General features: G+C 62.3%; 51 protein-coding genes and 2 tRNA genes (1 of these 53 running past the window's edge). 18 read left to right on the forward strand and 35 right to left on the reverse strand.

What is annotated here, in order from left to right; genetic code table 11:
- Window positions 1–433: 433 nt before the first annotated feature.
- Genes M3B90_RS05895 through M3B90_RS05905 form a run of 3 tightly spaced genes read right to left on the reverse strand, consistent with a single transcriptional unit; the run spans window position 434 to window position 3,659 of the window.
- Window positions 434–2,137: an FAD-binding oxidoreductase gene (locus M3B90_RS05895; protein WP_259889072.1), complete on the reverse strand. Its 1,704-nt coding sequence runs from the start codon at window positions 2,135–2,137 to the stop codon at window positions 434–436.
- A 5-nt stretch (window positions 2,138–2,142) separates the two neighbouring features.
- Complete coding sequence (locus tag M3B90_RS05900) at window positions 2,143–2,844, reverse strand: lysophospholipid acyltransferase family protein (RefSeq protein WP_259889073.1); 702 nt, start codon at window positions 2,842–2,844, stop codon at window positions 2,143–2,145.
- Window positions 2,841–3,659: an SDR family oxidoreductase gene (locus M3B90_RS05905; RefSeq protein ID WP_259889074.1), complete on the reverse strand. Its 819-nt coding sequence runs from the start codon at window positions 3,657–3,659 to the stop codon at window positions 2,841–2,843. The genes M3B90_RS05900 and M3B90_RS05905 overlap by 4 nt, the downstream gene beginning before the upstream one ends.
- A gap of 83 nt (window positions 3,660–3,742) precedes the next feature.
- Here M3B90_RS05905 and M3B90_RS05910 point away from each other — a divergent pair, with 83 nt between their 5' ends.
- Entirely contained in the window at window positions 3,743–6,001 is a 2,259-nt protein-coding gene (locus M3B90_RS05910; protein WP_259889075.1) for an HAD-IB family hydrolase, read from the forward strand.
- Between the two features lie 101 nt (window positions 6,002–6,102).
- Complete coding sequence (locus tag M3B90_RS05915) at window positions 6,103–7,008, forward strand: formate/nitrite transporter family protein (RefSeq protein ID WP_259889076.1); 906 nt, start codon at window positions 6,103–6,105, stop codon at window positions 7,006–7,008.
- 85 nt (window positions 7,009–7,093) lie between these two features.
- Here the strand turns inward: M3B90_RS05915 and ppc are convergent, their stop codons facing one another.
- From ppc to serS, 11 genes are all read right to left on the reverse strand, one after another.
- Window positions 7,094–9,928 carry a phosphoenolpyruvate carboxylase gene (gene ppc, locus M3B90_RS05920; RefSeq protein WP_259889077.1) on the reverse strand — a complete coding sequence of 945 codons (2,835 nt, stop codon included), beginning with the start codon at window positions 9,926–9,928 and terminating at the stop codon, window positions 7,094–7,096.
- A 763-nt stretch (window positions 9,929–10,691) separates the two neighbouring features.
- Window positions 10,692–10,781: transfer RNA gene (locus tag M3B90_RS05925), tRNA-Ser, on the reverse strand.
- Window positions 10,782–11,199: 418 nt separating this feature from the next.
- Window positions 11,200–11,880, reverse strand: a complete 681-nt coding sequence (locus tag M3B90_RS05930; protein ID WP_259889078.1) for a hypothetical protein — start codon at window positions 11,878–11,880, stop codon at window positions 11,200–11,202.
- Between the two features lie 102 nt (window positions 11,881–11,982).
- On the reverse strand, window positions 11,983–12,672 hold the full coding sequence (locus tag M3B90_RS05935) for a hypothetical protein (RefSeq protein ID WP_259889079.1): 690 nt from the start codon (window positions 12,670–12,672) through the stop codon (window positions 11,983–11,985).
- A 42-nt stretch (window positions 12,673–12,714) separates the two neighbouring features.
- Window positions 12,715–13,434: a hypothetical protein gene (locus tag M3B90_RS05940; RefSeq protein ID WP_259889080.1), complete on the reverse strand. Its 720-nt coding sequence runs from the start codon at window positions 13,432–13,434 to the stop codon at window positions 12,715–12,717.
- Window positions 13,435–13,652: 218 nt separating this feature from the next.
- Window positions 13,653–14,219, reverse strand: coding sequence for a hypothetical protein (locus M3B90_RS05945; protein ID WP_259889082.1), 567 nt, complete (start codon window positions 14,217–14,219; stop codon window positions 13,653–13,655).
- Between the two features lie 129 nt (window positions 14,220–14,348).
- Complete coding sequence (locus tag M3B90_RS05950; protein WP_259889083.1) at window positions 14,349–15,014, reverse strand: hypothetical protein; 666 nt, start codon at window positions 15,012–15,014, stop codon at window positions 14,349–14,351.
- 135 nt (window positions 15,015–15,149) lie between these two features.
- A complete protein-coding gene (locus M3B90_RS05955) occupies window positions 15,150–15,494 on the reverse strand; it encodes a peroxiredoxin (RefSeq protein WP_259889084.1) in 345 nt (114 codons plus the stop codon).
- A 269-nt stretch (window positions 15,495–15,763) separates the two neighbouring features.
- Window positions 15,764–15,851: transfer RNA gene (locus tag M3B90_RS05960), tRNA-Ser, on the reverse strand.
- Window positions 15,852–15,961: 110 nt separating this feature from the next.
- Complete coding sequence (locus M3B90_RS05965; RefSeq protein ID WP_259889085.1) at window positions 15,962–16,831, reverse strand: HAD family hydrolase; 870 nt, start codon at window positions 16,829–16,831, stop codon at window positions 15,962–15,964.
- On the reverse strand, window positions 16,828–18,087 hold the full coding sequence (serS, locus tag M3B90_RS05970; RefSeq protein ID WP_259889086.1) for a serine--tRNA ligase: 1,260 nt from the start codon (window positions 18,085–18,087) through the stop codon (window positions 16,828–16,830). Before serS ends, M3B90_RS05965 begins: the two co-directional genes overlap by 4 nt.
- Before the next feature lie 43 nt (window positions 18,088–18,130).
- On the opposite strand from serS, the gene M3B90_RS05975 reads away from it, so the two are divergent.
- On the forward strand, window positions 18,131–19,072 hold the full coding sequence (locus tag M3B90_RS05975) for a diacylglycerol kinase family protein (protein WP_259889087.1): 942 nt from the start codon (window positions 18,131–18,133) through the stop codon (window positions 19,070–19,072).
- Window positions 19,073–19,078: 6 nt separating this feature from the next.
- On the opposite strand, the gene pheA is transcribed toward M3B90_RS05975, so the two are convergent.
- Window positions 19,079–20,047: a prephenate dehydratase gene (gene pheA / locus M3B90_RS05980; RefSeq protein WP_259889088.1), complete on the reverse strand. Its 969-nt coding sequence runs from the start codon at window positions 20,045–20,047 to the stop codon at window positions 19,079–19,081.
- Here pheA and M3B90_RS05985 point away from each other — a divergent pair.
- On the forward strand, window positions 20,006–22,084 hold the full coding sequence (locus M3B90_RS05985; RefSeq protein ID WP_259889089.1) for a hypothetical protein: 2,079 nt from the start codon (window positions 20,006–20,008) through the stop codon (window positions 22,082–22,084). The two genes, pheA and M3B90_RS05985, sit on opposite strands and share 42 nt — an antisense overlap.
- Here M3B90_RS05985 and M3B90_RS05990 read toward each other — a convergent pair.
- The 6 genes from M3B90_RS05990 to M3B90_RS06015 all read right to left on the reverse strand — a co-directional run bounded on the left by M3B90_RS05990 (window position 22,047) and on the right by M3B90_RS06015 (window position 27,848).
- Window positions 22,047–23,015 (reverse strand): glycosyltransferase, encoded by a 969-nt coding sequence (locus M3B90_RS05990; protein WP_259889090.1) that lies wholly within the window; start codon window positions 23,013–23,015, stop codon window positions 22,047–22,049. The genes M3B90_RS05985 and M3B90_RS05990 overlap by 38 nt on opposite strands.
- Complete coding sequence (locus M3B90_RS05995; RefSeq protein WP_259889092.1) at window positions 23,012–23,836, reverse strand: DUF5926 family protein; 825 nt, start codon at window positions 23,834–23,836, stop codon at window positions 23,012–23,014. Before M3B90_RS05995 ends, M3B90_RS05990 begins: the two co-directional genes overlap by 4 nt.
- A 9-nt stretch (window positions 23,837–23,845) precedes the next feature.
- A complete protein-coding gene (locus M3B90_RS06000) occupies window positions 23,846–24,097 on the reverse strand; it encodes an acetyltransferase (RefSeq protein ID WP_259889093.1) in 252 nt (83 codons plus the stop codon).
- Window positions 24,094–25,413 carry a uracil-xanthine permease family protein gene (locus M3B90_RS06005; RefSeq protein WP_259889094.1) on the reverse strand — a complete coding sequence of 440 codons (1,320 nt, stop codon included), beginning with the start codon at window positions 25,411–25,413 and terminating at the stop codon, window positions 24,094–24,096. Before M3B90_RS06005 ends, M3B90_RS06000 begins: the two co-directional genes overlap by 4 nt.
- A 30-nt stretch (window positions 25,414–25,443) precedes the next feature.
- Window positions 25,444–27,189, reverse strand: coding sequence for a hypothetical protein (locus tag M3B90_RS06010; RefSeq protein ID WP_259889096.1), 1,746 nt, complete (start codon window positions 27,187–27,189; stop codon window positions 25,444–25,446).
- A 158-nt stretch (window positions 27,190–27,347) separates the two neighbouring features.
- Entirely contained in the window at window positions 27,348–27,848 is a 501-nt protein-coding gene (locus M3B90_RS06015; RefSeq protein WP_259889097.1) for a flavin reductase family protein, read from the reverse strand.
- 146 nt (window positions 27,849–27,994) lie between these two features.
- Here M3B90_RS06015 and M3B90_RS06020 point away from each other — a divergent pair, with 146 nt between their 5' ends.
- Together M3B90_RS06020 and argS are read left to right on the forward strand one after the other, a co-directional pair.
- On the forward strand, window positions 27,995–29,650 hold the full coding sequence (locus M3B90_RS06020; protein ID WP_259889098.1) for an ABC transporter substrate-binding protein: 1,656 nt from the start codon (window positions 27,995–27,997) through the stop codon (window positions 29,648–29,650).
- Window positions 29,651–29,768: 118 nt separating this feature from the next.
- On the forward strand, window positions 29,769–31,526 hold the full coding sequence (argS, locus tag M3B90_RS06025) for an arginine--tRNA ligase (protein ID WP_259889099.1): 1,758 nt from the start codon (window positions 29,769–29,771) through the stop codon (window positions 31,524–31,526).
- Window positions 31,527–31,547: 21 nt separating this feature from the next.
- On the opposite strand, the gene M3B90_RS06030 is transcribed toward argS, so the two are convergent.
- A complete protein-coding gene (locus tag M3B90_RS06030; protein ID WP_259889100.1) occupies window positions 31,548–32,462 on the reverse strand; it encodes an alpha/beta hydrolase in 915 nt (304 codons plus the stop codon).
- Window positions 32,463–32,535: 73 nt separating this feature from the next.
- Between M3B90_RS06030 and mtnN the strand changes: the two genes are divergently transcribed.
- From mtnN to M3B90_RS06045, 3 genes are all read left to right on the forward strand, one after another.
- Entirely contained in the window at window positions 32,536–33,321 is a 786-nt protein-coding gene (gene mtnN, locus M3B90_RS06035) for a 5'-methylthioadenosine/S-adenosylhomocysteine nucleosidase (protein WP_259889102.1), read from the forward strand.
- A gap of 343 nt (window positions 33,322–33,664) precedes the next feature.
- Window positions 33,665–35,455, forward strand: coding sequence for a BCCT family transporter (locus M3B90_RS06040; RefSeq protein ID WP_259889103.1), 1,791 nt, complete (start codon window positions 33,665–33,667; stop codon window positions 35,453–35,455).
- Between the two features lie 140 nt (window positions 35,456–35,595).
- Complete coding sequence (locus tag M3B90_RS06045; RefSeq protein WP_259889105.1) at window positions 35,596–35,784, forward strand: CopG family transcriptional regulator; 189 nt, start codon at window positions 35,596–35,598, stop codon at window positions 35,782–35,784.
- A 22-nt stretch (window positions 35,785–35,806) separates the two neighbouring features.
- Here the strand turns inward: M3B90_RS06045 and M3B90_RS06050 are convergent, their stop codons facing one another.
- The gene (locus M3B90_RS06050; RefSeq protein ID WP_259889106.1) at window positions 35,807–36,739 is read right to left on the reverse strand and encodes a sulfurtransferase; all 933 of its coding nucleotides are present in this window, start codon (window positions 36,737–36,739) and stop codon (window positions 35,807–35,809) included.
- Window positions 36,736–37,611, reverse strand: a complete 876-nt coding sequence (locus tag M3B90_RS06055) for an HAD family hydrolase (RefSeq protein WP_259889107.1) — start codon at window positions 37,609–37,611, stop codon at window positions 36,736–36,738. Before M3B90_RS06055 ends, M3B90_RS06050 begins: the two co-directional genes overlap by 4 nt.
- Here M3B90_RS06055 and M3B90_RS06060 point away from each other — a divergent pair.
- From M3B90_RS06060 to M3B90_RS06070, 3 genes are read left to right on the forward strand one after another with little or no spacing between them, the layout of a single operon-like run.
- Window positions 37,610–38,554 carry a PfkB family carbohydrate kinase gene (locus M3B90_RS06060; protein WP_259889108.1) on the forward strand — a complete coding sequence of 315 codons (945 nt, stop codon included), beginning with the start codon at window positions 37,610–37,612 and terminating at the stop codon, window positions 38,552–38,554. The genes M3B90_RS06055 and M3B90_RS06060 overlap by 2 nt on opposite strands.
- A gap of 56 nt (window positions 38,555–38,610) precedes the next feature.
- Entirely contained in the window at window positions 38,611–39,123 is a 513-nt protein-coding gene (locus tag M3B90_RS06065; RefSeq protein ID WP_311199947.1) for a glutathione peroxidase, read from the forward strand.
- 21 nt (window positions 39,124–39,144) lie between these two features.
- Window positions 39,145–40,269, forward strand: coding sequence for an SPFH domain-containing protein (locus M3B90_RS06070; RefSeq protein WP_259889109.1), 1,125 nt, complete (start codon window positions 39,145–39,147; stop codon window positions 40,267–40,269).
- A gap of 73 nt (window positions 40,270–40,342) precedes the next feature.
- Here the strand turns inward: M3B90_RS06070 and M3B90_RS06075 are convergent, their stop codons facing one another.
- Window positions 40,343–41,284 carry an aldo/keto reductase gene (locus tag M3B90_RS06075; protein ID WP_259889110.1) on the reverse strand — a complete coding sequence of 314 codons (942 nt, stop codon included), beginning with the start codon at window positions 41,282–41,284 and terminating at the stop codon, window positions 40,343–40,345.
- A gap of 9 nt (window positions 41,285–41,293) precedes the next feature.
- Entirely contained in the window at window positions 41,294–42,526 is a 1,233-nt protein-coding gene (locus M3B90_RS06080) for a MalY/PatB family protein (protein ID WP_259889112.1), read from the reverse strand.
- A 43-nt stretch (window positions 42,527–42,569) separates the two neighbouring features.
- Between M3B90_RS06080 and M3B90_RS06085 the strand changes: the two genes are divergently transcribed.
- A complete protein-coding gene (locus tag M3B90_RS06085; RefSeq protein ID WP_259889113.1) occupies window positions 42,570–43,604 on the forward strand; it encodes a glycosyltransferase family 2 protein in 1,035 nt (344 codons plus the stop codon).
- A gap of 120 nt (window positions 43,605–43,724) precedes the next feature.
- Here the strand turns inward: M3B90_RS06085 and M3B90_RS06090 are convergent, their stop codons facing one another.
- The 5 genes from M3B90_RS06090 to M3B90_RS06110 form a co-directional block, all read right to left on the reverse strand.
- A complete protein-coding gene (locus tag M3B90_RS06090) occupies window positions 43,725–44,060 on the reverse strand; it encodes a branched-chain amino acid transporter permease (protein ID WP_259889114.1) in 336 nt (111 codons plus the stop codon).
- Window positions 44,050–44,805 (reverse strand): AzlC family ABC transporter permease, encoded by a 756-nt coding sequence (locus M3B90_RS06095; RefSeq protein WP_259889115.1) that lies wholly within the window; start codon window positions 44,803–44,805, stop codon window positions 44,050–44,052. Before M3B90_RS06095 ends, M3B90_RS06090 begins: the two co-directional genes overlap by 11 nt.
- A gap of 144 nt (window positions 44,806–44,949) precedes the next feature.
- A complete protein-coding gene (locus M3B90_RS06100; RefSeq protein WP_259889117.1) occupies window positions 44,950–45,336 on the reverse strand; it encodes a type II toxin-antitoxin system VapC family toxin in 387 nt (128 codons plus the stop codon).
- A 370-nt stretch (window positions 45,337–45,706) separates the two neighbouring features.
- Window positions 45,707–46,717, reverse strand: coding sequence for an adenosine deaminase (gene add, locus M3B90_RS06105; RefSeq protein WP_259889119.1), 1,011 nt, complete (start codon window positions 46,715–46,717; stop codon window positions 45,707–45,709).
- 96 nt (window positions 46,718–46,813) lie between these two features.
- Complete coding sequence (locus tag M3B90_RS06110) at window positions 46,814–47,308, reverse strand: NUDIX domain-containing protein (RefSeq protein ID WP_259889120.1); 495 nt, start codon at window positions 47,306–47,308, stop codon at window positions 46,814–46,816.
- An 84-nt stretch (window positions 47,309–47,392) separates the two neighbouring features.
- On the opposite strand from M3B90_RS06110, the gene M3B90_RS06115 reads away from it, so the two are divergent.
- Entirely contained in the window at window positions 47,393–48,382 is a 990-nt protein-coding gene (locus M3B90_RS06115) for a DMT family transporter (protein WP_259889122.1), read from the forward strand.
- 315 nt (window positions 48,383–48,697) lie between these two features.
- Here M3B90_RS06115 and M3B90_RS06120 read toward each other — a convergent pair whose 3' ends face one another.
- Window positions 48,698–49,300, reverse strand: coding sequence for a hypothetical protein (locus M3B90_RS06120; protein ID WP_259889124.1), 603 nt, complete (start codon window positions 49,298–49,300; stop codon window positions 48,698–48,700).
- Between the two features lie 694 nt (window positions 49,301–49,994).
- Window positions 49,995–50,846 carry a hypothetical protein gene (locus M3B90_RS06125; RefSeq protein WP_259889125.1) on the reverse strand — a complete coding sequence of 284 codons (852 nt, stop codon included), beginning with the start codon at window positions 50,844–50,846 and terminating at the stop codon, window positions 49,995–49,997.
- Window positions 50,847–50,937: 91 nt separating this feature from the next.
- Between M3B90_RS06125 and M3B90_RS06130 the strand changes: the two genes are divergently transcribed.
- Window positions 50,938–51,429 carry a hypothetical protein gene (locus tag M3B90_RS06130; protein WP_259889126.1) on the forward strand — a complete coding sequence of 164 codons (492 nt, stop codon included), beginning with the start codon at window positions 50,938–50,940 and terminating at the stop codon, window positions 51,427–51,429.
- 2 nt (window positions 51,430–51,431) lie between these two features.
- Window positions 51,432–52,661: a methyltransferase domain-containing protein gene (locus tag M3B90_RS06135; protein WP_259889127.1), complete on the forward strand. Its 1,230-nt coding sequence runs from the start codon at window positions 51,432–51,434 to the stop codon at window positions 52,659–52,661.
- On the opposite strand, the gene glpK is transcribed toward M3B90_RS06135, so the two are convergent.
- Window positions 52,658–54,208 (reverse strand): glycerol kinase GlpK, encoded by a 1,551-nt coding sequence (glpK, locus tag M3B90_RS06140; protein WP_259889128.1) that lies wholly within the window; start codon window positions 54,206–54,208, stop codon window positions 52,658–52,660. The two genes, M3B90_RS06135 and glpK, sit on opposite strands and share 4 nt — an antisense overlap.
- Window positions 54,209–54,278: 70 nt before the next feature.
- Window positions 54,279–56,006: a glycerol-3-phosphate dehydrogenase/oxidase gene (locus tag M3B90_RS06145; RefSeq protein ID WP_259889129.1), complete on the reverse strand. Its 1,728-nt coding sequence runs from the start codon at window positions 56,004–56,006 to the stop codon at window positions 54,279–54,281.
- 153 nt (window positions 56,007–56,159) lie between these two features.
- On the opposite strand from M3B90_RS06145, the gene M3B90_RS06150 reads away from it, so the two are divergent.
- Complete coding sequence (locus tag M3B90_RS06150) at window positions 56,160–57,152, forward strand: asparaginase (RefSeq protein WP_259889130.1); 993 nt, start codon at window positions 56,160–56,162, stop codon at window positions 57,150–57,152.
- Window positions 57,153–57,261: 109 nt separating this feature from the next.
- Window positions 57,262–57,671 carry the 5' end (the start) of an ATP-binding protein gene (locus tag M3B90_RS06155; RefSeq protein WP_259889131.1) on the forward strand. 748 nt of this gene lie beyond the right edge of the window, so 410 of the gene's 1,158 nt are visible here — the first part of the coding sequence; it begins with the start codon at window positions 57,262–57,264; the stop codon falls past the right edge of the window.

Raw genomic sequence — 57,671 nt, forward strand, 5'->3', positions numbered from 1 at the left:
TCCGGGCGCGCCAGTGACATAAGCCCTCTGCTACGGCGGAGGGCTTTTTCGTACCCTTCCGCCCGTTCCCAACTTTATACCCAACGTTTGCGGTGGTATTCGGGCCTATACCCCCGCAAATGTTGGGGTTAGTTTCCTAGGCCGGGAGAAAGGGCGGCCCGGACGCGACCGAACCGAGAAGAGGGCGGCCGAACCGAGAAGAGGGCGACCGAACCGAGAAGAGGGCGACCGAACCGAGAAGAGGGCGGCCGAACCGAGAAGAGGGCGGCCGAACCGAGAAGGGGGCGACCGAACCGAGAAGGGGCCGCGCGGGGGCGCCGGGTCCGACGGTTGCCCCGCATCCATGTGCCCTCAAAAAGAAGCGCCGCACTCCGCCCTACTGAGGCGAGAATGCGGCGCTTTCGTGCGGCTTCGACGATCGTGGAGTCCGGCGTCAGGACACGATCTTGCCGGGGTTGAGGTTCTTGCCCGGATCCTGCGTGCTGTAGAGGTCGCGCATCATCTTGACGCCAAGGGGGCCGGCTTCTTCCTCGATCCACGGCTGGTGCTCGGTACCAACGGCGTGATGATGCGAAAGCGTTCCGGCGTGCTTTTGAAACTCGCCCTGCACGGCGTGCTTAATCGCGGTGTACTGCTCGAGCATGACCTCGTTGCTCTCGTAGGGCACCGCGAAGGTGAAGTAGAGGCACGCCCCCTGGTGGTAGCTGTGGCTCATATGGCAGAAGAAGAATCCGGGGATGCCGAGCTCCTCGAGCTTCGCGTAGAACGTGTCGTACACCTTGGAGTGCATCTCGTTGATGCGCGCCCACGTGGTGCCGGTGTCGGAAACATCGCCGAACACATTGAGGCCGAGGAGGAAGTCTCGCAGGTAGGGTGTGTCGAACTTTTTCTGATCGTAGATCGCACCGGGGCCGGCACCGAGCGTGATACCGCCGGCCTTCTTGACGATCTTCTTGACCACGGCCTGCTCGCGGCTGATCTGGGCTTTCGATCCCTCGAAGCACACGTAGCTCATGCACATCTCGTTTTCGGTGTCCCAGCCCTTCTTGCGGAGGTACGCGAAGAGGCCATCCTGGATTTTACGGGTAATTTCGCCCTTCTTGTCTTGTGGCTCTTTGAGCATCGAGAGGCTAAACGCGGTTTCGGGTCCGTCGCTCAGGCGCGTAAACACGGGGTGCACTTCGCTGCGGGCAATCGCGTGCATGCCGCGGATGCCCGATTCCCAGTCGGGGAACATGTAGGCGATGACCACGCGGTTTTCGGCCATGCGATGCACGCGCACGGTGCATTCAGTGATGATGCCGAGGCGCCCCTCCGACCCGAGGATCATTTCGTGGATGCTCGAGCCGGAGTCTCGGCCGGGGATCGGCTTCGTTTCGACGATGCCGTCGGGGCGCACGACCTTGAGGCCACGCACGATGTCTTCGATGTCGCCGTAGCGATCCGACTGCATGCCGGTCGAGCGCGTGGCGGCCCATCCGCCGAGGGTCGAGTAGGTGAACGAGTCGGGGAAGTGGCCCATCGTCCAGCCGAGCTCGTTGAGCTGTTCTTCGAGGTCTGGCCCGTACACGCCTGCGTCAACACGAGCGAGGCCCGAGGTGTCGTCAATCGAGATGACCTCGCGCATGCGGCCGAGGTTGATCGTGATGATCGGGCGCTTTTCCTCAACGTTCGGGGTGACGGAACCGGAGATCGAGGAGCCGCCCCCGTAGGGAATCGCGACGAGGTCGTGCTCAACGATGTAAGCGAGGATCTTCTGAACCTCGTCGTCGTTCTTCGGGTAGATCACCGCGTCGACAATGCGGGCGAAGTCGCCGGTGCGCGCGCGGAAGAGGTCGATCACGGAGCGGCCGAACGAGTGAACAACGCGGTATTCGTCGTCATCGAGAAGGTTCTCCTCTCCGACGATTGCGGCGAGGGCGGCGCGATCATCGGCGCTGAGGCGGCTCTCGGGCACCTCATAATCGCTCAGCTGCGGCTCCGGTGCCGGCGTGAGCTTTTCGAGGTCCATGCCGATTTTCGACTTGGCGAAGCCCGGGAAGACGGGCTTGTTGTCCCAGCGGAAGGTGATGTCGTCGAGACCCCACCCCCACCATTTGTGGCGCTTGACCTCGCGGGCCGAAATCGGGCTGTTCATGACGGTTACTCCTCGGATGGTTGGGTTCCCATGATGGCTTGGTAATTCTCGGTCTTGAGGGTTCCGACGGCTGCCTGAATCCTCGCGTTGAAGCTCAGCGCGCTTTCGCCTTCCTCTGCGCGAAGGGGTGCGCCGAAAACAACGCCGACGGGAGGTCTGCCCGGTTTGGGCCAGCTTCGACCTTTGGGCATCGCTTCGTGCGCGCCGATGAGCGCGGCGGGAATGACGGGCACGTTCTCGGTAATCGCGAGGGAGGCTGAACCAGGTTTGAATTCGGCCATTTTCCCGGTTTTCGAGCGTGTGCCTTCGGGGAAGACGAGCACGGGAATGCCCGCGGTGAGAAGCGCTCGCGTGATACCCGAATGCTTGCGGGAGCCGTCGCGGTCGATCGGGAAGGCGTTAAAGAGGGAACGCACGAAGATTCGGCGGTACCAAATATCGAAAAAGTATTCACGGGCAACGCCCGTGGAGAGGTACTTGCCCTGCGCGAATGGAAGGCCCTGGGCGAGCATGGGGGCATCGAGGTGGCTCGAGTGGTTGGCAACGAGGAGAAACGCGCCGCGCACCTTCTTCACCTCGGGGTTGACGATAATTTTCTGCGTGACTGCGCTTTTCACGACGCCCTTGAAGCCGACTCGCACGAGGAGCGCACGGACGTACGCGCGCCATGTCGAACGGTAGAGGGCCGGGTCGTGATACCTACTCACTTGGTCCCCTTCGCGGAGTGCTTCGGCAGGGGTTTTTCGCTGTCGCGACGCTTCGTGAACCACGCGGCGATCGAGTGCATCGCATTGCGCGGGGCGATACGAGCGAGGAACGCGAGCACCTTGAAGCGCTTCGAAGGGACGGAAATGAGCTTGCCACGCGCGACGTCGCGAAGGCATTCCTGCACGAGGCGCTCGGGTGAAAGCCAAAGGAAGTCGGGGATCGAGGATCCGGAAATACCAGCGCGTTCGTGGAACTCGGTGCGTACCCAGCCTGGCTGGAGCGAGGTCACGTGGACGCCGCTTCCCGCGAGGCGCACCGCGAGCGCTTCGGTGTAGGTGTTACCCCACGACTTGATCGCCGAGTAGTTGTTCTGTGGAAGATACCCGGAGACCGAGTTGACGTTGATGATCCAGCCTTGACCTCGACGTGCCATCGCGCGGCCCGCAGCGTTGGATAGGTGGAGCACGGCTTTGATCATGACCTGAATTCCCGAATCATGAAGCGAGAGGTCTTCGCCAAGAATGTCGCTGCGCACGCTAAAGCCCGCGTTATTCACGAGGATGTCGATCGCGGGGCGCTCGGTGCTCTCTTCGGAAAGTCGCGCTTCTACTCGCTCACGATCGGCCTCGATTTCAAGATCGCACACCATTTCTTCAACATCGATGCCGTAGCGGGTGCGGATCTCCTGTGCGAAACGCGAAAGGCGATCGGCGTTGCGGGCGACCAGCACGAGGTCGACACGCCGCTCGGCGAATTCGCGCGCGAAAGCGGCCCCGATACCAGAGGTGCCGCCGGTGATGAGGGCCCTATGCATGGCCTCTACGATACACTAGGCCTGCGCCTCTCTGAGCGCGCCCCAATGCTTACACCAGTGCTTGATCGCGAGGATTCATCCGCATGTCTGTGCCCTCTACCAGCGCAAATACCAAGTATCGCGAAGTTTTGCTCACGGGGGCAACGGGCTTTTTGGGCCAAGCTGTTCTCCAGGCATTCCTCGAGCATTTCCCCGAGGTTCGCGTGACGGCTGTTGTGCGCCCCAAGGGGACGCTCTCGGGCAAAAAACGCCTCGCGACTCTTCTTAAGAAGCCCGTGTTCGCCTCGTGGATCGAGCGCTCAAGTGAGGACGAGGTCCGCACTGCATTCGAAGAACGTGCCGATGTCATCGAGGGCGACCTCACAAATCTTCCTCCCCTCGAGCGAACTTTCGATGTGGTCGTGCACTCGGCGAGCTCGGTGAGTTTCGATCCTCCGATCAACGAAGCCTTCGCAACAAACGTTGGTGGCGCTAAGAACCTTTATGAGGCACTCCTCGAATCGAACAGCACCCTCCCCGGCGGGCAGAACCCGCACGTGATTCACGTATCGACCTCGTACGTCAGTGGTCTCGCGAAGGGCCTGTGCCGCGAGGGACGCCTCACGCACAGCGCGAACTGGCGCGACGAGTACGACGCCGCGCTTGCCGCGGCACGTGAGGTCGATGCCATGTCGCGCACGCCCGAGCAGATTAAGAAGAACCTGCGCCTTGCAGAGCTTAAGAGCGGCAAGATGGGCCCGAAGGTGATCGCCTCGGTCGCTGAAGAGGCCCGCCGCGCGTGGGTTCGCTCGCGGCTCCAGGATTACGGCCTCCAGCGCGCGAACTCGCTCGGCTGGACCGACATCTACACGTTCACGAAGGCCATGGCTGAGCGAGTCGGCGAGGAAATGTGGGCTGATTCCGGCCACCGCCTGAGCTTCGTGCGGCCCGCCATCATCGAATCCGCGGTTACGCACCCATTCCCCGGTTGGATCGACGGCTACAAGGTCGCCGATCCGCTCATCATGACCTACGGAAAAGGCCGCCTTTCAGAGTTCCCGGGCCTTCCCGATTCGATCCTTGACATCATCCCCGTCGACCACATCGTCGGCGTGATTCTCGCGCTCGCAACCCAGAATGTTGATCGCACGGGCGACGACGCCTACTACCAGGTCGCCTCGGGCAACTCGAACCCGCTGCCGCTCCACGAAATGGTGAGCATCGTTCACGACTATTTCGTCGAGAACCCCCTCACGGACGACAAGGGCAAGCCGATCGAGGTTCCCCTGTGGACCTTCCCCTCGGTTGACTTGGTTGAGGCGAAGTTCTGGGCCACGAATAAAGCAGTCAAGGCGGCGGAGGTTGCCGTCGGACGCCTTCCCGGCACGCCCACCACCCGCGCTTGGGCCGGAAAGCTTCACAAGAACTCCGCAGCGCTCGACACCCTCAAGAAATTCATGGGGCTGTACAAGGCATATACGAAGACCGAAATGGTTTTCGACGACGCGAACACGCGCGCACTTCGCGCATCGCTCCCGAAGGAGTTCCTCGAGAAGTACGACTTCGACATAACGGCTCTCGACTGGCGCTCCTACTTCCACGATCACCACCTGCCGGCCGTCACCGAGCTCACGAGCGCTTACACGCGCCAGAAGGCCGCACGCAAGGCGCGCACGGAGCGCAAGTCGAGCGAGCTTAAGACCTCGAGCGATACCCTCGCGGTATTCGATCTCGACGGCACCGTGATCGCGCAAAACATCGTGCAGCAGTACCTCGCGATCGTGAAGGAAACGCGCTCGAGGACCGACGGCGCGAAAGAGGTCGTAAAGCTCGCCGGTGCGCTCCCCCAGTATCTGCGTAACGAGCAGCACTCACGTTCGGAGTTCATCCGCTCGGTTATGCGCCGCTACCGCGGTTTCGACACCGCGGAGCTCACGCAAGTCCTCGCGGGAGAGCTCGGCGAGAACGTTCGCCGCCAGATCAAGGCTGAGGCGCTCGAACGCCTCGAAGAGCATCGGGCTGCGGGCCACCGCACGATCCTCATCACGGGTGCGCTCGACATCCTCGTGGAGCCACTCGCCGACCTCTTTGACGAAGTCGTCGCGACCCACATGCACGAAAAGGATGGCGTGCTCACCGGCTACCTCGCCACTCCCCCGGTTGTCGGCGAAGCTCGCGCGAACTGGCTGCGCAAGTACGCGCAAAGCAATGGTTTCAATCTTGAAAACTCGTACGGGTACGGCGATTCGCATGCCGACGCCGCCTGGCTCTCGGTGCTCGGACATCCCACGGCGATCTCTCCCGACCTCGGGCTTTACGCAGAAGCGAAGAAGAACCACTGGCCAATTCTCGAGTGGAAATAGCCGCCATTTTCCACTAACTCACCTGCGAGGGCGTAGGCTAGGGACACGGCGCACTGCGCGCTCAAGCTTCCCTGACCCCTTATCCCTAAAGGAGACGTCCCGTGGACGACCTCGCAAATAAGCTCAATATTCCGCCTGCGCCAGCCATGGCCAAGGCCGTCGAAGATGGCATGTATGCCAAGGCCACGATGCCGGCGTGGAAGATTTTCTGGCTGGGCCTCACCGGTGGCGCCTACATTGCCTTCGGCTTCATCATGTTCGTGACTACGCAGCAGGGCGCGCCGGGAGAGTGGCCGCTCGGCATTACGAAGATGATCGGCGGCGCGCTCTTCGCGACCGGCCTCATCATGGTCATTAACTCGGGCTCGGATCTGTTCACAGGCACGACCCTCAACGTTATGCCCTTCCTTTCGAAGCGCATCACGGCCGGTCAGCTGTTCCGCCACTGGGGCCTTTCCTACGTCGCAAACTTCGTCGGTTCGGTGACCATCGCGATTCTCGTGTTCCTCGCGAACACTCCGGCCACCAACAAGAGCGCGTGGGGCCTCGTCGTCCTCAACGTCACGAAGGGCAAGCTCTCGCTCGACTGGGGCAACGCGTTCGTTCTTGGCATTCTCTGTAACTTCCTCGTGTGCATGGCCGTGTGGCTCACGTTCGCTGGTCGCTCGTTCTTCGACAAGGCTCTCGCGATCGTCGTGCCGCTCGTGATCTTCGTGTCGACCGGCTTCGAGCACTCGGTCGCAAACATGTTCATGCTCCCCATGGGCTGGCTCATCAAGACCTTCGGCGCAGATGCCTTCTGGGCCGGTGAAGCCGTCACGAAGGCCGGCGTAAGCGCCGCCGACTTCGACATGATCAGCTGGGACAAGATCCTCCTCGGCAACATCCTTCCCGTGACCCTCGGCAACATCATCGGTGGCGCCCTGTGCGTCGGATGCTACTTCTGGGTCGCCTACCGCAAGGACGCTATCAAGGCTGAGCGCGAGGCGGCTGTCGCCGCTAAGTAACGGCTCTCGGTTCACTTTTCAACGCACAAAGCCCGGCTCCCTCAAACGAGGGGCCGGGCTTTCGCCTACGCTCAGCCGCGGTGAATCAGCCGGTGTTCTTCATGCCCGCAGCAACGCCGTTGATGGTCGTGAGCAGGGCACGCTTTTCCGCATCCGTGACCTCAATGCCCTTCGCTTGCGCTTCGCGCACACGCTGCAGCATGGCGACCTGCATGTAGCTGATCGGGTCGAGGTAACGATCGCGCACCTCGAGCGTCCGCTTAAGCACGGGAGCGTTATCGAGAAGATCCAGCACGCCCGTGAGACGCTCGACCTCGGCGACCGTGAGCTCGTACTCTTCGCGGATCGTCTCGAACAGGTGCCACAGACGGGTGGGGACGAGGGAGTGCACGTAGTGGGACGCAATCCCCATATCCGTCTTCGCGAGGGTCATCTCCACGTTTGAAATGACCGTGCGGAAAAAGTGCCAGTTCTCGTACATCTCCTTGAGGTCGCCCTCATAGCCAGCTTCGCGTGCGGCCTTAAGACCCGATCCAGCGCCAAACCACCCGGGAACGATCTGGCGGGACTGGGTCCAGCCGAACACCCACGGAATCGCGCGCAGGCCATCGAGGCCCTTCTCGCTCGTCGTCCTCTTCGAGGGCCGAGAACCGATCTTGAGGTCGCCGAGCTGCTCTACGGGTGTGGACGCCACGAAGTACTCGGGCAGGTCGGGATCGTCAATGAGGGTGCGATAGCGCGCGAAGGAGGCGTCGGAAAGGCTTTCCATGACGGTGCCGAAACGTTCCAGATCCTCCGGGCTCGTGCGAGGCTTCTGGTGAAGCGCCGAGCCCTGCATGACCGCCGCGAGCGAGAGGTCGAGGTTTTCGCGCGCGAGCACAGGAAGCATGTATTTATCGGAGATGACCTCACCCTGCTCGGTGAACTTGATTTCACCTTCGAGAACACCGTAAGGCTGGGCTAAGATCGCGTCGTACGTGGGGCCGCCTCCGCGTCCGACGCTTCCCCCGCGGCCGTGGAACAGGCGAAGGGTCACGTTGTGCTTGGCGGCAACGTCGCGAAGGCGTCGCTGAGCCTGGTGGATCTCCCACTGGCTCGTGATGACACCCGACTCCTTGTTCGAATCGGAATAGCCGAGCATGATTTCGTGGCGGTCGCCGCGAAGGCGCACGATCTCGCGGTAGCTCGGATCGCTCAGAAGCTCGTCGAGGATTTCGCCGGCGTGGCGAAGCTCTTCGACGGTTTCGAGGAGGGGGCTGAAGCCGATGTCGGCGCGGCGATCATTACCCGAAAGGTCCACGAGTCCGGCTTCGCGCGCAAGGAGTGCGACGGCGAGGATGTCGTCAGCACCGCGAGTCATCGAGACGATATAGGTCTGGATCACGTCTGGGCCGTAGGTGCGGTGCGCCGTGCGGATTTCGCGGAACACGTTGAAGGTGTTCTGGATGGTGGGATCGAGTGGCGACTCCTCGCCGAGAAGCTGCGCGCTTGCGAGGGGGCGCTTCGACGCCAGCTCAGAGGAAAGCACTTTTGTGCGTTCTTCGCGCGTGAGATCCCCGTACGCCTTGTCGAGCTCGCCCACGCGATCGAACATCTCCGCAAGCAGGTCGTGGTGCTTTTCCGCGTGCTCACGCACATCCATAATCGCGAGGTTGAGCCCGCTGCCCGCGAGAACAGACTGCACAATCGCAACTGAGCCATCGGCCATAAGATCGCCCCGATGGGTTCGGAGTGATTCACGCAGTTCTTCGAAGTCGTTCTGGAGCTCGGCGCCCGTGAGGTAATCCACCCCGGGTTTGTGCGCATCGCCGTTGTGGATACGCTCGCGCGTCGCCGCAAGCTTCGCACGCATCGAAAAGAGTTTGAGTCGATAGGGCTCGTGGGCGAAAAGCTCGAACTGCTCGGCGGGCACGAACGCGAGGGTCTCCTGATCCTTCTCGAGGCTCTGCGTGAGCTTTTGATCCTCGCCAATCAAGGTCGAGCTCATCGAAAGCTCGAGCGTGAGCGTTTCGAGGAAAGCCTCAGCGATGTCGATCGCCGCGTCAGCCTGGAGTTTGAGCACCTCGCGCGTCACGTCGGCCGTCACGTAGGGGTTGCCGTCACGGTCACCGCCGATCCACGAGCCAAAGCGAAGCGGCACCTTCCGCACGGGCAGATCGGCACCGTAGTCGCGAAGCTCGTGGCGGAGCGCGTCAAGAACTTCGGGGAGCGTGTGGAGGTAGAGGGAGCGCAAGTAGAAGATTGCGTTGCGCGCCTCATCCTGCGGGGTTGGTTGTGTGCGCCGCAGCTCGTCCGTTTGCCACAGTGCCTCAATCGTTTCCGCGAGGTCACGGTCTTGCTTCTTGCGAGCACGCGTGCCTTCCTCGGTGTCCGTCTCGAGGAGAGTCGAGACCCGTCGCAGTTTCGTAAGAACCGCGCGGCGCGAAGCTTCCGTGGGGTGAGCCGTGAACACGAGGCGCACATCGAGCTCATCGACGGTGCGTTGGAGCTCCTCAACCCCGGCCTCCTCCGCGATCGACTTCACCGTGCGGGGAATCCACGATTCATTCTCGTTCTGCCCCTGAAGGGCACGAACTCGATACGTTTGCTCCGCTGCATTTGCGAGCAAGAAGTATTGAGTGAATGCGCGCGTGAGCTCAGTTGCCTGCTCAATCGGCAGCTCGGCGAGGCGACGCTGCACGCGCATGGTGTCTTCTGTCGACTTCGATTGCTTTGACTGCTTCGCGAGCTGGCGAACTTCCTCAACAAGATCGAGGAGTTCTGGGCCGTGCTGGTCGGCGAGCGTTTCACCAAGGAGCGTGGAGAGCCTACGCACCGTCGCACGCAAAGGCGCGTCGATTAGCGGGTCATCACCCACGACCGGGAATTCAGCGGTCAGGGTGGGCAGATTGCGAAGACTATCGTCGTGTTGTTCGCGCACCTGAAACCTCTCGTCTGGAAGCGGTGGCACCCGTGGCGAACCGAAAACACCAGTGCGGCGCTCACGGCCCCCATCAGCGCCGAATGAGCCGGGGCCAGTCTACTCCCATATGCATTCCTCCTGCTGAGCAATGGGCCTCGTGGAACAGGTGCGCACGCACTACCCGCCCACGGCGGGGGCACACACCGTCAGAGTGGTTTCGGCCTCTCAGTCGGAGTGGATGCTGAAACTCCCTTGCGCCATAGCCAGGTTGCTCCAGTTTGATGGCTCCCTGTTGATTGTCCATAGTCAGGGGATCGCCGCACCAAAAGCGAAGGGGGCGCAGGCCGCTACGCGTTCAAGGAATTCGGCGGATGCGGATTTAGCGTCGGGCCCTTTCGCTCCTTAATGAGAAAGAGCCCCGTGCAGCGTCCTGTTTTTGCGTGGACTCATCCGGCCTAGTCTGAATCTGGCTGGCTGTCTAAGCTGAACCCGATTCGTCTGAATTGGCGGAAACTCTCAGACTTTCCGACGATAGCCCGCCCAACTCGATCCCGGCATCTCAGCAGGTTCTCGAGCGCGAGATGACCGGTGGAAAAGCACGCGAGTCACGCGTGCAAGTGCCCCTGAGGTGGCCTCTGTGTTTCCGACGCTGGGTACCGCGGCGGCAGATTACAACCAAACCCCGACCCTTACGGCATTCTTCAGGCTGCCGCTGACGCGTGCGATAAACAGCATCGCCCCCCGTTCGCACATGGGCAAGCGGGGGGGCGATTCCTGGGTGCGGAGACGAGAGGATTTGAACCTCCGAGGCGGCTCAACACCGCCTACTCCCTTAGCAGGGGAGCGCATTCGGCCGCTCTGCCACGTCTCCTTGCGCACAAGGTGCTGAGTAAGCCTACCGAACTTCCCCGGGTGGCTCAAATCTTCCGCGGAGGTTTCACATTGCGCGGGGTTCCTCTCTCACGGTACGACGCAAATGCCCCTACCTTCGAGCTTGACGACTTTAATCTCCATCTCGAGTTCGTCGCTCTTGACTGTGGCCGTGCCCCCTGCTCCTCGACCGCGAATAGAGCCCCGTCTAGGGCCTGGCGCATAGCCTCTGCCTAGTTCAGCTTTACAGCAGGAATGCTGTGACTCGCAGCCGTCGTGCCGAAGGCCGAAAGGAAGCATCGTAGGCGGGCGAGATTCACGGTCGCACCTTCGTTGCGGAGATTGAGGTGGAGGGGCAAGGATCCTTGGGTGCGCCTTCCACTTCACGGTGCGTGCGAATGGCGTCAAACTAGAATGTGTCAAAGTTGGCTTACCATCAGGCGAAGATCCCCATTGTCGAGCCTCACGAGCAAAATGCCCATCGACTCACCATCAGAGAAGAACTCGCCCGTGCCATCGCCCCGATCACGAACCGTCACATGCTCGGGACCGGCTTGAGCGAGGGCTTCTTCCGCCCCCTTGCGGGCTTCAGGTGAGCTCTCGACGCTTTTCTTGAAGGAGTCCACGCAGCGCCCTTTCACTTCGGGTGCGTCAAGTCGAACAGCCTTCCCTTTTTCCCCCACAATAAGCATGCCGCACACCCCTTCGTAGTCTCCGTCGAGGGCTCGCCGCACCATCTCTCCGGGGAGCGTCTGGCCGCGCTTTAGCTCATCTGCGGTAAAGGGGGCGGTGTCGAGTTTCGCCTGTGCACTCTCGGAGAAGCCTCCAAGCGCATCAATGCCTTGACTATCACTACCGCCGGATTGCGTTGGCGACTCGCCGCCTCCGGAGTCGCTCGTGCCGGGATCGCTTTCGCTGGCATTGCCACTCGAGTTCGAGGAGCCTTCTTCCTTGGAATCAGAAGGATCCGTGGTCTGCTCAGAGGTTGGTTCGTTCTTCTTGGCCTCTACGGTCGCACCGCAGCCTGCCAGGCCGAAGGCCAGGGTGCCAATTGCGATACTGAGGGAGACCGAGCGGGTCTTGCGGGTAAGAGCAAACATCGTCAACCTTTCATTTGGGTTGAGGCGCTTAGCCTCGTCATTCTCGATCTCAAACGGGTCCTGCTTCGAGAGCCGACGCCTCCCGCAGCAAAGAGAAACGAGCTAGAAACTATCGACCATGAGGCGAAGGCTGCCGTCGTCAAGCCGTGCAAGCTTCGTTCCGTTCGACGTGCCATCGCGTTCGAAGGTGGCTGTGCCGTCGCCATTATCGAGAAGCTTGAAGTGCTTCGGATCAGAGCTTTCTTTCACCTGCTCCGGCGTCATGCTCTTTATCGCTGAGGAATCTACGCCGTTTTGAAACTCAGCTGCACACCTATCCCTGAACTCAGGCACATCGAATCGCACGAGAGTGCCATCCTTACTCATCAGCACCATGTCGCAGGCTCCGGCAGCGTCCCCCGCCGCCAGCTTGGTCATCATTTCCTGCGGAAGCTGCAGACCACGTTGCAGCTCCTCTTGCGTGAGGGGCGTAGGGTCAAGTTTCGCCTTGGCATTCTCGGGGATGTTCTGGAACGGATCGAGGTTCCCGGCGTCAGCACCGCCCGGTTCCTCGCCTACTCCTGGAGAAGTGTCGCTTCCGGGCAAATCACTGCTTCCCGGAGATGCCGGGGCCTGATTCTGGCTGGACGTGGTGGTCCCGGGGCTGCTCGACGAAGCCGAGGGCGACGACTCATCCGCGCCTTTTGCCCCTTCGCTCTCTTTCACGGCACCGCACGACGCGGCACTTGCGGCAAGTGCGCCCGCCGCGATCGCGACAGTGAACGTATGGACAATGCGTTTGGTGGTTTTCACGTCGTACTCCTTTGAAGAATTTTGGGACCTAAGATAGCCAGATCAGTTTTGCGCAGCCTCGAGGCGAACTCCGCCATTTTTAATCTTGACCACGTTAAGTCCGCTCGGTTGACCCTGCATCGACAAGGCAAAGGTGCCGTCTCCGTTGTCTGAAACGTCGAACATGGACGGGGAGAACAAAGTTTTCGCCTGCTCCTCTGAAATTCCCTTATTCTCTCTACTTTCGGCTTGGCCCTGACCAAACATTGCCGCTGTGCTCTGGGCACACTGTTCGCGAAGCTCGGGTGAGTTATCGACGCGGACGCGCTGACCATCGGGGCTCTTGTACACAACTACGTCGCAGGCTTTCGAAAAATCTCCTTTAGTCACGATTCCCACCATGAGGTCGGCCATGAGTTGCTTGCCTTCCTCTTTCTCGGCATCGGTGAGCGGCGTAGGATCAAGCTCGACAGGTTCGCCTCGAACACTTGGGAACCCTCCCTTCGAACCCGCTGGCTTCGGCGCAGGCGCGGCGCCGCGACCTCTATCGCTTGCCCGACTGGCGGTCGAGCTATCGTCACTCGGAGCCGTGGAGTCACCACCTGACGTCTCGTTAGGCGTTGCCGACGAAGCCTCTGATGCAGAGCTCTCGGAAGACGAAGTTTCAGAGGCGGTTTCCTTCTCCGATTCGTTGACGGCACCGCAACCGACGGCACCAAGGAGAAGGAGTCCCGCAGTCGCGGCAAAGGCAAACGAACGGGTCATGCGCGGTGTCATCGACATCAGGGTCCTCTCGTAAGACTGAGGCGTGGATCACGCCGGGATCCCGTGCGACTACGGTAACGATCGTTCCTGGCATCTTCCTCGATACCCACTCACAGATTCCGCGTGCTCCCCTGCGGAACAGGAGAAGGTGGCTACCTGCCTATCAAGGCAGAGAACTTTAAAAGCGAGGGTGGCTCGGTAGAAAAATCTTCCGAGCCACCCATTTTTACGGAAAGCTACCGCAGCGTTGACTCCTCAGCCGAAGCGATATCGACGTCTCTCATATCCAAAAGTGGGCCCACGCCCTCCACTTTGACGAGGGCAAGGCCAAGGTCTCTACCCTGGAACAATACGCTGGCCGTACCGTTGCCATTCGCTTGAACCTCGAGATTCTCGGCGGTGAAAAGTTCCTGCGCCATTTGTGTCTCATCGTTGGTGAGGTCCTGGTCAATGCCGAAACTGTAGTTCTGGTCGGCGCACCGTTGGCGGGCTCTATCGCCATCCAATCGTTCGTAATCGCTGCCGTTTCTGACCACCACATACGGGCAGATATTCTCAAGCTTCTGGTCGAACCCGTGGGCGAGGAAATCGGCTGCCACTTGCGCGCCCTGCCGCCGTTCTTCGTACGTGAAGGGAGTTTTGTCAAGATTGACAACCGTGTTAGGGACTTCCTTGCTCTCCTCCGAAAAGAGCTCCGCCTCCTTGGCCTCACTTATGGCGCCACACCCCACGAGAGCTGAAGCAGCAACACCGGCGGCAGCGAAGATGCAGAACAAACGAGAAATGCGCGCCGACTTAAGCATTTGGGGCCTTTCAATAGAGCAACCGAGAAATACGCGAGGAGGGCTCGGCCAGATCAGTCTACCGAACCCTCCCCCTGTCGTTGCTCGCAGCCCCTTCAGTGAATAAAAGGCAGCCGAAGCTTCAAGCGATCACCCCTGCGAGAAGTCAAGGAGCGGGCCAGCATCCTTGACCTTAATGACCTTCAGACGCATGTTTTTCCCCTGGAAAAACACTCCGGCCGTACCATCGTCATTCGGGCGAATCTCGAGATTTTCAGGAGTGAGCTGCTCCTTCATCATCTTCGCTTCTTCCTCAGAAGGGCCATCGGCACCAAACATCGCGTTCATCTTTCCGCACTCCTTGAGTGCCGCATCCGTGTCCAAGCGCTCGTACTTGTCGCCACGCTTTTGCACAGTATTAGCGCAGACATCCTCGAACTTCCCATCGGCATACGCGGCGTAGAACTGGGATGCTACCTCTGCACCCTTCTTCATGTCCTCATCCGTGAACGAGCTTGGATCAAGTTCAACGGGAGTGCCCACAGCGGCGAAGAATTCACCGCTTTCGTTCGAACCACTTCCGGAATCTGAACCCGAATCTGAGGATGAATCCGAGCTTTCACTCGAGGAGGAGTCTGAGCCTTCGTTTGACGAAGAGTCTTCCTCATTTGGAGCTGCACTCGTGGTTTCGTCCTTGGCGGCGGAGTTGTCGTTCTTTGACTCATTGGCGGCGCCACAGCTCGCCAGGCCGAAGGCGAGCACGCCAGCGGCGGCGATGGTCGATAGCGAACGCGATTTGCGAACAAAAGTGGACATGGTCAACCTTTCGTATCGGCTAAGGCGCGGAGCCTCGCTGGTTTTCCCTCTTCCGGCGAGGTACGCCACGGAAGAGCGGACCCTGACACGCTAGCGAGTCATTCTGAAATATTTCTTCAGCTTTCCATAACCCAGTTATTTTTCCACGTCTGAAACGAGACCGTTTCGCACAAAATCTACGTGCTTCGGGGTTCCCACGCGATACTTCACGGCAGTCAGAATGCCATAAGCGTTAATGACGAAGCTCGAACGAATCACGCCCATCTTTTTCACGCCGTACATATTCTTTTCGCCCCATGCACCATAAGCCTCCATTAAGGCGTGGCGCTCATCCGAAGCCATGGCGAAAGGGAGCCTCTCCTTTTCCACAAACTCTTCGACTTTTTCAACGGGGTCCGGGGAAATGCCGAGAATTCGTGCACCGCGAGCAGTGAGCTCCTCGGCGTGATCGCGAAGGTCGCGCGCCTGGCGTGTACACAACGAGGTTCCCGCCGCGGGGTAGAACCAAATAAGGCACTCTCGCCCGCCAGATCGGCGAGGGTGATGCGGCCTCCGCCCGCGAGGGGGAGGTCAAAGTCAGGGGCCTTGTCACCCGGTGCAAGCTTGACGTTCATGGCACTCTCCTTCGTGCGGGACTCGACTCTTCGATCGTACGTGCGAGCGCAGTAAGAAACGAAAAAGCCCCGAACCCAGCGCGCCTTATGCGCACCGGAAACGGGGCGGGGCGCACGGCATGCGTGCACCTCCAGCGGAGAGTAAGGGATTTGAACCCTTGGTGCAGGGTTGCTGCACAGCGGTTTTCAAGACCGCCACATTCGGCCGCTCTGTCAACTCTCCTTGCGCCACGTGAGCGAGGCGCCCGTACATCCTACCCTCTTGATTCAGGGTCGTGAAAATACGCCGCATCATCCACGAAGCGGAAGCTGCGCGGTGGTTATCCTGCACTCTTACGAGGCGGCGAGGAAGCGCAGCACAATTTCCGCACCGTGGTCCTCGATACCGAGAGTCTCGGCATCGGCATACGACTTCACGCGCTCGCTCGCTTGGCCCATCGCGACACCGACCGCGGCCCAGTCGAGCATTTCAACATCGTTCGAACCATCGCCAACGGTCACGGTGTGCTCCGGATCCACGCCCAGGCGTTTCCGCAATGATTCGAGAGCGCTCGCTTTCGTCGTTCCTGGTGCCGACATATCAAGCCAACTCGACCATCCCACGGCGTATTCGCAGCCACTCACGCCAGCTCTTTCAACGATGCGCGCAAACTCGTCGAGCGGAATGTCGGGCGCGGTCACGACGACACGTACCGCTTCCGTCGCCTCGAAAAGCTCGTCTATGCTCGCCGGTTCTGCCTGGATCCCAAAGTCGAGATCGTCGAAGCTTTCGGTGCCTATAAAGCCGCCACTCACACGCTCAATCGCGAAGCGCGCCGTGGGCACGGCCTGGTACATCGCACGTAGCGCGGGCTCGGGGTCAAAAGTCACGGTCTCGACGATTTCGTAGGCGGCGTCGGACTCCCCCGTGATCCTCGTGGTGACTGCGCCGTTCGCGCTCACCGACCAACCGTCGGAAACCCCCGCGAGACGCACAATCGGGAGGGTTGTATTCAGCGACCGCCCGGTCGCGATGACGACGTGGTGGCCGGCTTCGCGCACCGCGTGAAGCGCACTGTGCACGCGCGGATCCATAACGCCCGCGTGGTCCACGAGCGTGCCGTCGACATCGAGCCCTACAAGGACCCGATGTCCCGAAAGTGGCTTGAGAAGAGAGCGAAGGTGCTCCTCGTCAAAACCTCTGGTGCTGCGTGTCGGGCTCATTTCACCTCGAACACTTCGCGCCCACCGAGGTACGGTCGAAGCCCTTCGGGCACGACGACGCTGCCGTCTTCCCGCTGGTGATTCTCGAGGAGGGCGACGATAAAGCGGGTCGTGCCAAGCGTGCCGTTGAGAGTCGCGACCGGGCGAAGCGCACCATCGACGCGCTCACGGATGTTGAGACGGCGCGCCTGAAACTGCGTGCAGTTCGAGGTCGAGGTGAGCTCACGGTAAGTATTTTGGCTCGGCACCCACGCTTCACAGTCGAACTTCCGGGCGGCGGAGGTACCGAGGTCGCCGGCGGCGGTGTCGATCACGCGGTAGGGAACGTCAATGAGATCCATCATCTCGCGCTCCATGTCGAGCAGGCGCTCGTGCTCCTCGTAAGACTCCTCGAGCTTGCAATACGAGAACATCTCGACCTTGTGGAACTGGTGCACGCGGATGATACCGCGCGTGTCCTTGCCGTAACTACCGGCCTCGCGGCGGTAGCACGCGCTCCAACCCGCGTAACGGATGGGGCCGTTATCGAGGTTGAGCACCTCATCGCGGTGATAGCCCGCGAGCGCAACCTCGCTCGTGCCCACGAGGTAAAGGTCGTCGTCTTTATCGAGGTGGTAAACCTCGTCGGCGTGTTCGCCCAAAAAGCCCGTGCCGTCCATCGTTTCAGGAAGAACGAGCGTGGGCGTGATGACGGGGGTGAAGCCTGCGCGAGTCGCTTTTTCAAGGGCGGCATTGAGAATCGCGAGCTCGAGCTGCGCACCCACGCCCGTAAGGAAGTAGAAGCGCGAGCCGGAGACCTTCGCTCCGCGCTGCATGTCGATCGCCTTGAGTTTTTCGGCGATGTCGAGGTGGTCGCGCACCTCGAAGTCGAAACGTGGAATTTCACCGTGGGTTTCGCGCACCTCAAAATCTTCCTCAAAACCCTCGGGGGCCCCTTCGGCGATGTTGGGGATGGCGCGCAGGGCTTTTTCCCGCGCTTCTTCGGCTTCGCTTGCGCGTTGCTCGAGGTCCTTGACCTTCTGGCTCAGCTCCTTTGCCTCGACGACGAGCTTCTGTTTTTCCTCGCCCTTGGCTTCGGCGACCTTCTTGCCGAAGGTCTTCTGCTCGGCGCGCAGCGATTCGAACGACTGCGTGGCTTCTCGCCAGGTCTGGTCGGCTTCGAGCACGGCATCAACGGTTTGAGGATCGCGGCGGCGGGCTTTTTGAGCCTCACGCACGCGGTCAGGATTCTCACGGAGCAGTCGCAGATCGATCATGTTTTCAAGCCTACAGTGCCACACCGCCCCGTATGCTTGAGCCGTGGAAAAACTACGCGTTGGGGTCGTCGTCAACCCGTCAAAGCTCAAGGACATGGCCGTTTTTCGCGGACGAGTCGTAAGCCATGTACTTGAGGTCGACTCGGATGCGCAAGTGTCGTTTTACGAGACGAGCGTGGAGGATCCGGGCTTCGGGCAGGCTCAGCAGGCGGCGTCCGACGGTTGCTCGATAGTGTTTGCGGCGGGCGGCGACGGCACGGTGCGTCTCGTCGCGGCGGGGCTTGCCCATTCTGGCGTGGAGCTCGGCATTATCCCGATGGGCACGGGCAACCTTTTTGCACGCAACCTTGACATCCCGCTCGATAATCTTCGCGGCGCGATCAGGGTCGCGCTCACGGGAAAGGGCCACAAGGCCGATCTTGGGTACTTGAAGCACGGCGAAAGCCTCGACGACGCTCGCGAAGCGAAGGAAGAACCCTTCCTCGTGATCGCTGGTTTCGGCTTCGACGCCGTAATCATGGAGAACACGAACTCGAAACTCAAGAAAGCCGTCGGTTGGCTTGCTTATGTGGTGGCGGGGGCAAAGAAGATCGTGGGCCGCGGGCAGAGCGTGGAGCTTGAGCTCGATGGCCGCGCCGCGCAGTCACTCAAGGCCCGCACCGTCATGATCGGCAACGTGGGGCGCCTGCCCGGCGGGATCACGCTCATGCCGGGCGCGGATCGCTCCAATGGCTCCCTCGAGATTCTCGCGCTCGATTGGAAGGGCGCGGCAGGCTTTTCACAGATCCTCGGGCAGCTCGTGCTCCCGGGGGCCCCGAAATCTCTCGCGAAAATCTCCAACCACCGCACATTCCAGGCTCGCGAGGCGATCGTGAGCACCTCGAAGGCGCTCCCCGTGCAGGTCGATGGCGATTACCTCGGCGATGCCACGCACCTCGTCACCCGCGTCGATGCGGGCGCCCTCACCATTCGATCCGCACGCTGAGAAACGCTAGTCCCGAGCGATAAGGGCCTCAAGGCGCGAGACAAACGCGCGCGCTTCCTCGTACGCGGTATCGGCGTTGTGGTCAACCACGTAGGGCACGGAACCGTCGGCCCTGCCGTACGAGCCGAGGAACACGATGCGCGAGCAAATGCGGTGGAGGCCGCGCAGCGCGGAGGCCACGCGGCGATCCTCGATGTGCCCCTCGAGGTCGAGGGAGAAGGAGTAGCGGCCGAGTGCGTCGCCGATGGGGCGTGATTCGATGCGGGAAAGGTTGACGCCGTTCGAGCTGAGCACCTCAAGCATTTCGAGAAGCGAGCCCGAGCGGTCGTGAGCGAGGTGCGCGACGATCGTCGTTTTATCGGAGCCCGTGCGCGCGGGGATGAGGCCGTCGCGCTCGACGAGCACGAAGCGGGTCTCGGCGCCCTTCGTGTCTTCGATTCCGCTCGCGAGCACGTGCAGGCCGAAGTGTTCGGCGGCGAGAGGCGAGCAGATCGCGGCAGCGGAGTGGGCGCGAGGATCGTTCTCATCGAGCTCGGCGATCTCGCGAGCCGCCGCTGCAGTTGAGAGTGCGGGCTGAGGGGAGGCACCAGGGAGGTTTTCGCGCACGAATGCCTGGCACTGGGCCTGCGCGTGCGGGTGAGAGTACACGGCTTCGAGGTCCTCGAGGCTCGAGGGGACTCGCGTCGCGAGCACGAACGTGATGGGGACGATCTGTTCGGCGACGATCGTGATGCCACCGGTCGCGGCGAGCACGTCGAGCGTGCCCGATACGCCGCCCTCGACAGAGTTTTCGATCGGCGCCATCATCGCGTCCACGTCGCCCGCAACGAGGTCGCCGATCGCTTCGGCAACGCTGCGGTAGGGCACGAGCGTTTGTTCGCCATCGTCGGGCCTCACGGGCAGCGGACCCATGAGTGCCTGAAGGAGCGCCTGATGAGTGAAGGTCGTCTCGGGGCCGAGGAATCCATATCGCATGTCCCTAAGAGTACGGGCATGCGAGAAATCGCTACGCTTGAGTCCATGCACGACTCGTCTCATGCGCGCGAACGCCTCGTGGGCGCGGCCCTCACCGCCGCATGCTTCGCGCTCCTCGCCGCGCTCGTCCTCGGCCCGTCACTCCATTGGGGCGGGATGCGCAAGGACGCGACTCCGCCCGCGAGCCGCGTGCACACGGTCTACGTCACGAGCGGGTTGACCTGGTCAGACATCACCAAGGACGACACCCCAGCCCTGTGGTGCTTTGCCGAGAATTCTGGAACGGCGGGGCTCTCGCTTTCAAGCGAATCGGTCATGCCCACTAAGCGGCAGGGCCTCGAAACCCTCGCCACGGGAACGCGCACTCCGGCACTCGCAAGTAAGAGTGCGTCGGGGACGGACAGCAAGGCGGGTGGGAAGGAGTTTTCCGACGCCAGCTCCGCCCTCGGTGAGGCAGGGATTTCACTCGTCGATCTCGGCGATGTCCAAACCGGCGATGACGTAACCCGCACCGAACACGAACGCAGCGTGCGGGCAATCGATGCCGCATTCGCGGAGCACGCAGGCGATTGCGGGGAGCGCAACATCGCACTCGCGAGCGTCGGTTCCCTGAACCCCTCCCCCGGGCGCGCGTTTGAGGTCGAGCACACGCGTGGCTACGACGCCCTGCCCACGCCACTCAACCTGCAGGTGTATATCGATTCTCGCTGGGGGCCGGCGTTCCTTACGAGCCCTTCGACGCGCCAAGTTGGCGTCGTCATGAATCTCGACCTCGCGGCGAGCTTCGTAGGCAAAGACCAGATCGGCATCGGCCGGGCAGCCGTCGGAACCCAAGCCGAGCGAGGCGCCCAACTCGCGCATGCGCGCGAGCTGACGTTCGCGTCCCGTGAGACCGAAGACTCGCTTGCTCCCATGCTCGGGGTGATCATCGCTGTGCTCCTCGCCTCGGGTCTCCTCGCACGTCGTTTCTCTGCAGCGCGACACGTCGCAAACGTTGCTCTCCTCGCGATTCCCGTGGGGTACACCTCAAGCATCCTCCCTCTCGGCTTCCTCGTGGATCTCGCCATTCACCCGCTTTTCGCGATTGCGGCCTGGACGCTGCTTGGAACGGCGATCGTCGGCGCGGGGCTGACGTGGGGCGTAAAGCTTCTCGGCTCCGCCCTTCCCGAGCAGAATCGCCGGCTCCTTACCCCTGCCCTCGCGGCACTCATGACCGCGGCCGCAATCTTGCTCGACGCCGCGCTCGGCTCCCACGCGAGCTTCACATCGCTTCTTGGCAACCAGCCGATCTACGGCGGGCGCTTCTACGGTCTCAGCAACCACATCACGGGTATCACGCTTGCGGCGTGGGCACTCGGCGCGGGCATGCTTATGCACGCACTTCCCATCTTTTCGACCGGCCGTCGGCCCGGACTCGCACGGGTCGTGTTCGTCGGGGGCTCGGGTGCGATCGTGGGGCTCTGCTCGATCGCGCCGAGCATGGGTGCCGACGCCGGCAGTGCCCTCATTTATGCCCCCGTGACCCTCGTGGCCTGCCTCGTCCTGAGCGGTATCCGGCTCCGCCCGTGGCACGTTCTTGCGGCTTTGATCTCGGGTCTCGGTGTATTCGCCCTTGCCGGGGTTTTCGACTACATGCGTCCCGCGTCGTCGCGTACGCACCTCGGCGAATTTATGGCGATGCTCGTCGAGAAGGGCTCGCTTACGGGTGCGCTCTCGCAATTCTGGGTGGTATTTGCCGATCGCACGTCGCGCATGTTCGAGCCGCTCATGCTCTATTCGCCGCTCCTCACGATCCCGCCCCTGGTGGGTGCTTTCGCTCTCACGTACTTCGCGGTGCGCAAGGGCCGCCTCGCGAGGGAGCTCCCCTATCTGTATCGACTGCGTCTCGCAGCGATCGCGGGGGCATGGATCGGGGCGCTCACGAACGACACGGGCCTGGTGCTCGTGGGTCTCGCCTACGTGGTGGGTCTCGCGCTCAGCCTCGCCGCCCGCGCGGCGCTTACTGCTCGTTCTGTTCGGACTGGCTCTCAGCGGTAGGCTCGGTAGCCGAGTTTTCGGGGGCCTTCACCTGCGCGTTTTTCTCGACCGAGGGAATCGCGTAATGCGTGACAGGACGTTCCTCGACAAACTCGGGCACCTCGGGGCGCTCGCCCGTGAGAGTGCGCACCTCACCTTCCTCGCTGAGGGGGTCGTTCGGTGAAAGAGAGCGACGCTTCGAAAGCGCGCGCATGACGTCTTTCAGTTGGTTTGCGCGATGGAGCTGCGATCGCAGATCTTTTCCGGTCACCCGGTGGCTCATCTCGACCGGAATCTCCTTAACCCAGAACCCTTTGTGGAGCGCATCGATCGTGAGGCCCGTTTCCACGCCCCATCCGGCAGCGAGAGGCTGCACGGAATCCCACGTCTCGCGCGTGATGCACCGCGTGCCACTGAGGGGTTGCAGGGTCTCAAATCCCGTGGCTTTCCGGATGCCATTTCGGGCCGTTTTTACAACGAGACCCATGCCAGCCGCTCCTTCTTGCGGTGGAAGGGTCGCGATCGCCATATCTACGCCCTCGTCCAGCACCGCCTCAACGAGAGGCTCTGCCCCGCGTGCGGACTCCTGCATATCGGCGTCGATAAAGAGGAGGGCCCGTGCCGGGTCCTTCAGGACATGCCCTTCGCGAGTGACCTGCGCGGCATGGGTCGTTTCTTCACGCATGTGCACAACCTTGGCACCCGTCGCCATCGCCGCGGCCTTGCCGCGATTGCTTCGGTGACGGACGACGATCGCGCCCGCACCCTTGGCAAGCGCCGCGGTTGCATCGGAGGAGCCATCGTCGACAACAACGACAATGTCGACGCCGCGGATCGCGAACGAGGCGGTCACCGTTTTTTCGATTCGTTCAGCCTCATCCTTCGCGGGGATCACGACCGCGACCCGCGTGGGCCGCTCACCCCCGTATGCCGCGGCGTCGACAGTGCTCATCGCAGGGTCACCTCTCGTGCGACGATTCCGCCGCGGGCGCGGCGCTCGAGAGCCGTAAGCGGTTCCTCGCTCGAGAGAGCCTCGTCGAAGCGCTTGAGGAACTCGGGAACTTCGTTCTCGACTCCCTCCACGCCGAAGCCCTTCGGCAAATCCCACACGGGAATCGTGAGGCCATCGGCACGGAACGACCCGACGTAGCGCGTGCCCTCACCGATGCCTGACTGACGTTTCGCGTGTAGGCGAGCAACCGCATCGATCACGCGGTCTTCGCTCTCGTCGAGAACCCAGCGCAAATGCTCCTTGGGGCCCGCATCGACCCAGTACGCGTGCGGCAATCCGCCCACGGCGGCCGTCGGCATAATCGCCTCGTTAGCCTGCTCGAGCCCCTGCTCGATCTGCTCGGTGCGCTCCGCTCCCGCGCCAAGCCAATACTCAAACGACTCGTGCACATCGACCGTGTAGCCCTCCTCAATCACGAGGAGGTCCTGGAGCCTCGGGGAATCCTCCGCAACCTTCACGGTGGTCACGGCTGTGCCAGGCTCCGAGTCGAGCGCCTGCTTGAGAGCCGCGCCAAGCCCGCGCGAGGTGTCGTTGCCGGGAACGCTCGCCTGCATGCCGAGCATCACTGTGCCGTTGTCGCGCTTAATCGCGGCCCAGTTCATGGGGAGAATCGTGGCAATCACGGCATCACCGCCGCCGAACTCGGGAGCGATCTTGGCGTCGAGAGTCGCCGACGGAATGAGCTGGCGCATCGCGACGAGATCGTGCTCGGCGATGAGGCCCTCGAACGGGCGGCGAACAAGAGTGGTGCTAGAAGTCATGGCCCAAGTCTAGCGAGGCGGAGGGGGAACCTCCCGAACGGCGACAATCAACACGCGCGGGATCCGCGCATACCCGCGTTTCGTGTGGATAGTGACAGTTTCCTCATCCGCTTCGACGACGTAGCCGAGGGCATCCGCGACCTTCTCGCGCCCCTCGTGCGTGCGAGGGTCGAGAGCATAGCGCGCGGTCACGCGAGCCCCGGGCTTGAGGATCGGAGCCCAGCCCGTGCGCGGCCTATCCGACGGTTGCTCGGCACTCATCGTTCACGATTCTGCTGTGCGGAAGCCGGGCGAGCGTCGGACCCCTCCGGCACCTCCGTGCCCGTGACCCTCCCGATCGCTGTCATGAGGTGGTAAATCACGAGCGCCGCGAGGGCACCGAGGGCGATCCCGTTGAACGTGATGCCCGCGTTCGCCGGGCCAATCGTCCACTCGACGTTCGCGATGCCCACGACGAGGGCGACGCCCGCGGTCATCTGGTTGCGGGGTCTCGAGAAATCGACCCTGCCATCGACCCACATGCGCACGCCCACGATGCCGATGAGGCCGTAGAGCACAAACGTGACACCGCCGAGAACGCCCGGCGGAATCGAGAAAATGAGCTGACCGAGCTTGGGCGACATCGAGAGGGCAATTGCGGCGATGCCCGCGACCCAGTACGCGGCGGTCGAGTAGACGCGGGTCGCGCTCATGACGCCGATGTTCTCGCCGTACGTGGTCGTGGGCGAACCACCGAAAGTCGCCGAGAGCGCGGTGGCAATGCCATCGGAAAAGAGGGTGCGGCCCATCAAGTGATCGAGGTTCTTGCCCGTCATCGAACTGAGCGAGGTCACGTGCCCCACGTTCTCCGCGATAAGCACAAGAATCACGGGGAGGAACATTGGCAGGACCGAGAGGTCGAAGTGTGGATGGTGGAATTCGGGCAGGCCGATCCACGGGGCCTCGTGGAAGGCCGTAAGGTCAACCTCGTTGCGCCAGAGGGCGAAGAAGTAGCCGACGAGTACGCCAAGGAGAACCGAAACGCGCCCGAGGATCCCCTTGAAAAGGGCCGTGCAGAGGACGACCGCGAAGAGGGTCACGGTCGCGGTGAGCGCCGACTGCTGGAATTTTTCGTAGGCCGTGGGGGCCAGATTGAAGCCGATGAGGGCAACAATCGCGCCCATGACGACGGGCGGCATGAGCGCGGAGATCCACCGCGTCCCCACGAACTGCACGATCACACCGACAAACGCGAGCGCGAGACCGGTGAGAAGCACCGCGCCGAGTGCGGTAGCCATATCGTGCGCCTTCGTCGCGGCAACGATAGGGGCGATGAACGCGAACGAACTGCCGAGATAGCTCGGGACCTTGTTGCCCGTGATGAGAAGGAAGAGGAGCGTGCCGAGCCCTGAGAAGAGGAGCGTCGTGGAGGGCGGAAAGCCCGTCAGGAGCGGAACGAGGAACGTCGCGCCGAACATCGCGATGACGTGCTGAGCACCGATCCCAATCGTGACCGGCCATGCGAGCCGCTCGGAAGGAAGAACGACCTTACCCGGCTCAACAGTGAGCCCATTTCCATGAATTGTCCACAGTGGCATGGCGGCCTTTCGTCGGGAGAAGGGTGGGGGCTACGACTCCTCGGGAGGGTCGAGATCAGGGGTAGCGGGGGCGCTTTCTTCGAGAGGGAGGTCCACGGGGAAGGCGTGTGTTCGACGCTGGACTTCGGACACATCGGGAAGAAATGCCGTGGCTTCGGCTGCGCCGTTGATGCGAGCGCGAAACTCTGCGAAGGTGCGCTCAAGATCGGGCGCACCGTATTCATCGCGCACGGGAGCGGGAACAGTAATCATGAGGGCAGCGGCAACCCCGGCGATGAGGCCGAGGCCACCGTTCGTGAGGCCAGCTGCTGCTCCCGTCACAACGGAGAAAACTATGACACCGAGGAAACCCATGAGCGTGAGGGCCGCACCGATCGATACGGCATTACCGCGTGCCTTAACGGCATTTTTCCGCATGAGAGCCTTGCGGCCGAAATGCGAAAGGAGTGCGAGCGATGCGACGAGAACTAGCTGCACAATCACAAGGCCAGATCCACCGCGCGCCTCGTAGCCCACGAGGACCGCAACGAAATACACGAGGACTGCGGCGAAGGCCACGATGTGCATGGTGCGCGAAAACTCGTACGTGCGCGCCGCGTACATGAGCCAGTCGACGCGTTTGAAGTTGAGCGTGCTTGAGCGAACGTAGGGGCGCGAAATGAGCAGCCCGAAGGCCGCGAGGGCGAATGGGAGCCACACGTACGAAGTCGAGAAGCTTCCGGGAGCCGCATACTCGAGGCGGAGCGAGTTATCAGCGGCAGCACCCACGACCATCGCAGCCGCAGCACCCACGGTGAAAACGTAGTGCGAAGGGCGCTCATTGAGCTTGGGGTTCGCAATAAAGAGGCCGAGCGCGAGGGAACCGAGAGAGTAGGAGAGCGTCACGAGGGCGAAGGCGGGATCGCCGTTGATCGCTTTGCCCACCATCATGACGAGCGAGAGGGCAAAGCTCGCGACGAGCAGCACCCGCAGCACGAGAATCCAATGGCCAGCGCGTGCTTGAGCCGCGGCAGTGGGAACGTACCCCTCGAATCCGCGTCGCTCCGAGCCCATCACGGCCGCCATGAGGAGCAACGCGACCGAAACGCCAACGCCCACGCGCGGCCCGCCGGGAAGGGGAACGAGGAGGTCGGGAATTGACGCAACGAGGTCGTAACCGAGCACGCCGATCGATGCCGCGAACGCGGGCAGCATACCGATGCGGCGCACAATCCCAAGATAAGCGAATTGCTCGGGCCTCTTTGGCTTCGCATCCTTCACATACGCGGGGACCCAGCGCAAGAGATACACGGCGAGTATGGTCGCGATGCCGAATCCCGCGGCAACTGCGGGAATCCACGCGGGGAGTGCGTCAGGGGCATGGGTATAGGTCGTCGTGAAACTCGAGCCAAAGGCGAGCACGACGATGATGTCCCGCAACGCGTCCCAACCGCTCAGGTCGCTGAACTGAGGAGGGAGATGCACGGCGCGAGACCGCGGCGCGGCCGAAGGCGTGGCGCCAGAGCGCGCATAGTCTGCTTCTGCGGGCGCTGGAGACACCGCAATCTCCGCGGTCTCTGTGGCCGGCTCCTTCGGCGCGAGACCCGGCGCAAAGTACTGCTCGGCCTCGCCGTCAAGGTTCGCGCGCTGCATCCTAAACCGTGCAAAATCATCGCTGTCGGGAAGCTTCTCCGTGGGAAGTGTGCCCGGTTCGGGAACAAAGATCCACCCCTCGGCGGAGTCTGCTCCTGCCTGGACACGATCGTCACGGTTCTCCGGTACCTGATCCTTCGCCATGAGCTCCCTCAGTAGTGTCGCGCGGCACGCCGATGCGGGGAAGCGCCGAAGAGGCAAGCACGGCTCGCACGAGCGCGTATCGCGAATATTCTAGGGGCGAGGAAGCGAATCACCACGTCCGTTTCTCCGAGCGTGTCGCGAATCTCTTCGTTGTTTCCTTAAAGCTTTGAGTAGCGCTTCGAGAAACGTACGAGCGGGGACAGCGCCGGCCCCTGTTGTGCCTCACGCACTCGGCACACGAAAAGCGTATGGGTCGCCGCTTCGTGCGTGCCTTCAACTTCGAGGGAGAAACTGGCAATCGAACCGCAGATTCGGGCATTTCCCACCGAATCGCGCGTGTGGGCGACCCCTTCGAGCATTCCCTGCAACGGAAGGCCGGGTTCACCAAAGCGTTCAGCGAGGCTTTGCTGCTCGGCGCCGAGCACGCTCAGTGCGCACGTGCCTGATTCCTCGAGCGCCTCCGCGACGCGCGAGAGGGAATAGAGGCTCAACACCATCGTTGGCGGGTCGTATGACACATCAAGGAAGGAATCGATCGGCGTCACGAGATCCCACCGACCCACACGCACGCTCACGACCGCGATCGCCGAGGCTATGTCTTCGCTCAAGCGCCGGTACAGCTCCACATCCATTCCCGCATCCCTTTCACCCTTGGTCACGATGGTCGACGAGCAAGCGTCGGACCTTGCCCTACCTACGTGCGAGGGTAACGCTCCGGTGACTACTGCGCTCGATTCCCCCTCCACGTCACACACCGCACGCCAACTCGCGCCAAACGACCCGTGTGCCCATTAGTCTGGAAGGCATGACTCGACCCGCACGCACCCCCAGTCGACGCACGCTCCTCACTGCAGGAGCCTCGCTCGGCGCCTTCGCCCTCACGACCACCGCCGCGGGCTGCCAGAGCTCACCGAAACCAGGCGACCCGGGTTACCCCTCGATCGCCGAACAATTCAACCTCCCCGTCCCCAAGGGGCACCTCGACGTCACGATCGGCACCCCACTTGGGAGCGACGGCTTCAGCCCTTTTACGACCAGCTCCCTTCAGAACACCGCCGCTCTGTGGCATGTATACGAGGGTCTCTCGATCATTGATCCTACGCGATGGGAACCGCAGCCTGGCCTTTCGCAGAACCTCTTTGAAGCAGGCCAGATTTCGATCGATGTTTTCCTGCGCGATGGCGCGATCTTCCACGACGGCAACCCCGTTACACCCGACGACGTCATTTACTCCTTCGAAGCCGCCCTTGACGAAAACAATCACTACCCCAACCGCGAGCTTCTCGATTTCTTCGACCACGCCGCGCAACTCGCCGACAACGTCGTTCAGCTCCGTCTCAAATACCCCACGCCCGACATCAACTCACGCCTCTCCCTCGTCAAGATCATCCCCGAAGGAACCGATCCGGCCACGCTTCTCGCCAACCCCAACGGCACCGGCCCTTGGAAAATCAAGGAGCACGATATCGAAGGCGGAACCATCACATTCGAAGCCTTTGACCAGTACTCCGGCCCGTGCCCCGCGCTCTTCGAAACCATGACTTGGCATGTCGAGCGCGACGAATCCGCAACCATCAAGTCACTCACCGACGGCAGCACACAAGTAGCGTTGCCCGTGCCCGCAAGGAAATACCGCGAGCTTGAGAAAAGCCCTCAGGCCAAGAGCAACAAGCTTCATCTTGCTTCTCATCGAAGCAGGGCGAGCATCTACGCAATGTTCAACCACGCTGAGGGACACCCCTTTGCCGTGGCCGGTGCCCGGCGCGGATTCATGAAAGCCTTCGACGATAAACGATGCGCGGAGCAGGTCTTCGGCGGCTATGTTGACCCCGTCCGGAGCCCCCTCTACCCCGGCACATCTGATTTCGACGCTGTCCCAAGCCACTACACGCATGCCCCGGACGAAGCACGAGACCTCTTCGAACGTGCAAACGTCAACAAGGTTCGTCTGCTCGCAAGCGACGAAAACTGGACACGAGGACTCGCCGAGTCTCTCAAAGGCGATCTTGCCGCACTCGGTCTTGAATCTGAGCTCGAGGTGCTCCCCTGGTGCGATGTCGTGAAGCGCATGGAGGAAGATGCCGACGGCTGGGATGCCGCTCTCGTGTTCTTGGACGCCGCGTTCATCGGCTCCCACCCCGAGACTCTCCTGCGTTCTCTTTACGCCTCACCATTTTGGGTCGAGTCACGATTGCGCCTTGGAGAAAGTGAACTCCTCGCAGAAATTCGCGACGTGCTCGAACGCAGCACGGGTCCCGAGCTCGTGGGCGATGATCTCCAGCGCGCACTGCAAAGCTTGACGAACCGTATTTCGATTGAAATCCCCTTGTACCCGCTCGTGTGGATGCACACGCTCAGCGCGGTCAATACTTCCAAGGTCGCCGGCCTATCCGACACTCATGCCCTAGGCTTCGTCGCTTCGACGGCGACACCGCCCGAGGAGATGGAGAAGAAGCGTTAGTTGGTGGCAACCGTCGGAACCCTCCCGAGGGCCCGCACGCCGCAAGCGTGACGAAACCGTCCTTCACGTGACCCCTTTCGGCATGACCGGGCACCGCAGGACACCGTAGGCTTGGAGTATGACCGCACCGGAACTTGCCCTTACGACCCGTTTTCAGGATGCCTTCGCCGAGGCTTTCGGCGAGGAGTACCGCACCGCCGACCCGATCATCAGGCCGGGGAAGTTCTCGGACTTCCAGTGCAACGCGGCGATGGGACTCGCGAAGAAGCTTGGCGCGAAGCCACGCGACCTCGCCCAGCAGATCCTTGAGAAGGTGCAGCTCGACGACATCGCCGAGACGCCCGAGATTGCTGGCCCCGGCTTCCTCAACATCACGCTCAAGACCGAATGGGTCGCGGCACAAGCTGGTGACCTACACGGCGATGATCGTCTCGGCGTCGGCAGCCCCGAGAAGACCGAGACGATCGTGATCGACTACTCGGCGCCGAACGTGGCGAAGGAAATGCACGTGGGGCACCTGCGCACGACCGTCGTGGGCGATGCGCTCGCGCGCGTGCTCGAGTTCGAGGGCCACAAGGTTGTGCGCCAGAACCATATCGGCGACTGGGGGACGCCGTTCGGCATGCTCATTGAGCACCTGCTTGAAGTGGGCGAGGATTCGGAAGAGGCGAAACTTCTCGAAACCGACCCGAACGCGTTCTACCAGGCGGCACGCGCGAAGTTCGATGCAGATACGGAGCAAACCGATTTCGCGAAGCGCGCGCGTGCACGAGTCGCAACCCTGCAGTCGGGCGACGAAGCGACGCTTGCGATGTGGACGAAGCTCGTTGGTCTCTCGAAGCAATACTTCCACCGCATCTACGACATGCTCGACGTGACCCTCACCGATGAGGATCTCGCGGGCGAATCGACCTACAACGACGCGCTCGCGGGGGTCTGCGCGGATCTCGAGACGGCGGGCATCGCGCGTGTCTCGGATGGCGCGCTGTGCGTATTCCCGGCTGGATTCACGGGCCGCGACGAGCAGCCCCTTCCGCTCATCATTCGCAAGTCCGACGGTGGCTACGGCTACGCGACGACCGATTTTGCGGCTATTCGCCACCGCGTGAATGACCTCGGTGCCGATCGCATCGCGTACGTCGTGGGCTCCTCGCAAGAACTGCACTTCCAGATGGTTTTCACGACCGCGCGCGAGGCCGGTTGGCTCCCCGAAACCGTCGATGCAGAGCATGTGAAAATCGGTTCGGTTCTCGGCGAGGACGGCAAGATCCTCCGCACGCGCTCTGGTTCCTCGCTGCGCCTCATGTCGCTCCTCGAGGAAGGAGTCGTGAAGGCGCGCTCGGTGATCGACGAGCTGCGGCCCGACCTTCCCGAAGGTGAGCGAGCCACAATCGCTCGCCAGATCGGCATCGGAAGCATCAAGTACGCGGATCTCTCAACCGCGCACGATTCGGATTACGTATTCGACCTCGACCGCATGCTCGCTCTCCAGGGCAACACGGCCCCGTACCTCCAGTACGCGGTCGCGCGCATCCGCTCGATCCACCGCAAAGCTGCTGACCAGGGAATTTCTGCGGAGCAGGTCGATGCGGCGGCACCGTGCGTCGTTGATGATCCGGAACGCGCCCTTGCCCTTCAACTCTTGCAGTTCGCGCCCACGGTGGCGGAGGTCGGTGCCCAGTACGTGCCTCACAAGCTCGCGGCGTATCTGTTCGACCTCGCACAGGCATTCATGAGCTTCTACGAGAAGTCACCGATCCTCAAGGATGCGAGCGAAGACGTGCGCCTCGGCCGCCTCGCTCTCGCAAAGCTCACCGAGCGCACTCTCGTTGCGGGCCTCGATCTGCTCGGCGTTCAGGCACCCGCACAGATGTGAGCCGGGGCGGCCCCAGGGCCGCTATTTTCCGAGACTCTCCTCGAGGAACTCTCGCTGTTCCTCAAGGAGTCGTGCCATATCCGCCCCGCGGCGTAGCCTCGGGGTCACGCTGATCTTGCCAGGAATTTCGCGGTACGTGAGCTCGATGCCTTCACGCTCGAACTGGTGCGTGACGACCCTCGAATCGGTGAGGAATAGATCCTTCGTGCCAACGCTCAGGTGCACGGGAGGGAGGCCCTGGAGATCCCCGTTAAGTGGGGAGAGCGCCGGGTCATCGAGCGGGGTGCGGCCAGCGTATTTTTTCGCAGCGAGCTGCATGATGCGGCGCTCGTGTACCGGGTCGTGCTGGTTCGTTTCGCTCAACTCGAGGTTTGTGAACTCGAGGTCAAGGAGGGGGTTCATAAGCACGATGCCGGCGGGCTTAGCTTCGACGTTCGCGAGGCCACCGTCGTGTTTCGTGTTTGCGAGCGCCGCGAGCGAAAGCGCGAGCCCGGCGCCGCTCTGGTGACCCGCGAGCGTCCAGGTGCCTTTAGCGATCAGTCCCTGGACGGTAAGGCCTTTGATGACCTCGAACGTATCCTCAAGCGCGGTGGGATGCATGTAGTCGGGGCCGTAGCGGTAATCGATGAGGAGGCCCGCGCATTCGCGCACATCTACCTGCGTGCTGAGCCACTCCCAATCTCCCACGAACGGTCCCGACATGTAGCTTCCTCCGTGGAGATACACGACGATGCCGCGATCAGCCTTGTGCTTGTCGAGCCACACGGAACGCGTGCGATTAATGAGTTCGATGTCGATTGCGTGCCGCTTCTGCACGGGGGCCGGGGGCTTCGCGATCCGTACTTTGCCGAATCCGAGCTCGTACACGAAGTTGGGAAGCGGTGTGCGCGTAAGGGTGCGCCCCGCGATAGCGGCATAGTGCTTGATGCGACCCATGGTGGGATACCTCCTAGCTCGGTTCGCGAAACGCCTTAAGGCTAGTGGCCTGACCTTACGGGATACTGGCTTCATGACTTCTCGCGTTGATGTTCTCGTTGTTGCCGCCATGGCCGAGGAGGCCGCCGCCGTTTCTGCTCTTTGCACCAACCTGAACTCTGTCGCGCACCCATTTGCCGGTGCCGGCAAGGGCGAAGGTGCGGGCTCTTCGAGCGCGGTGGCCGCTTCGGTGGGAACGCTCGGGTGTGCGGGTTCCGGGGTTCAGGGGTCCGACGTCTCCTCGGCCCCCATCGCCCTCGTGACCACGGGCGTTGGCACGGCCGCCGCGAGCGCCGTTCTTTCCTGGGCTGTTGGTGAATTTTCACCTCGTCTCATCGTCAACGTGGGCAGCTGCGGTGGCCTCGCCGAAGACATCACCGTGGGCACGGTCGCGATTGGGTCTTCCTACGCGTATTCGATCGCGGAAGCCACTGCTTTCGGCTACGAAAAGGGCCAGGTACCAGGTGCTCCCTCACGCTTCGGCGACGCGGATGGTAAGCAGCGTGCAGCACGCGCCCTCGAGGCCGTTGAGGCGGCGGGGCTTTCGGCGCGTTCGGGCCTCATGCTTTCTGGCGACGCTTTTGTGACCGCCGATACCGCCGAGGGCGTGCGCGCGAAATTCCCGGGCGCTATCACTGCCGACATGGAGTCGTGCGCCTTCGCCCACGTTGCGCACCTGTTCCAGGTGCCGTTCCTCGCGCTGCGCGCGGTGAGTGACCTATGCTCCCCCAGGGCGAACGAGGAGTTTCACATTGGTCTCGAGGTGGCGGCGGAAGCGTCGGCCCGCGCCCTGAACCGCGCTCTCCCGGCACTGCGCTAGGGCATTACTGGGGCATGAGCCGCCCTCACCATCCCACCTGCCGCACTCCCCCCTTCGGCCCTGCTGCCCCGCATCACGGCAGTACTAGTGGAGTGGGCCAGCCCCACATAGGGGCATCGCAACCGAAACTCGGCAGCCCGCCCCTTTTGAGGGTGGAGAAAAGTGCAGGGGCACCCCCGAAACCGACCACTCTGACACCGTTACCTCCACCCTGAGGGTGGTGGGGTGCGGTGAGACCGTTCACCGAGCCGTGCCTCCGAAACAGCACTTCATGTACGGTGGATAGGCAAAGACAGCCCTCGGGGCTGTTTTTTGTTGCCCTTGACCCGCATCCGAAGGAGAGGTGTTGTCCTTGACGAGCGCAACGGCCACGAAACCCACGCGCAACGAAACCCCGCCGGGCGAAAGCGAGCCGCGCCACTACGGCATGGCGAAGGGGGTCTTCTACCCCTCGGCCGCGATCATCATCGTCGCGGTGTTGTTCTCGGTGCTTCTTCCCGAGCAATTCAGCGCAGTCGTAAGCGCAATCAACACGACGATCGTGGAGAGCGTCGGCTGGTACTACATCCTCGCGGCGACGTTCTTCGTTGCGGCGGCAGCAGTCCTCGCCTTCTCCCGACTCGGCTCGATCAAGCTCGGCAAGGACGACGAAGATCCGCAGTACAGCCTCATGTCCTGGTTCGCGATGTTATTCGCAGCCGGCATGGGCATCGGCCTCGTGTTCTGGGGTGCGGCAGAGCCCCTCACCTTCTTCGCATCGGATCCGCCGCCGAGCATCGCCGGGCTCCCCGATGCGGCACGTGCACCGAAGGCCATGGCGCAAGTGTTCCTCCACTGGGGCCTTCACGCGTGGGGGATCTACGTGATCGTGGGTCTCGCCGTCGCCTATGCCACGCACCGCCGCGGACGCCCGCTCTCCGTACGCTGGGCTCTTGAACCCATTCTTGGCCGCCACACAGACACCTGGATCGGCAACGTCATCGACACGATTGCTGTCGTGGGTACCCTCTTCGGCGTCGCGACTTCGCTCGGTTTCGGCGTGAACCAGATTTCCGCGGGCCTCGTGCACCTCGGCGTGCTCCCGGATAACCCGTGGCTGCGCTTCGTGATGGTCATCGTCATCACGGGCCTCGCAACTCTCTCTGTTGCTTCAGGCCTCGAGAAGGGCATTAAGTTCCTCTCGAACACGAACCTCGTCCTCGCGGGCGTTCTTCTCGTGGTGATGCTCCTGCTCGGGCCCACCCTGTTCCTTCTGCGGGATTTCGTGTCGGGCATCGGAAACTACCTCCAGAACTTCATTTCGCTGAGCTTCCAGACCCTCCCCTTTTACGGAGACGAGGGCGCCACGTGGCTCAATGGTTGGACGACCTTCTACTGGGGTTGGTGGATCTCGTGGTCGCCGTTCGTCGGTGTATTCATCGCGCGTATTTCGCGTGGCCGCACCGTGCGTGAATTCATCATGGGCGTCATGCTCGTGCCCACACTCGTGACGATCTTGTGGTTCACGGTGATGGGTGGCACGGCGATCTACAAGAGCGTGTTTGAAGGCGCGAACTTCCTCAATGCCGAAGGGGCGATCGACCAGAATCTCGCTCTATTCCAGGTATTTGAGACGATGCCCGCGAGCACCCTCCTTTCGGGACTCGCGATCATCCTCGTGACGATCTTCTTCGTCACCTCGGCTGACTCCGGCGCCTTCGTCGTGGACATGATTGCGCACCGAGGCGACCCGGAGCCGCCGCGCGGCACCCGAATTTTCTGGGCTGTCACGAGCGGCGCAATTCCCGCGGCACTCATCGGCATCGCGGCCTACACGGGCGCGGGCGACGCCTCGGGCATGAGCGGCCTCCAGGCCCTCGCACTCATCGCTGCGCTTCCGTGGTCAGTCGTCATGATCGCGATGGTCGTGTCCATGTTCAAGGCACTGCGCCACGAGGTGCGCATGATTGAGCGGCTCGAGCTGCAGATCCGCCGCCGCGAGCTCGTTGAGCACGTGACCGAACATGTCTCGGATCAGGTGGCCGACAAGGTCTATGAACGCGTCGCCACTGAGACCGGCCAGATTGATCTTGGTGCGATCAATGCTCCCAAGGAAGCACCTGCCGAGGGCACGCATAAGCGCCGCCTCGACTAGTCGATGCGTCAGCGTAAGGACTGATCCGTCACAGGAAGGGTGTGGAGTCGGGTTCATGAGAGCCCGGCGCCACACCCTTTTCATCTGCCCCTGGGCCCTTTGGCCTTATTTTCGCGCTCCTAGGTAGTTAGGTTTGAATCATGACTACCTCAAGTTCGGCGTATTCAAAACGCCAGTTCAATGTGCAACTACCGATCGAGCTCATCACGCAAATCAAGCACGCGTCAATCGATGAGTCGATGACCCTCTCAGAGTTTGTCGAGCAGCTTCTTCGCTCCGCGCTCGAGGAGCGCACGAAACCCGCCGACGAAAGCCCTGCCGCAGCCTAAAGCAGGCGGTTCCGACGGTTGCTCAGAAAGCGTCAGACCCCTCTTCCTCCCCCGTTTCCACCGCGCGTTCAGGATTGCGGGACCATTCGGAGTATGAGCCTGCGTAGAGGTAGACGTGGGCGAAACCGGCGTAATCCATTGCGAGAGTGTTAACTGCGGCGCTCACGCCCGAGCCGCAATAGTTGAACGTGATCCGCTCCGTTGTCGCGCCCGCACGCTCGAAGATCGTGCGGATCTCCTCGGGTGAACGGAAGGTTCCGTCGGCCTCGAGAAGTGACGTGAAAGGGACGTTTTTCGCCGTGGGAATGTGCCCGGGTCGCGGGTCGAGATTCTCGGAATCACCGCGGTAGCGCGCGGGCGGGCGGGCGTCGATTAAGAGCGCTCCCTTTGTGGGGATCGCGTGCTGGACCTCGTCTTCGCTCACAAGCCGCACGTAGGGTTGCCACGGAAAGTCACTCGGCTCGCGCCACACCTCGCCGCTTTCGAGCGCATTTTCACCCGCTTCGCGCACGTATGCCGCGAGACCGCCATCGAGAACAGCGGCGTTGACGCCTACGAAGCGCAGCATGAGTGCGAGTCGCGCCGCACCCATGGGGTCACCAGCGCCGTAGCACACGACCGTATCTTCGAAGTTGATGCCGAGTGCGCTGAATTTTTCGGAGAGCTCATCGTCGTCGGGGAACGGGTGGCGTCCACGCTCCGGTGCGCCTTCGCCCGTGAGATCGTGCTCGAGATCCACGAAGATCGCGCCGGGGATATGCGCCTCGAGGTAGTCCTCCCGGAGGGAGCCTTCAGCGACGCTCCAGCGCACATCGGCGATCACGAGGTCGCCGGTGCCAGGTTCGAGGCTGCCGATGCTTTCGCTTCCGCGTGCAGGTGCCGAACCTCCCGTGCGCTCAAAAAGCGCCGCGGCGCACACGAATGGCGGCAGATTCTGCCAGTCAATCTCGCTCATGACCCCAGCGTAGTGCGAGCCAGAGCGCGCGCTCTCAGAGCCGCATCGATCACGTGAGCAACGCCGGCATCGGTGTTCGCGGGGGCGAGGGCGGCCGCGTGAGCGCGGAGTTCCGGGTGGGCGTTACGTACGGCAAGGCCGACGCCTGCCACGCTCAGCATTGGAAGGTCATTTGGCATATCGCCCACGGCCCACACTCGCTCGTGTGCGATCCCGCGCGCGCTGCATGCGTGAGAGAGTGCCGCGGCTTTCGAGATACCGGGCGGGCTGAGTTCGGCAAGGCCATCGGATGTTGAAACGTGTAGCTCGGCGAGACCTTCGATTCTCTCGCGCACCTCACGGTAAAAAGCCTCGGTATCCAGGGCATTCGAGATCACGAGGATTTTGCCCGCACCGCATGGAATGTCGCGCAATGGGGTAAAGCTGGCGTCGGAATCCTGATCCCGCTCTCCTGCCGCTGGCGCCGAGGCGAAAGCCTGCTCCCTCACGTACCCCTCGGCCGTTTCAGCCGAAAAGGCGATTCCCGGGATGGGGTCGAGCGCGCGGGCGACCTCGCGGACCTCGCTCATCGTAAATCCACGATCCTCGAGAAGCTCGCCCGTCGCGGCGTCGAGAACGTAGGCGCCGTTTGCGGCGTAAATCGCGCCCGTGCTCAGGCCTCGAAACCGCGTGAGCCATCGCGGAGGGCGCGCCGTCACGAGGCAAAAGTCGAGGCCGTCTTCGTGCGCTCTGGCAACCGCGTCGAGGTTTCTTGCGGGGATTTCGCCTTCGTCATCCACGAATGTGCCATCGATGTCGACGGCGACGAGGGCGGGTGCGGGCGGTCGAAGAGGGAGCATTGCCTCATCGTAGTGCCCGTACACTCGAGTCATGCCCCGAGTTCTCCATACAGCCCAGGCACTCGTCGATGTCATGATCGAGGTTCCCTCGCTCCCACAAACGGGAAACAACGTCAATGCCGTGGGGATTCCACAATCGTACGCCGGCGGCGCCGTCACTATTTCGCTTGCGGCAGCGCGCGTGGGGGCGCACGCCGTTCATGGGGGCGCGCACGGTGAGGGACCGAATGGAGACCTCATCCGTAAGGTTCTGCGCGAGAACGGGATCGGCATTTCGAGCCCAGCGATCGAGGGCAAGGATACGGGGAGCTGCTACGTGTTCGTGGAACCGTCGGCAGAGCGCACGTTCGTAACCTGCTATGGCGCCGAGCGCGACATCACCGCCGAGTCCCTCGCGTTTCTTGCCCCCCGAGAAGGCGATCTCGTGTGCGTGAGCGGCTACAGTCTCTTCGAGCCCACGCGCGATCCCCTCCTCGCCTTCCTCGACTCTCTCGATTCCGATGTCCGCATGGTCCTTGACCCAGGTGCCCCGTTCGCTTCGTTCCCGCGTGCGCTGCGCAAGCAAGTCCTCGCACGCACCGACGTGTGGACGTCGAATGCCGATGAAGCACGCGAGATTACCGGCATCGACGATGTGAGAGGAACCCTCCCGGCGCTCGGCAGGCTTCTCGGAAAGGGCGCGGTCGTAATCGTGAGGGATGGTTCCGACGGTTGCTACCTTTTCGAACGAGGCCACCTCGACTACGTGCCCGGCTATCCGCAAAAGGCGATCGACACCAACGGTGCTGGCGATACTCACACGGGGATTCTGCTTGGCGAAAGGGCTCTTGGAACGCCGTGGCTCGAAGCGGCACGTCGCGCGAATGCGGGCGCTGCCCTCAAGGTGACGCGCAAGGGACCGACCACGGCGCCGACGCGCGAGGAAATCGACGATTTTCTCGCCTCGAACCCGGCAACATCTCTTGATGCGGGCTAAGGGGCTCACGATATCCTGGTAGCGCACGTCACATTTTCCCGTTCGAAGGATCTCTCGTGAACCCTGCCCAATCTGCGGCCGCTGATCCCACGAGCCTGTTCGACTTCACTGTCGCGGGCGCGAATGGCGAACCGAGGGACCTCTCCGAGTTCACGGGTAAGGTCACTCTCGTCGTGAACACCGCGAGTGAATGCGGCTTCACTCCCCAGTATGAAGGTCTCCAGGAGCTTCAGGAACGCTTCGAGGAACGCGGTTTTAGCGTTCTCGCATTCCCGTGTAATCAGTTCGGCAACCAGGAACCCGGCTCGATGGAGGAGATCGTCGATTTCTGCGAGACGCGCTACCGTACGAGTTTTCCCGTATTCGCGAAGGTCGATGTCAACGGCACGAATGCCGATCCACTCTTCACGTGGCTTGAGGAGCAACGCGGCGGCATGCTCGGCGGTCGCATCGCGTGGAATTTCACGAAGTTCCTCGTGGGCCGCGATGGACACGTCATTCGACGCTTCGCACCTCCCATTCCCCCGTCGCGCATTGCGACATCTATTACGAAGGCTCTCGCGGCCTAAACCCTATAGAAAGGACCTTCCTTGGAAGCTCTCGTCGGCATTCTCACCGGTGGTGGCATCTTCCTCGTCATCATCATCGTCGTGCTTGCGCTGCTCTTCGGCGGCCTGCGCTCCTCGATCCTCTTCACCGTGAAAACGCAGGAAAACGTCATCGTGGAACGCTTCGGCAAGTTTCTGCGTGTTGCGAAGCCGGGTCTGAACACAAAGATCCCGTTCATGGACACGCTCACGAAGCCGATCTCGCTGCGTATCCGCCAGCTCGAGGTCAACATCGAGTCGAAAACGAAAGACAACGTGTTCGTGACGGTCCCAGTCGCAGTCCAATACGTGATCCGCGAGGAATCCGTTCAGGATGCGTACTACCGCCTTTCGAATCCCGAGGCGCAGATTCGCAGCTACGTGTTTGACACGGTGCGTTCGGCACTTTCGGGCCTCGATCTTGACGCGGCCTTTGAGTCGAAGGATGACATCGCCCGCAGCGTCGAGGCGACCCTTTCGACCCGCATGCAAGAGTTCGGCTTCCACATCGTCAACACACTTGTCCAGGACATTTCCCCGGATCAGCGCGTGCGCGACTCCATGAACTCCATTAACGCCGCGCAGCGAGACCGCGTGGCCGCGCAGTCCCTCGCTGAGGCCGACAAGATCAAGCGTGTCACGCAGGCCGAGGCCGAGGCCGAGTCGAAGCGCCTCCAGGGTGAGGGTGTCGCGGCGCAGCGCCGTGCGATCGCGATGGGCATTGCAGAGCAGTACGAAATGCTCAAGCAGGTGGGCATCGAGAATACGGCCGAGGAGCTGCTGCTCATGACCCAGTACTTCGACACGATGCAGGACGTGGCCCGCAACGGTCGCTCGAACGTGCTGTTCCTGCCGTCAAACCCGTCGTCGGTGGGTGCGATGGGCGACGAGATCCGTTCGGCTCTCCTGCAGGCACAAGCGGCAAACGACACGATCAACGGGGACTCGACTCCCGTGAACCCCGCCGAGCCTGTCGACGGCGAAGGCAATTCGCGCGAGCACCTTGAACGCCTCCGTGCCGAGGCCAAGGAACGCGCCCGCCGCGCAAAGGAAGAGGCGCGCCGCAACGCCGAGGATGCTGCGCAGAGCGCCCGCGAACGCTTCGACAACGAAGAGCCGAATCTCTAATCGCTTCGCCATTCATCAAAAGGCGGGTCCGGATTCCTCCGGGCCCGCCTTTTTCGTGCGAGTGGGCCGCGCCTTAGCGTTTCGGTAGGAGCTCCCTATCGAGGGCGTCCTTCTCGCCTGTTTCGAGCGCGAAGCCCATCGCTTTCGCCGAATCAGCGATCGAGGCCGGGCGCGAAGCGCCAGGGATGGGGAGCACGTGATCGCCTAGCGACATCTCCCAGGCGAGAACCACCTGCTGCGGGCTTACGCTGTGTAAACGCGCGACCTCAGCAACCGCGGGGAAGCGCCCGCCCACTTCGGCCGCCCCTCCGCCCGTGCCGCCAAGAGGCGACCACGGCACGAACGTGATTCCGTGCTCGCCGCAGAACTGGAGCTCGTCCCAACTCGTGTGGTTGAAGCGCGGCGAGAACTCGTTTTGCACGGCCGCGAGGTTGCCCTCGCCGAGCACCTCGAGGGCGATCTCGATTTCCTCGACGCTCGCGTTCGAGATGCCGATGTTCTTCACGTGGCCCTCGTCCTTGAGCACCGCAAGAGTTTCGATGGCCTCGGAATACAGGCGCGTGCGGTCGGGGCGGTGCAGGTAGTACAGGTCGATCTTCTCGACCCCGAGATTCGTCTTCGAGCGCACGACGGCGGTGCGGAAGTGACCCACAGAGCTGTCGCGGCCCCACTTTTCGCCTTCGGCGCGCGTAATGCCGCCCTTCGTGGCAACGGCGATGTTCGCGCGGTCGAAGTCAGGGTGCGCGGCGCCGTAGGCCTCGAGGGCGTCGGCGACCTGGCGTTCATTATGGCCCACCTTGTTCCACGCAGGGGCGTAGATGTCGGCGGTGTCGATGAGCGTGATTCCCGAATCGAGCGCGGCGGCTACAGTCGCGCGTGTGTTCTCAACGTCGTCCGCTTTGTTCTCGAACGAGAGTGGCATTGCCCCGAGGCCGAGCGGTGTCACTTCGATACGCCCGATCGAGCGCGGAGAGTAGGCGAAAGGCGCCAGACGTGCGGTATCTGCTTTTGTCATAGCCTCAGCCTATCGCCCATGCACCTTTGCAAGGCGCGCCAACGCCTCTTCGAGGACCCGCGTGGGCGTGCCGAGGTTGAGTCGTTCAAATCCGGGCGCACCGAAGCTTCGCCCGTGCTCGAAGAACACGTGTGCTTCCTCGTCGTGCAGGCGCGTCAGCTCGCTCTCGTCGATCCCGAGCGGGCGGAAGTCGATCCACTGGAGATAGGTTCCCTCAAGCGGCGAGATCACCACTCCCGGGAAATGCTGCGCAAAGAACTCCCTGCTCACGCGATCGTTTCGAGCGATAAGTTCAAGGAGTCCCTCGAGCCACTCTCCCGCTTTCGTGTAGGCAAGTTCAGTTGCCGGGTAGCCGAGACAGTTCACGAAATGAAAACCCCACGCCTCGAGTTCACGCTCGTAAGCGGTGCGAAGCTCAGCGTTCTCGGTGATCGCCCAGCTCGTTTGGATCCCCGCGAGGTTGAAGCTCTTCGAGGCCGAGGAGAGCGTAATGGTACGGGAAGTCGCATCCTCGCTTATTGCCGCAAACGGGATGTGCTCGAAACCCTCGTGCACGATGTCAGCGTGGATCTCGTCGGCAATGACTGTCACGTCGTTTGCGCGTGCGAGATGAGCGATCTCCTCGAGCTCGGTGTAGGTCCACACGCGGCCCGTGGGATTGTGCGGGGAGCACAGCATGAGCGCCGAGACGTCATCGCCCTCGAGCGCTTCGGCAAGCGCCGCGAAATCCAGGCGGTAGCGCCCTCCCTCACCGTCGAGAGGAACGCGCACCACGCGGCGGCCAGTCTTTTCGATGGAGTCCACCATGGGTGGGTACGCGGGCGTCAAGAGTGCAACCCCGTCGCCTTGCTCGCTCGCTGCCCGCACCGCCGCAAACAGCCCCGTAACAACCCCGGGCATGAGCGAAATCCAGCTCGTATCAATCGCCCAGCGGTGACGCACCGCTTGCCACATTTGAATCGCTGAAAAGAAGGCGGGCGTCGGACCCGTATACCCCAAAACCGCGCCCTCGAGATGTTTCTGAAGCCCGCGCGTAATCTCCGGGGCAGGCAGGAAGTCGAGGTCCGCTGTCGAGAATGGCGCGATGCCCGCGGGCACGTCCCCTCCCCGCTCGCGCATAAGCTCCCACTTCGCGGAGCCCGTGTCCGTGCGATCCACAAGAGTCTCGAAATCGTAGGTGGACGTGCGCGTCACGGGGCTTACCTCTTTCTGGTCATCGTCGAACATGTCAGCAACACCCATCGTACGGTGAGTACTCTCGGCTCGTCACCGTACGATGGTTCCCATGCGTGAAGCCCCTCTGATCTCGTTCGTCGTGCCCTGCTACAACTCGGCGGAGTACATGCAACGGGGTATCGACTCGATTCTTTTCGAGGGCGAGGAGGCGCGCGAGCGCATCGAGATCATCCTCGTGAACGACGGTTCGACGGACGATACGGAACAGATCGCGCGCGAGTACGAAGAGCATTACCCGGATACCGTGCACGTCGTGAACCAAGAAAATGGTGGGCACGGCGCCGCCGTCATGGCAGGCGTTCACGCGGCGGCGGGGACATACCTCAAGGTTCTCGATTCCGACGACCGCCTCGACACGCGAGCTCTCACGGCGCTGCTCGACACCGTCGCATCATTCCCGCCGGATAACCGCCCCGACGTCGTGCTCACCGACTACGTGTACGACAACCACGCGCTCAAGAAGAATCGCCGCATCAGCTACCGCAGCACCGTTCCCGCGCGCCGCACGGTCACGTGGGATCAAGTGTCCCGCCCCCGCATGGGCAGCTACTTTCTCATGCACGCGATCCTCTACAAGCGCAGCGTTCTGCTCGAATCCGGCCTCGAGCTGCCACGCCACACGTTCTACGTAGACAACCTTTACGCGTCGATCCCGCTCCGGCACACGCACACGCTCCACTACCTGCCCGTGCCGCTTTACTATTACTTCATTGGCCGCGAGGATCAGAGCGTTAACGAGAAGATCATGATTTCGAGGCTTGACCAGCAGCTTCGCGTCAACAGGATCATGATCGACGAGCTACGCGTCGACAATATCGCTTCGCGTTCGCTTCGCCGCTACTTGCTTCACTACCTCACGATCATCACGAGCATTTCGCTCACGTTCGCTGTTCTCGCGAAGACCCCGGAGGCGAAAGCCCAGGGCCGCGACCTGCTCGCCTACCTCAAGTCACACAACTACCCCGCGTACAAGGCATATCGCCGCACCCCCATGAGCATCGGTCTCAGCGCGCGCGGGCCGGGCGCGCACCGGTTTATTCGCACCACCTACGGGGTCATTCGCAAGCGGTTTGGGTTCAATTAGGTCCGACGCTTGCCCGGCTACCGTCGGAATCTTTTTCACGCGCCGGACCACGCAACCGGGCTGGCTGCCCGTTCCACAACCGCTGGGCCCTGCCAGGATTCTTCGCCGAGCATCCTTCCTTTAGAAGAAGTTGACGAGGAGCACGAACGCTGCCGTGCCCGCTGCAACACTCACGAGGGTGCGGCGCCCGCAGAGAAGGTGCACGGCGATCGTGACGGCCGAGGCGATCAGCAGGTGAATGATGCTCCCGGGCTCTTCGGCAAGAGTGCTCTTGAAGGTCGCGAGCGCGAGGATGACGAGGATGCCCGCGGGCATCCACACGGCCATAACTCGCACAAATTGAGACTTGCGAAGGGGTTCGAGGATCGCGAACGGGAGAGCGCGAAGCGTGAATGTGACCGCGAAAGCGATCAGGAGAACCGAGGCGAGGTACCAAAAAGGAATGTCAAGCTGCATCGTCGCCCTCCATCTCTGCCGGCAGCGGCCTCGTGAGGCGCACGGCGAGGGTGTAGCGGGCGGCGAGCGTCGCGACAAATCCGATCATCGCGGCGAAGATCGGCTGGCCGGGCATGAGGAGAAGGGCGAGGCCGAACGCCGCGGCGCCGAGAATAAGAGAAGGGATCTCTTGCTTCGTTCGGCACGCATCGAGGGTCAGCGTGATGAACAGGGCGCACAGCGCGAAGCTCAAGCCGCGAATTTGGAAGGGGATGAAGCTCGAGAGGAGAACGCCGATGAGACCGCCTCCCACCCAGCAGATCTGCAGCACGGCACCCGCCGAGATGACGCGCGGCTGCGTCCACCCCTTCGGATTAGCAACGGTGACTGCGAAGATCTCGTCGGTGAGCGAATACATCGCGTAGAACTTCAAGAACGGATTCTTGACGACCTTGAGCGGGAAGTTGAACGCGTAGAACACGTGCCGGAAATTCACGAAGAACGACGCAGCCGCGATGGTCAGGAGAGGCGTGAGCGAGGTGATGAGCGTGATGAGCAGAAGCTCGAGCGAACCTGCGTATGCGAAGAAAGACAACGCCGGGGCCATCCACCACGGGAGCCCCGATTGCACAACAAGCAGGCCAAACGCAATACCGATAGGGATCATGCCAAGGCCCGCGGGAAGAATGAGGAGCGCTCCCTGCGCAATCTCGTGGCGCACCGAATAGGGACGCGCATGCGCGCCAGGCCGCGCCTCAACGCTCATGCGCGTCTCCCTCTCCCTCATATCGTTTCCTGTTTCCGCGGTGCGCGGAACGAAGTCAATCTTCGCACGCTCGCGGCATCAGAAGGAACAATTCAGGTCGCTGACCTGTGTATACATTGTGCTGGGAGTGAGGTCGTTGAACCTTTACGAGGATAGAGGGTCGCAAATGGCGAGGCCTAAGTCCTGAGCGACAGCGAGCATTTGACTGTCGTGGCTCACCACAGTGACCGCACTGCCTAACTGGAGGGCGGTCGCAAGATGAATAGCATCGAGCGAACGAAGATGCTGCGGTATCGCCTCAGCGATCGAGAGCACTGCATCAGTGAGCGGCGCGACGTCAACATAGCGGAGAAGCAATTCTCGCTCCTGTACCGGCCGCTCCTGACGCCGCAGCACCCGGGTCAACTCAGTTTGGAGGAGCCTGGAAGAGACCACTCCGCGACCTGCAACGGCCTCTTTAAACCACTCTCGCGCCGACATGCTTCCTTCGAGCACCGCGACCGCCACCGAGGTGTCAAGGTAGTTCGTCACCGATCGCCCCTCGCCCAATCGACGAGTTCGTCTATCTCCGACTGCGACGCAGCCGGGCGATTGGGCCAATCATCGTATGAGACCGGACCCCGATCGCGGGCCGGCGTTACAGGCAGGGAACCATTCTCTTGCAGCGGGCCAAGCTGCGCCCAGGGACGGTGATGCTTAGTCACGACATAGGTTTGCCCAGCGGCCGCATCATCGAGCGCGCGAGTGGGGTTCTGCCGGAGTTCGGCCACTGAAATCGTCTTCATGGCTCGAGTGTAGATGCAAAATCTAGTCGAATCTAGAGCATTGTCCACACCTAGACGCAACAGCATTCGATGACTTCCTCGGATGCAAAGCGCCGGAGGTGTGCAGCTTCTTGCACTCAGTTTGCGGCGAGGAACTCCTCGAGCGAATCGAGCATCGCTGAACGTTCCGACTCCTCGGCCCACGAAATCTCAATCGAATTGCGAGCAAGCTGCGCGATTTGCTCATTCGTGAGGTTTTCCTTCTCCGCGAGCGCGAGGAAGTTATCCGCGATGTAGCCACCGAAGTACGCCGGGTCATCGGAGTTGATCGAAACCTTCACCCCGCGGCCGAGCAAATCCACGATCTCCTTGCCCTTCATCTCTTCCGTCACAAAGGAATTCGACATGGGGCAGCTCGTGAGGCCAATGCTCTTCTCCACCACGAGCTTCACGAGTTCGGGATCTTCGATGATGTTGGTGCCGTGATCGAGGCGCTCAGCACCGAGCTTCGTGAGTGCGGTGCGAATGTTGTCGATTGAACCGATCTGGTCGATATCGCAGTGCATCGTGACGCGAAGCCCGTTTTCACGCGCAAGGTCAAAAGCCTCGGCAAACTTCTGCGGCGGGTTGTCGCGCTCATCTGAATCGAGACCCACGCCCACAAACATGTCCTTGTACGGAAGCGCCGCGCGGAGGGTCTCAAGAGCTGACTCCGCTGACATATCGCGCAAGAAGCACAGGATGAGATCCGCGCTCACGCCATTCTCACGCGCTTCCTCGACCGCGCGGTAGTAGCCGCGGATGACGGCCTCGAGCTCAACCCCGCGCGTCGTGTGCGCTTGCGGATCGAAAAAACACTCGGCACGCACGACGCCGTTCTCTTTCGCCCGCGCGAAGTACGCCGAACCAAGCGCATAGAAGTCGTCTTCATCCTGAAGCACGTTCATTGCCGGGTAGTACACGGCGAGGAACGAGGTGAGCGAATCGAACTCGTACGATGCTTCGACCTCTTCGACAGTCTCCTGACCGATATCAATCCCATTCTTCTTCGCGAGCTTGAGCTTGAGATCAGGCTCAAGGGTGCCTTCGAGGTGGAGGTGAAGTTCTGCCTTCGGAATGCTGTACGCGAATTCTCGCGAAACGGCCACGATTGCTCCTCAAGATCGTTCGAGTGAGTAATTCTGGGGAGTCCCCTTCTCCATTGTGGCACTACGAGTCACAAGCGACCGTCGGACCCCGAAGCCTTAAAGTGACTGTTCACGAATAGTGCCGAGCGTGCGCGGGCGAATGCTCGGATCGGCTTGAAGCCACTCGCTAACCTCACGGGGTCGCACGTCATGCGTGTGGAGATCGTCAATCTCGATCCAGCGCACACCCACCTGATTCTTGTCGTGCCCCTCCCCCACTCGAGGTTCGCTTCCGGGCTCGAGGTCGCACCAAAAGAGGAGATTCTGCTGGTGGAACACCTCCCCGGCGTCGCGGTAGCGGCCCACCTTCGCGCTGATGAGATCAAACGTGCACGCGAGGTCGTAAACGCGCACGCCCGCGCCCACCTCCTCTTCACATTCGCGCCTCAGCGCCTCAACCTGGCTCTCGCCGTGCTCCTGCCCACCGCCAGGGAGAACTAAGACGCGATTGCCGTTGATGTCGATATTTTCGTTGAAGAGCACGCTCGTACCACGCACAATGATCGCCTTGACGCCCACGCGCACGTTCGAATAACCGGGATCGAGTTCCATATCCCCATCGTAGGGGTCCGACGCTTGCCTGCCATTCGTGCCCCTTATTTTTGCGAAGTGTTCCTGCGCGAGACAATGACGAGCATGAGTGCGGATGAATCAGTAGTGGAGGAACCCCACGGGGCCGTCATGGCGCCTCGCGCGCCATGGTGGGCGATCGCGATCATCATGGTCGGCGGAGTGCTCGCCGCCGTGCAATCGCGCATCAACGCCGATCTCGCGAAGCATCTCGAAAGCCCATACCTCGCGGCTTTCGTGAGCTTCGGAATCGGTTGCCTCGGTCTCGTGGTCATCGTGCTTGCACGGCCCGGCGAGCGCCGTGCGGCACGCGAATACGCGAGCGACCTCGTGAGTGGACGCTTCGAGTGGCGCTACGCAATCGGCGGTCTCGGCGGCGCCTTCCTCGTGTTCACGCAGGCCCTTACTGTCGGAGTTCTCGGGGTCGCGCTGTTCATCGTGAGCGTCGTGGCCGGGCAGACCCTTGCGGGCGCGGCGCTCGATCGCGTGGGTTTCGGCCCGGGCGAACCGCGACGGCTGAGCCCTGCACGTCTCATCGGCGCGGCTCTCATGGTCGCGAGTGTGGCGTTGGCGCTCGCCTCGGGACTCTCGAACTCGGTCCCGTGGTTAAGCCTCGCACTTCCGTTTCTCGCAGGCGTGGGGGTGGGCCTCCAGACGGGTGCGAACGGCATCGTCACCGCTCATACGGGAAGCTTTCTCGTTTCGGCACTCGGGAACTTCACGATGGGATCGCTCGCCCTCGGCATTGCGGCGGCCATCAGCGTTGCGGTGACTCCGCTCGGCGGGTCGTTTCCCACCAACCCGATTCTCTACCTCGGCGGGCTCATTGGACTCACCTATATCGCCGCCTCGGCAGCCCTCGTGCGCTATACCGGCGTGCTCGTGCTGAGCGGCGCGTCAATCGCGGGCCAGATCATCGGTTCCGTCATGCTCGACGCATTCGATCCCGGCGTGCACCTGTCCCCACTCACGATCGTGGGCGCGGCACTCACGCTGCTCGCCGCGGTCGTCATCGCGGGCTACCTGCCGCTACCCTCGCGCAGGCAGGTTCCATAAGGGGGCGGGTTCCGCAGCCCAGGCTGCCTCTGGCTGTTTCCTTGCTGGCTTTCCCTACCCCTGCTCGGGCAGTTTCAGGGGGTTGCTGCGGCGCCCGTTCTAAAAGTGGTGAAAAACGTCGTTAGACCCCAAGTTCTTGACGCGACGCGGCGATTTTTCACCACTTTCCTGAACGCGCCTGGCGGGCAGTGGCACTACCTGCTGTAACTAGCACTACTTGAGGAACTAGAACTACTGGAACTAGAACTACTGGAGCAACTGGTATTACTGGGGCGGGCCGTACACCCCGAAAGGAAGCGTCCCCTCAACTGACCGTCACTCGCCATCCGCAACGAGCCGCGCAGTCAGGCCATCCGGTTCGAACTCGACGTGTGACGAGAGATCATCAACCGATTCGAGCACCGTGAACGTCGAGCGTTGCGACTCCGTAACTGCGCGCCACACGTCATCGCCAGGATCGCTCGCCTCGGGGCTGAGCGCCGCAATCGCGCGCGTGACAGTGTCGACATATTCATCGAGGCTCGTCGCGAGGAGGTGCATATTGAGTTCTTCGTCGATCCACCACACGCCACCCGGGATCCCTTCGTTATTGAGCGTGAGAATCACGGCATCGTCGGTGGTCTCGAAGAGGGGATAGTACGACGTCGGCTCGCCCAGCAACGTAAACGGGCCCAGATCGGTGCGGTCCTCGGCGAGGAGAGTCAGCTCGAACTCCCCCACGCGCACACCCGCAAGTTCGTCGGCGAGGTCCTTGAGGGCCGGGGGCACGTCGGCCCCAGACTCCTCGGGATCGATGGAATCAGCGAGACCATTGGAGGCTGCAACCGCGGCGGCGAGGCGCTCAAACGCGGCCCGCATTTTTGAGGTGTCAACGTCGGTAGTGGGGGTGGGCCAGTCGAGTTTTACGGGCTGATTCACGTGCATCCTCCTCGTGGGCGCCAGGGCATGTGTAAAGGTTTCGTGAGAGACCACGGCAATCGTACCGTGACGTCAGCCACGATTCCCAGGCTGCAAAACAGGAACGTACGGCATCACCAGCACGAATACTGAGGCCACGAATGTCTCATGCAGGAATCCGGTCGTGCTCTCAGCATTTTGCAAGGCCGAGCACAGCGCCCGGGAAGAAAGAAGCGGTTATATGTAATCACGCGTTAGCGGCGTACCGATCCTTTGAGGAGAGGATCCGTACTTGAAGCCCTAGCGCGGGGGAAAGGGATACGGCGCCGGCTCGTGGGGACGAGCCGGCGCCCTTATTAAACGCGAACGGGCTCAATGACCCGAGACCGAAATCTGTACCCAACGTTTGCGGCGGATTGGCAGAGAATACCGCCGTAAACGTTGGGTTTAGTTTTCTAGGCCGAAAGAACTTAGGGGGTTCGCCTCGGGGGGTTCCGCCGCAGGGCAGGGCTGCACCGAGGTCCGGGGTTCCGCCCCAGGGCTGGGAGGTACCCAGACAAGGGTTCCGGACGAGGGCCGAGGCCAGGACGAGGGCCGAGCCCCAGGGTCAGGGGCCTGTTCGGGCGCGGGCCCCGGGGCCCGCACCAGGACGCGCGTCTGCCTCGGGGTCGGGTTTTCGATTGGGGCAGGGGGCAGGTCGGGCGCGAGCCGAGGGTCAGGAGTCCGACGGCGCCTCGCGAATATCGATCCCAAACACCCTCTTGACCTGGGCCGTCACGAGTTGCGGGTGGCGCCTATCGCTCGGCGTTGAAGCCCACGGCGCGAAGAGACCCGGGAGATCGGGGTGGGTGATCTTGCCGTGGGTCGAGCCGGAGGACGTCACCACGAAGCCGTGCTCCTCGAGCCGACGTCTGAGCGCAGCCCGATCACCGGGGTGCCGCGTGCCCTTCTTCTTGCGATTACTCGGCCCCGCGAGATCTGCGGGATCGAACGAATCAACCTCTTCCGGCCTCACCGAGAGGGCATAGGCCGTGGGGAAAGCCCCGATCACGTGATTGTCAGCGCGCCGCACTTGCACGGTCCATGCGCCGCGTTGGAAGTGGTCGCTCGCGCCGTTATCGCTCGTCCACGCATCCTCGGGGTCGGCGACGGTGAGCACGATGATGTCGTGAGTAATGCGCGCGAGGCTCGCGCCCGAGACCGTGCGCACCTCGTCCTCGATCACGGTGAGGGGCCGCGTGAAAGGGCGGGGATCGGTGGGGTTGAGCGTGACGACGGTGCCTTCGGGCGGGGCTCCGAAGCCTCGATCGATATCGAGCACTTCCGCCTCAGTCATCTTGGCGTGCGCGGCCTTCGCGGCCGCCTCGGTCGCAGGCTGCTTTTCGCGCCGCCGCTCTGCCTCGTTGAGGAGGTCAGCGAGATCTTCTCCCGCCGCTCGGCGCCGCGCAAGCTCGGGGACCGCATCGTAGTCGACCGCGCGTACCGCCCGCTTTGCGCGCGTGCGCCCGGCGAGAGCCGCGGGGCTCGGCGCGCCTTGAGGCGTCGTTTCTCGCGGTGTTTTTGCCATAACACCACCGTACCGTGGTGAAACACCTACCCCCCGCTTAGGTGAGGCGGCTAATCTAGAGGCCTTCCCATGTCACCTACGGAGGACCTTCGTGAACGTTTCAACGTCGCTGCGAGCGCTCGCCGCATGCGCCTGCCTCGCCCTCGCTCTTGCCGGCTGCGGGTCATCCAAAGAGCCGGCTGCCTCACCATCCGCCTCTAGTTCGGCGCCGGCGAGCGACGGCGGTCCCAGTGTCGTGATCAACGAGTCCAAAGGCGACGGCAACGCCCAGCCCGTCCCGGAAATCACCCAGGGCGGCCTCGATCATTCCGAACTTGCCAATTCGTGCAGCGACGAAGGCATGGTGAAAATCCCGCTCCACGGCAAGCCTGAACCAGCACTAGAAGGGTTCGACGGTTCCTTCACGTACAACGGGTGGAAAGAGAACGCCGGCGCCTCCGAAGCGATGTTCACGATCAACCAGGGCGGCGGCAAACAAGACTTCGGCCCCCTCCAGGTGGGAGATCAATTCGAACTTGGCGGAGCGATGTACTCCGTGACGAGCATTTGTCAGGACAACGCCGAGCTCGACGTCATCGGTTAGCCGTGACTGTGCCGCACTCGCGAATCAACACCGAAAGCGGGATCTGCACCTATTTTGCCGCCGAACAGTGTTCGTCGTGCAGCCTCATGCGCACCCCTCACAACACGCAAGTGCGCGATGCGCACGCATACCTCAAGGCCCTTCTCGCAGATGCGTCGACACCCGAGACTGTGTTCGAAGAGCCGCTCACAAGCGCACCGTGGGGCTTTCGCACGAAGGCAAAGATGATGGTCGCAGGCACAGCGGCCGCGCCCACATTCTCCTTTCCTGGCACGCGCGAAGGCGTTGACCTCGCCGATTGTCCGCTCTATCCCGCTCTCGTGACCGACGTGCTCGAAAGCGCTCGCGCACTCATCCGCCGCGCACAGGTACCGCCCTACAACCTTGAGAAACGACGCGGCGAAATCAAGTACGTGCTCGTAACGGCAAGTTCGACCGAGGCGATGGTGCGCCTCGTGCTGCGAAGCACCTCGGCACTTGAGAGGATCCGCGAGCACCTCGGGCTTCTCGATTCGCGCGTGAGCGTCGTGAGCGCGAACATCCACCCCGAGCACGAAGCCCTCATCGAGGGCACCGAGGAGATCCACCTCGCTGGCGCAGAAAGGCTCCGCCTTCCGCTCGATGGGATCGACGTCGACGTGCTCCCCCGCTCCTTCACGCAAACGAACACCGCGGTCGCGAGCAAACTTTATGCACAGGTCGCGCGCTGGATTCTCGATGCAGGGGCGAGATCAGCGTGGGACCTCTACTGCGGCGTGGGCGGCTTCGCCCTCAGCATCGCGCACGAAGCGCGGGCCCGCGGAGCGTTCATGAACGTCACGGGCATCGAAATCACGAACGACGCGATCGAAAGCGCGCGAGGTTCGGCTAAGCGGCATGGTTTTCCGGCAAGCGTCGGACCCTCCCCCGACCCCGAAACCCGCGTACACACGCACTTCGAAACCGCCGACGCCACGCAATGGGCCGCGACACAGCCCGCCAGCGCTCTCCCGGAGGCGATCGTCGTGAACCCGCCGAGGCGGGGCATTGGCGAAACGCTCGCCCGATTTCTCAACGAATCCGGGCCTCCCACGCTCGCCTACTCGAGCTGCAACCCGGTAAGTCTCGCGGCTGACCTCGCACGCATGCCGAACTATCGAGTCGCGCGCGCGAAGCTCATCGACATGTTCCCGCACACCGCGCACAACGAAGCGCTCGTGCTCCTCGTGCGCGATGCGCCGGTGGCAAACTAGCCTTCGTTCTCGAAGGCTTGCTCGACGTCATCATCAACCCAGTCGAAGGTGCGCTCAACGGCCTTCCGCCACAGGCGCATGCTGCGCTCGCGCACCTTCTCGTCCATCGATGGGCTCCAACGAACGTCCTCTTCCCAATAGGTCTCGAGGTCGTCGGTCGAATCCCAAAAGCCCACGGCAAGGCCCGCGGCGTACGCGGCACCGAGCGCGGTCGTCTCGATGATTTTCGGGCGGATGACATCGACACCGAGGATGTCCGCCTGGAACTGCATGAGGGTCTCGTTCACGGTCATGCCGCCATCGACGCGTAGCTCCTTGAGCGGCACCTTCGAATCCTCGTTCATGGCGTCGATCAGCTCGGCGCTCTGATAGGCCGTCGCCTCGAGCACGGCGCGTGCCACATGGTGCTTGTTCACGTAGCGTGTGAGGCCCACGATTGCTCCTCGCGCATCGTCCTTCCAGTACGGGGCAAAGAGGCCAGAAAACGCGGGAACGACAAAACAGCCGCCCGAATCCTCGACCTTCGTCGCGAGGTCCTCGACCTCTTTCGCGCTCGAGATGAGGCCGATGCTGTCGCGGATCCACTGCACGAGCGAGCCGGTCACGGCGACTGAGCCCTCGAGAGCGTAGACCGGGTCGGCGTCGCCGAGTTTGTAAAGCACGGTCGTCAGCAGGCCGTTATCCGAAGAAAGGGCTTCGCTTCCCGTGTTCATGAGGAGGAAGTTGCCGGTTCCGTACGTATTCTTCGCGGTGCCCTTCTCGAAGCACGCCTGGCCAAACGTCGCCGCTTGCTGGTCGCCGAGGATGCCAGCGATCGGCACGTTCGTGAGGAGGCCGCGCTTGCGGCCCTTGCCGTATACCTCGGAGGAGGAGCGGATCTCGGGGAACATCGACATGGGGATCCCCATTTCGCGCGCGATATCTTCGTCCCATTCGAGCGTGTGCACGTTCATGAGGAGAGTACGCGAGGCGTTCGTGACGTCGGTAACGTGCACTCCGCCCTTGGTTCCACCCGTCATGTGCCACAAGAGCCACGTGTCGGTCGTGCCGAACAGCAGATCGCCAGCCTCGGCTTTCTCTCGCGCCCCCTCGACATTGTCAAGGATCCACTTGACCTTGGGGCCCGCAAAGTACGTCGTGAGCGGCAGACCCGTGACGTCCTTAAAGCGGTTCACCCCCTCCTCGCCCGCGAGTTCGTGCACAATCCGCGAGGTGCGCGTGTCCTGCCACACGATCGCGTTGTAGATGGGCTTGCCCGTGTTCTTATCCCATACCACCGCGGTCTCGCGCTGGTTGGTAATGCCGACGGCTGCCAGGTCATCCCTGTTGACTTCAGCTCTGTTCAGTGCGAGCGCGATGACCTCACGGGTATTTCTCCAAATCTCCATGGGGTCGTGCTCAACCCAACCCGAACGCGGGAAGATCTGCTCGTGCTCAAGCTGCGCCTGGGAAACGGCGTGGCCGTCGTGGTCGAAAACCATGGCGCGCGAGCTCGTCGTGCCCTGGTCGATCGCGAGGATGTACTTCTGGTCTGAGGTATCTGGCATGTGAGATCCTTTCGGGGTCGCAGGCACCGCTGCCCGCGGCTAGTGGTGTGCGCGGTTTCGCGCGCGGTCGTCAGCGCGCGGGAATCTCGCGCACGTTCTCGAGCAGTGCTGCGGCTTCGGCGTCACTCGTCGTGTTCTCGGCCTCGAGGCGCGCGGCGATGAACGTCGAGTACGCCTCGATTTCCGCTTCGCGGCGAGCCTCATCCCAGCCGAGTTCCTCGCCGAGAATCGCGGCGATCTCGCGCGCGGCGCCCACGCCGCGGTCGGGCGTCTCGTAGTCGAGGCGCGTGCGGCGCATGAGGGCATCGGCGAGGTGAAGCACCCCTTCGCTGCGCGCAGCGTACGCGATTTCCGCGCGGAGGTAACGCGGGGCCTCTGTGAGGGGCTTTGCGAGTTCGGGGTTCTCCTCCATGAGGGCGAAGAGGTCTTCGAGGAGCGCGCCGTAGCGGAAGAGGAGGCGCTCGAGGCGCACCTCGTCAATGCCGTAATCTTCAGCGAGCGAAGCGGCACGCACGCGCATCTCCTCGTAGCCGGCGCCGCCGATCACGGGGATGTCTCGCGTCTTGGTCTTGGGGGCATCGGGGGTGCCGCGAAGCGCGAAGTCCACGACGTCCTCCGCCATAACGCGGTAGGTGGTGTATTTGCCACCGGCGATCGCACTCAGGCCCGGTTCGACCTCCATCACCGTGTGTTCGCGCGACACCTTGGTGGAGGCGCCGTCGGACTTCTTGACGGGCTGGAGGAGGGGGCGGAGCCCCGCGTACACACCGATGACATCTTCGCGCGTGAGAGGTCGGCGCAGAACGTCGTTGGCTTTTTCGAGCACATAGTCGATGTCGCTGCTTGTCGCGGTGGGCACCGCCACGTCTTCTTTCCACGGGGTGTCTGTTGTGCCGATCAGCCAGTACTCGTCCCACGGGATGATGAACAGCACCGATTTCTCGGTCTGCGTGATGATGCCCGTGTTGTCTTTCGCTTCGATAGCGTCACGTGGAACGGTGATGTGGATGCCTTTCGAGGCGAGCACCTGAAGGCCCGAATCGGCGCCCGCGCGGTCCTGCTCCTCACCAGTCCACACGCCGCCCGCGAGGATCACCTCGCGCGCGTGCACCTCGTATTCGTTGCCGGTTTCGAGATCGGTAATCGCCGCGCCCACCACGCGACCGCCGTCTTTGAGGTAGCGCGTGACCTTCGTGTAGTTCGCGGCCGCCGCGCCAAGGTTCACGGCGGAGCGCACGAGCATCGCCACGAAGCGCGCATCGTCCATGCGCGAGTCATAAAATTCGATCGCGCCCGAGTTCTTCTCGGGGTCGAGACCAGCAAAGTCTTTCGCAAGCCCCTTGGAGAACACGTGCCTGTGGATCGGCACTTCTCGGTGGCCAATCTGCATGCCGTCATAGAGGGCGATACCCGACCCAATGAAGGCACGCTCGAGGGCGTTCTTCATGGGGAACATGAAACTGATGGGCTTCACGAGGTGCGGCGCTGTCTTCGAGATGAGCAGGTCGCGCTCGCGCAGAGCCTCGGCGACGAGAGTGAAGTCGAGCATCTGCAGGTAGCGAAGGCCGCCGTGCATGAGTTTCGAGGAGCGCGAGCTCGTGCCGCTCGCCCAGTCGTTCATCTCGACAAGGCCGACGCTAAGGCCGCGGGTCGCGGCATCGAACGCGGCGCCAGCGCCGTTCACGCCACCACCGACGATGAAGATATCGAGTGGGTTTTCGGCGCTCGTCGAGGCGAGCTTTTCGAGATGCGCGGCGCGAGTATTCGGGTTGAGTGCGGAACGGGCGGATGAGGACATAACACTTCCTTCGTCAGTGTGCTCGGTTCGCCGTTGAACCACGTTTGGCAAGCTCACGCGAGGTTAGCACCGCCAGCTCACCGTTCACGGTGAGTGACCGATCGGCTCGGCTCTACACTGATCTCACGCGCACCGGCACGCACAGGAGCACCCATGACCGCGACCTTCCGCATTCTCGTTCTCGGCCTCGGCGGCACGATCGCCATGAGCCAAAATCAACCGGGCGGCCACGCCTCCCCTGCCGCGCAGCCGGATGCGGGCATGTTTCCGATCCCCGGCATCGATCTCGAGTTCCGAGAGATCGCGAATGTCGGTTCGCCCTCGGTCACGTTCGCGCACGTGCGCGAAGTTCTTCGAGTGGCTCGGGAGGGTTCCGACGCTGGCTTTCGCGGCATCGTGCTTACTCACGGCACCGACACTCTCGAAGAGACGGCATTCTTGCTGGGCCGCTACTGGAATCTCGAGACTCCCCTCGTGCTCACGGGCGCGATGCGTCCCGCAAACGCGCCCGGGGCAGACGGCCCCGCAAACCTCCATGATGCGATCGTGACGGCCGCGAGCGAGCAGGCTCGTGGCCTCGGTGTTCTCGCGGTTTTCGACGCGCTCGTGCACGCCGCAGATCGCGTCACGAAGGTCAGCTCTCGAAGCATCGACGCGTTCGATTCGGAGCCTTCAGGTCCCCTCGCGCTCGTGAACGAGGATGGGATTCGCGCGATGTACGCGCTGGAAGCGTCGGACTGCGTGATGCCCACCGTGCCCGCCGAGCTTCCCTCCGTGCCTCTCATCGGGACGGGCCTTTTCGATCGCGGCGAGGCCCTCGAGGCGCTCGTGCGCCAGGCCGAACCGCCCGCGGGGATCGTGATCAATGGCGTGGGGATGGGGCACGTGCCCGAGACGGTTATGCCGCTCGTGCGCGAGGCCCGCGAGCGCGGTATCCAGATCGTCGTTGCGACTCGCATACCCGAGGGCGGAACCTCGACCTATCACTACTCGTATCCTGGCGCGGAGGTGGACCTCATCCACTCGGGCGCGTGCATGGCGGGCATGTTGAGCGCGCACAAGGCGCGTCTCCTCCTTCAGGTGCTGCTCGCCGCTGGCGCAGACCGGAGCGGGATCAGCCGCGCGTTCGCGGGCTTTGCCTACTGACGCTCACGGCGCGGCCGAACCCGGTGCCGCTTTTCATAGATTTCATAAATTTCAAAGCAATTCATAAAACTCATAGACCTTCATAGGGTGCGGAATTTACCCTTGAAGCATGGACCCTGCACGCAACCCCTTCCGCGCCACTCTCGGCGCCACGCCCCCGCTTCTGGTTGGCCGCAACGAAGCGGTGCAAAACTTTGCCTTCGCACTCGATGACGGCCCGGGCGCGCACGAGCGCATCTCACTCATTGTGGGCCCGAGAGGAATTGGGAAAACCGTGCTACTCAACGCGTTCGAAGACACGGCGGAGGAGCGCGGCTGGTTCGTCATAAGCGAGACGGCAACGAAGGGGTTTGTCGAACGCATCCGCAGCGAGATCATTCGCCGTTTGGCTCGTCAGCGTTCGCACCTCAAAGGCTTAGGACTCTCTATCTTTGGCGTTGGCGGCTCCGTCACCTGGGACTCAACATCAATCTCGGAAGCGTCGTATTCCTTGCGCAACGCTCTTGACGACTATCTTGC

It is taken from the genome of Dermabacter sp. p3-SID358 (genome assembly GCF_025147465.1).
GTDB lineage: Bacteria > Actinomycetota > Actinomycetes > Actinomycetales > Dermabacteraceae > Dermabacter.

What these genes read in the sequence shown, in the direction of transcription:
- M3B90_RS05895 (WP_259889072.1), bottom strand. Translation starts at nt 2,137, where the DNA reads ATGAACAGCCCGATTTCGGCCCGCGAGGTCAAGCGCCACAAATGGTGG.
- M3B90_RS05905 (WP_259889074.1), bottom strand. Translation starts at nt 3,659, where the DNA reads ATGCATAGGGCCCTCATCACCGGCGGCACCTCTGGTATCGGGGCCGCT.
- M3B90_RS05910 (WP_259889075.1), top strand. Translation starts at nt 3,743, where the DNA reads ATGTCTGTGCCCTCTACCAGCGCAAATACCAAGTATCGCGAAGTTTTG.
- M3B90_RS05930 (WP_259889078.1), bottom strand. Translation starts at nt 11,880, where the DNA reads ATGTTTGCTCTTACCCGCAAGACCCGCTCGGTCTCCCTCAGTATCGCA.
- M3B90_RS05940 (WP_259889080.1), bottom strand. Translation starts at nt 13,434, where the DNA reads ATGTCGATGACACCGCGCATGACCCGTTCGTTTGCCTTTGCCGCGACT.
- M3B90_RS05945 (WP_259889082.1), bottom strand. Translation starts at nt 14,219, where the DNA reads ATGCTTAAGTCGGCGCGCATTTCTCGTTTGTTCTGCATCTTCGCTGCC.
- M3B90_RS05950 (WP_259889083.1), bottom strand. Translation starts at nt 15,014, where the DNA reads ATGTCCACTTTTGTTCGCAAATCGCGTTCGCTATCGACCATCGCCGCC.
- M3B90_RS05965 (WP_259889085.1), bottom strand. Translation starts at nt 16,831, where the DNA reads ATGAGCCCGACACGCAGCACCAGAGGTTTTGACGAGGAGCACCTTCGC.
- serS (WP_259889086.1), bottom strand. Translation starts at nt 18,087, where the DNA reads ATGATCGATCTGCGACTGCTCCGTGAGAATCCTGACCGCGTGCGTGAG.
- M3B90_RS05985 (WP_259889089.1), top strand. Translation starts at nt 20,006, where the DNA reads ATGAGTGAAGGTCGTCTCGGGGCCGAGGAATCCATATCGCATGTCCCT.
- pheA (WP_259889088.1), bottom strand. Translation starts at nt 20,047, where the DNA reads ATGCGATATGGATTCCTCGGCCCCGAGACGACCTTCACTCATCAGGCG.
- M3B90_RS05990 (WP_259889090.1), bottom strand. Translation starts at nt 23,015, where the DNA reads ATGAGCACTGTCGACGCCGCGGCATACGGGGGTGAGCGGCCCACGCGG.
- M3B90_RS05995 (WP_259889092.1), bottom strand. Translation starts at nt 23,836, where the DNA reads ATGACTTCTAGCACCACTCTTGTTCGCCGCCCGTTCGAGGGCCTCATC.
- M3B90_RS06000 (WP_259889093.1), bottom strand. Translation starts at nt 24,097, where the DNA reads ATGAGTGCCGAGCAACCGTCGGATAGGCCGCGCACGGGCTGGGCTCCG.
- M3B90_RS06005 (WP_259889094.1), bottom strand. Translation starts at nt 25,413, where the DNA reads ATGCCACTGTGGACAATTCATGGAAATGGGCTCACTGTTGAGCCGGGT.
- M3B90_RS06010 (WP_259889096.1), bottom strand. Translation starts at nt 27,189, where the DNA reads ATGGCGAAGGATCAGGTACCGGAGAACCGTGACGATCGTGTCCAGGCA.
- M3B90_RS06020 (WP_259889098.1), top strand. Translation starts at nt 27,995, where the DNA reads ATGACTCGACCCGCACGCACCCCCAGTCGACGCACGCTCCTCACTGCA.
- argS (WP_259889099.1), top strand. Translation starts at nt 29,769, where the DNA reads ATGACCGCACCGGAACTTGCCCTTACGACCCGTTTTCAGGATGCCTTC.
- M3B90_RS06030 (WP_259889100.1), bottom strand. Translation starts at nt 32,462, where the DNA reads ATGGGTCGCATCAAGCACTATGCCGCTATCGCGGGGCGCACCCTTACG.
- mtnN (WP_259889102.1), top strand. Translation starts at nt 32,536, where the DNA reads ATGACTTCTCGCGTTGATGTTCTCGTTGTTGCCGCCATGGCCGAGGAG.
- M3B90_RS06045 (WP_259889105.1), top strand. Translation starts at nt 35,596, where the DNA reads ATGACTACCTCAAGTTCGGCGTATTCAAAACGCCAGTTCAATGTGCAA.
- M3B90_RS06050 (WP_259889106.1), bottom strand. Translation starts at nt 36,739, where the DNA reads ATGAGCGAGATTGACTGGCAGAATCTGCCGCCATTCGTGTGCGCCGCG.
- M3B90_RS06060 (WP_259889108.1), top strand. Translation starts at nt 37,610, where the DNA reads ATGCCCCGAGTTCTCCATACAGCCCAGGCACTCGTCGATGTCATGATC.
- M3B90_RS06055 (WP_259889107.1), bottom strand. Translation starts at nt 37,611, where the DNA reads ATGACTCGAGTGTACGGGCACTACGATGAGGCAATGCTCCCTCTTCGA.
- M3B90_RS06075 (WP_259889110.1), bottom strand. Translation starts at nt 41,284, where the DNA reads ATGACAAAAGCAGATACCGCACGTCTGGCGCCTTTCGCCTACTCTCCG.
- M3B90_RS06080 (WP_259889112.1), bottom strand. Translation starts at nt 42,526, where the DNA reads ATGGGTGTTGCTGACATGTTCGACGATGACCAGAAAGAGGTAAGCCCC.
- M3B90_RS06085 (WP_259889113.1), top strand. Translation starts at nt 42,570, where the DNA reads ATGCGTGAAGCCCCTCTGATCTCGTTCGTCGTGCCCTGCTACAACTCG.
- M3B90_RS06090 (WP_259889114.1), bottom strand. Translation starts at nt 44,060, where the DNA reads ATGCAGCTTGACATTCCTTTTTGGTACCTCGCCTCGGTTCTCCTGATC.
- M3B90_RS06095 (WP_259889115.1), bottom strand. Translation starts at nt 44,805, where the DNA reads ATGAGCGTTGAGGCGCGGCCTGGCGCGCATGCGCGTCCCTATTCGGTG.
- M3B90_RS06110 (WP_259889120.1), bottom strand. Translation starts at nt 47,308, where the DNA reads ATGGAACTCGATCCCGGTTATTCGAACGTGCGCGTGGGCGTCAAGGCG.
- M3B90_RS06115 (WP_259889122.1), top strand. Translation starts at nt 47,393, where the DNA reads ATGAGTGCGGATGAATCAGTAGTGGAGGAACCCCACGGGGCCGTCATG.
- M3B90_RS06125 (WP_259889125.1), bottom strand. Translation starts at nt 50,846, where the DNA reads ATGGCAAAAACACCGCGAGAAACGACGCCTCAAGGCGCGCCGAGCCCC.
- glpK (WP_259889128.1), bottom strand. Translation starts at nt 54,208, where the DNA reads ATGCCAGATACCTCAGACCAGAAGTACATCCTCGCGATCGACCAGGGC.
- M3B90_RS06145 (WP_259889129.1), bottom strand. Translation starts at nt 56,006, where the DNA reads ATGTCCTCATCCGCCCGTTCCGCACTCAACCCGAATACTCGCGCCGCG.
- M3B90_RS06150 (WP_259889130.1), top strand. Translation starts at nt 56,160, where the DNA reads ATGACCGCGACCTTCCGCATTCTCGTTCTCGGCCTCGGCGGCACGATC.